Source organism: Acinetobacter seohaensis (assembly GCF_056431365.1).
Genome location: NZ_JBWKMK010000029.1, coordinates 285,946 through 342,801 on the forward strand (window position 1 = coordinate 285,946; position 56,856 = coordinate 342,801).

A 56,856-nucleotide genomic window follows, 5' to 3' on the forward strand; every position below is an offset into this window, starting at 1 on the left:
ATAAGCTTCTATTTTGTTTGGGTTTTATTAAGTCAAAATGTTAAAAATACCAAATTCTAGTGATAGCGCTAAAAGCTAGATTTAGCTTTAATTGAACTGCGCAAAACAAGAACTGTAACCAGTTCAATAAGATATGGATCTTAAAATCCATATGGGTGACTACAGCGAATAACGACATATTTATGTTACCCATTTAGACACATGATCATTTGTGCCAGAGCGCATGTGGGGGTGCGACAAATGATCATGTGTCTATATTTTTATAACTTACTTTCAGTAATCTACTTACCATATATTCTTGCTTAAAGATGAATGATTTCTGATTTAACGCAACTTGAAATTTTTCGCATAAAAAAAGCCTAGAGAAAGGTCACTCTAGGCTTGGAAAGTCACAAACTTTTATTACTCAATTTGATGACACATTATTAGAATATTCACTCTATCATTTCAACAAAAAATTAATTTTATTTGTACATTTTTTATGAAAATAATCACATATCGTTTAGTTTTTGCCTAAACGGTATAACTAAGCGCTCAATTCAACTTGGAATTTTATCTTTAGCACGATCTTGCAAACTTAAATGACCACGCAAAACATCGGCAAACATCCGCCAGTCTGAAATAAAACTATACACAGGCTGTTTAAAACTGGCAGGTTTATTTTTTTCAAAAACAAAGTGCCCGACCCATGCACAAGCATAGCCTGCTAGCAAACCATAGAATATATATTTGGCTTTTTTATGTTGAATGGCTTTGCTTACACAATACAATCCAATACAACTGCCCGCCACGTGCAAACGACGGCTCATGATGTTGCGGTGTTCAGTTAAATAAAAACGGTAAAATGTTGAATAATCCTGAATTGGCAATTCAAACTTGGACTCTGGGGTTGGCTCAAATTCGGGCTTTAATGCTGCGTTCATGTTCATCATCCTGATGTTTATAGATTTGAATTATTTTTGCTACGCTCAATGGACACTTTAAACTAAGCCAAAATAAAAACCAAACATTAAAAATCCAAGGTCAAGTCTTACTTCTTGGCACATTTTGGTTACAATCAAACGCACTTTTGCAAAACCTTCGTTCTGCAATTTTCACACATTCATAATACCAATTTGCTTGCCGCTGCTTTGGCGCAACATACTTTACGTTCAGGATATTTTTCATGGTCGAAGTTGAATTAAAATTTCAAATTCCAGTCGCACGTCGTACTGCACTACTCAAAACTTTAGACCCGAAAAAATCGACTCAAACTCCATTAAAAGCACGCTATTTTGATACATCTACGCACAGCTTGGCGCATCATGGCATGGCGTTAAGACTGCGTTTAGAAGGTGAGCAATGGGTACAAACTTTAAAAGCGGCAGGTCAAAGTCATTTTCATAGTTTTGAACATAACCATCCACTTGCGCCAACTGAAAATCCAGATACTCCACCACAACTTGATCTGCAAATTTATCAAAGTATTCCCGAAGCACAACAATTGCTAAATCAAGCTTTGGGACAAAATTGGGATCAGTTGCAACTACAATTTGAAACCGATATTCAACGTACCTCACGACTAATGACCGTTGAAGATACTGACATTGAAATCAGTTTAGATGTTGGTCACATTCGTTGTGCAGATGCTGAAGTTGAAGTACATGAAGTTGAGTTTGAACTGAAACAAGGTTCAATTCAGCAATTGCTGGCTTTTAGTTTTGAATGGGTGAAAAAATTTCATTTATGGCTGGATGTGCGCAATAAAGCAGAAATTGGACATTTGCTTTCTGTGCAGCAAAAAGTCAGCCCTGCGGCTCAGAGCAAAGAATTTCAATTCAGTAAAAAAGACCATGCCGACCAAAATTTACGCCTGTTAATTGCACAACAATTACAGCATTTATTGCCCAATATTGCCGCAATTTCTGCTCAAGTTGCCGAACAAAGTCATATTGATCAGGCGCAGTTCGCTTTGCAACATTTACAACTAACACTATCCTTATTTAAAGATTGGTCGAAGCATTTAGGCGATAAATGGGCAATGCAAATTGCAGCATTTAAACAACATTTTGATCACCTGCAGCATTTGGAACACATGCAAGCCACACTCGGCGCATTTTTACAGAACCCGACGACTGCAGAGAACCTAAAAAAAGATACCTTGTACGCCCAAGAAAAATTGGTCAATTTAGTCCGTTCAACGCAAAATGTGCATCACTATTTAGAATTATTGATGTTTAGTTTAGCCGCGAGCGATCACTCAGGTTTAGACTTAAAAACTGCCGCACAAAACACGTTGCAACAGCAATATAAGCAGTTGCATGAACAATTACAGCACAGTGATATTCACGATTTTGAAAGTTTAGATCAACTGGCTTTGCGTATTCAGGAACTAAAATTTAGCTTCCCCATTTTGACGCATATTTATGATGTCAAAAATTTGCAGAAATATAGTAAAGCTTTGAATGATGCACAGCTTGCAGCACAGGAATATCAAGTGTTGGCATCTTCTGCAGCATACATTCAACAAACTGAATTGGAAGCGAGCGACTGGTTTGTTTTAGGTTGGCTCACTGCAAAACAGGAAGTGTATGCACAGCGTTTATTGGAAGCGACAGAACAATTTATGGTGAGCCGTAAATTCTTAAAATAAGTATCCTTAACATCCTCAAAGCACACGCTAAAAATACTGCAATACAACGGCAGCCTTGTGAATATTCATTCGGCTGCTTTGTGTTAAAAACTGAATACAAATTATTTTATTTTTCAAGCTTTTGTTCACAGTTCTCCCCTTGTTCATTTATAGATTTACACTATAGTAAAGAGAACTTATCTTGTTTCATCGAGGGCATTCCCGATGTGTGAAATAGAATTAAAATTTCAAATTCCACACAACTATCGTGCGGCATTTGAAAAAGCATTTAAAAAGAACAAACTGGTTCAACAACAACGCTTATGGGCTAAATATTATGATAGTCCTGAACAGCACTTAGCCAAGCAACGCATTGCCCTGCGTCAGCGTTTAGAGGGCGATATTTGGAAACAAACTTTAAAAGCGCCTAGTCCACAACATTATGAACGCTTTGAGCTTGAACATGAATTAGGACATGATGCGCCTGAATTGTGTGATTTGGCATGTTATGAAAATCATAAACAAGCACGAAAGATTTTAAAAAAAGCCTTAGACGGTTCAGAGGTAGATTTAACCCTGCAGTTTGAAACCGATGTTTTACGCTACAGCCAATTAGCACATTATAAAAACAGCCAAATTGAAGTTGCTTTTGATTTAGGTGAAATCCGCCAAGGCAAAAATTCGGTTGAAATTTACGAAGTTGAGTTTGAACTGAAACAAGGTGAAATTGCAGACTTAATTGCCTATATTCAGCCGTGGATTAAAAAATATCATTTATGGCTCGACACACGCAGTAAATCGCAGCGTGGCAATATGCTGTATAACAATGAAACCATGATTCCTGTACAGCAGCAAAGTACCTTGCAATTGCAACACCCCGAAAATATGCATGAGTTGTTGGCGCAAATTACCCAGAATTGTTTGGCACACTTGCTGCCAAATGCAACTGCGATTGCCAGTCAAGATTATGCCAGTGGGCATGTGCATCAAGCGCGTGTTGCCATTCGACGTTTACGCAGTGCCTTAAAAATTTTTGCTGAATATGATGCGTTGGCAAATAACAATTGGGAAAGTCAATTGGCGACACTTTTTCAGCAGTTAGGTTCGACCCGCGATCAAGATGCTTTGCGCGAAAGTCTGATTCCGCAACTTGAAAATGCAGGCTCACCTATTACCGAACTACCACCTGCAGCATCTGAAAACATTGCGATTGATGCAATTTTCCGCTCACCGACCACAACCTTATTACTGTTACAACTTATGAGTTTTGCACATTCGGCTGCGATTGCAGATGCAGAATCAAAACCATTCAAAAAAGTATTACGTAAACGCTTGCAGAAAACGCATCAACAAATTTGTGATGATACAGGTCATTTCCAAACCTTGGATGTGGAATCTAAACACCGCACGCGTAAGCGTGTAAAACGTTTACGCTATACCGTGGAGTTTGTGAGTAGTTTATTTGCAGAAGATGACGTCAAAACGTATTTAAAAACCCTAAAACCATTACAGGAAACTTTAGGGCATTTTAATGATTTAATGGTGGCACAAGGTCTATATGAAAGCCATGCTCAAACTGAACCGAAAACATGGTTTGTATTGGGTTGGATTGCGTCGGAAGAACGTCATATTTCCATACAGATTGAACAGGATTTACAGCAGTTTGCTGAAAGTCAGCCTTTTTGGTCGTAGTTGAAGTTTGATCATCAATCAATGATCACATTTAAGCTCAACAGGGATTCATTTCATGTTGAGCTTATTTTTTATATCTTAGATTAGTATTTAATCTGCAAATTCCAAACTTTCTAAAAGATTAACGATATTTACCAAATACTTTCCATGTTTGGTTATCTGCCAAAGGGTCTTGATAACTGTCACTGCGCTGCTTACGTGGCTTATCTCGGGCATCGACCAGTTCAAAATGTGGTTCGACACTTAACACAATACCATTCACATAAAAACGGGTGCGCGTGTAGTCACTTTGCCCATGCTGAAACACATAAGTACGCAAATCAATAAACTCACGATGTGCCACCAGTGCTGCACTGTCATCGCTGTCTAACCAACGCTGCATAACCTGAATTTCCTGCGGTTCAAATTGCCCACATTTTTCAATCAGGCTGGCAATCCCTCGAAAAGTTTTCGATTCTTTGGCGCGAGTTTTATTCACTCGAATCCGATCGACATGAAAATAAAATAAAGGCAAGTTCAAATGACTGGGCAAATGCACCGCATCAATGACTTCATCTTGCATAAAAGGTTGAAATAAATCCTGCGCGCGTTCAATCAACCCTGTCCATTGCTTATAGTATTCTGCTACTTCTGCGCGTGTTCCATAATAAATCGGCAAGCCTTCAACATGGGCAAGTTGCACGGGTGGCCAAATATTTTGACGTAATAAAGCAATGTCGCTTTTTAAACTTTGTACCGCAATCGCATCTTGCATCAACCACTCCAATTTTGCTTAGGCTATTTTTAGCTTAAGGCAAAGGTTTTGTTTCTGCAAGGCTTTGCCTATAATGAAACATTCAGATTTTTAGCTTAGGAAAAATTCATGGTTCAAAAGATTGAAGCAACCGATGTAACCGAAGAAGAAGCATTAAATGCGGCTTTTTTTGAACGTGCCGATGAATTTATTAAACAGGCCAATGGCTTCTGTCATTTTGAAAAAGGCTCCACAGTAAAACCTGCCGAAATTCGTGGTCAGGTGAGTGCTGCCATGTTATTTGCTACTGCACGTTTTAATACTTGGGTGGCAGCCAATAATTTTAAAGATGGCAATGAAATGCGCGATGCCAAAGACCAAGTTATGTCATATATCTTGCAGCAATTTCAAATGATGCTTGAAGATAACTATGATGAATATTGCGAACAGTTTGAAAACTATTTGCGCTTCCGTCACAACGAAGAATTTCATACCCATAAACATGATCACGACCACTCGCACGATCATTAATTTTGCATATAAACAAAGCCCTACGGGGCTTTTTTATTGCGGCTAATTTTCAAACTTGTAGATTTCGATAAATAACACTTCCCTTTTGTAACATGATGGCTTTGAATAGTGAAATAATAGCGTCATAAAAACAGGATCATTATGCAGAATCTAGGATTTGCACTCATTGATGCACATATTCATCAGTGGGATCCGTATAACACGCCACACAGCGCACGACTTGCTGTTAAGCTTTTGGGCAAGCATCCCAATTTGCTAGATAAAACCATCCGCCTGATAAAACCGAAAACACTCATTGAAACTTTGGGACGCACCGAGCACGTCACATCGCCCTATTTACCTGAGCATTATGCCCGCGACTTAGGTTTTTATACGGCTGAAAAAGTTGTGCATATTGAAGCCAATTGGCACAACCATAAAGGCAAAGGTGTAGTTGGTGAAACCGAATTTATAGAAAGTCTGGATTTTAAAAATAATGGTTTGGCTTTGGGCGCGATTGTCGCCACTGCAGACCCGCGCGATTCTAATTTTAAGAAAATTCTAAAATTACATCACAAAGCCTCTCCAAACTTCCGTGGAATTCGTAAAATGGCAGCCGTGCATGAAGATCACGGGATTTTCTCTTGGGCAGACGAACCACATTTATATCGGAACAAAAAGTTTCTAAAAGGTTTTGAAGCTTTAGCGCAATATAATTTAAGTTTTGATGCATGGACGTATTCGACTCAATTGGGTGATGTCTTAGCACTGGCCAAACAATTTCCCGAAACTTCTATTGTACTTGACCATTTGGGCACACCCGCAGGGCTGTTCGGGCGAGTTGGCACACATACAGGCGTGACCAAAACAGCACGGGAAAATATTCTGTTTCGTTGGCAAGAAGATATTGCCGAGTTGGCACACTGCCCAAATGTTTACAGCAAAATTTCAGGGTTATTTATACCTGTTTTAGGGCATCAATTTCACTTGCAAAAACGTGAAGCCTCAAAACAGGAAATTATAGATTTGACTGCACCAATGATTCAGCATGCCTTACAAAGCTTTGGAATATATCGGTTGATGTTTGCTTCCAATTTTCCAATGGATCGAGTGAGCACGTCTTTGGTCAATTTAATTGATGCAACCAGTGATATTGTTGCGGCTTATCATCCAAATGCTTTGCAGCAAGTGTTTCATCATAATGCCAAACAGTTTTATCGCTTATAAAACTTTAGCCAATTGAGCATAGATAGCAAACTTGAATACAAAAAACGCATCAACATGGATGCGTTTTTCTATCTGCTCAAATTTAAATTGAATCTTTATTTAGACTGCGGCTTTAACGGAAGCACCTCAACATTGGCTTGACCATATTGATCGGCGGCTACTTCAAGCAAATGCTCTAAGCGTAAATATTTCTGAATCACAGCATCTACATCGGCTTTGCTGAGTTTTGCTAACGCTTGATCACGTCGTTCACGATAGTGTAAATCACGACCTTGTTCTAATTGCGGTACCAACATACGGTGGATACTGCGTTCATCTTCCAAGGCAGTCACACGTTTCTTCAAAATATCGGCTTTTGCAGCTTCAACTTCTTGCAAGCTGACACCATCACGGCGCAAGTCCTGCAGCACTTTATGTACCGCCTGTGACACTTGAGCCGACTTGCCTGCACTGTATTGCGCAGAAATACTGAGCGCACCCGATTGTTCAAATTCACTTAAACTCAAACCACTACTAAAACCATAAACCAATGCATTTTTTTCACGTAATTCTTGCGCCAAACGTGAAGACAACTGCGATTCGCCCAAAATATAACTCAACACCATCATGGCAGGTGTATCAGGATGATTCACACCCAAAGGTAAGGTCAATAAACTTTGATAACTGCCAAATTCGCGCTGTTCTGCCAATACATGCAACTTTTTCGCAGGATATGCCGTATAGGCTGAATCTAAGCGTTGATACGCTTCCGTATTGCGTGATTGTCCTAAACGCTGAACTAAAGTTTTTTTGATTTGTTTCGGATCAAACTCACCTGTAATGGCAATCTGTGCATGATTCATGGCAAAAAATTGACGATATAACTGCTGCACCTGCGCTTGGGTTGCAGCTTGCAGTTGTTGCTTCGCAAATTCAGGCTCGAAGTGATAGCGTAAATCGCCCTGCGGATAAATTTCAATTAAACGCGCCATAGTCAAAGCCGCCACAGTTTCAGGCTCGGTGTAAGGTCGTTCTAAACTGGATAAACTTTGAGAACGAATTAAATCAAACTGACTTTGCTCAAAACTTGGGTTTTGCATGACATCTAAAACAAAGTTAAAAAACGCATTAAACTTTTCTTTTTTTGCCACAATTTGAATATGAATTGCATTGGCATCGGCTTGGGCAAACGCTGAACCGCCTGCAGCAATCGACTGATCGGCAATGTCTTGCAAACTATGCTCTTGAGATGCACGCAGCAACAAATATGCAGTTAAATCTAAAATTTCGCCCTGCTTAAATAAAGATTGTGCCGTACCAAAATTCACTGAAATGGTGGCATAGGTTTTATCATCACGAGTTGCAGTTGGAAATAATGCATACTTGGCACCATTTTTTAAGCTGCCACGCTGAATCTTTTTTTCATTTTGAATCAAAGCTTGTTTAGATTTTTGCACATAGTCTGTCACTTCTTGCTGATAACTTTTCACATCTTTCAAAGGTGTAACAGGTGTATCTTGCTGATCTAAAGTTTTTGCTGTATTTAGATTATTTTTTGCTGTGAGTGCCTGTTTTTGATCTTCAGGTGTGGGCTGAATATCGCCAATGACCCGATGCTGTGCAGTGAAGAACTGTTTTAAACGCTGATTTAGTTCATCCGCATTTAACTGTTGAATATTGTTTAAATCACGCCAATATTGTCTCCAATCACCCTGATAAGCCACAACATAATCACTCAAGCGACCACCCAAAGCCACCGCATCATTCATCACGCTGTCTGCCTGATTTTGGATCAGGTTTTTCACACGTTGTAACTCGGCATCATTAAAATTCTTTGCCTGTTCGATGCTTTGATTCAAGCCAGCTTGTACTTGCTTGGCATCATGATTGGGTGCATACAAAGCCCCCATCAACACCAAATTAAAATCTTGATCTAGCCATATGCTGGACTGCACCATGGTACTTTTGCCTGTTTCTACCAGTGCTTGATACAAATGCCCACTCGGTTGCAATGTATGTAAATATGGTGACAGCACCAAAGCGGTTTTGATCTTTTCGTCATTGCCATTTAAATACAGATTAAACTTGGCCAGTTGACTGCCCTTTTGTACCACAAAATTTCGTTGCTGAATTTTGTTGCTGTCTAATCGTGGCACTTGTACTTGTTTGGGAATTTGTCGTGCTGCAATTGGACTAAAATGTTGATCAATTTGTTTTAACACCGCTGCCTGATCAAACTTGCCTGTCATCACTAAAATAGCATTATTAGGCGCGTACCATGTGCGGTAAAATTGATTTAACTCCTGCATTTTAATGGATTGCAGTTCGTTTAAATCGCCAATGGGTAAGCGTCCGAAATACTGATTACCATAGGCTGATTTCCACACCTGATCTAACAAGACTGAAAACGGTTGATCCATCCGCACTTCACGTTCACGCTTTACAATCGCAATTTCGGCAGGCACATATTTTTCCTGCATGACCAATTTATCCATGCGTTCCGCTTCAAGATAAATCATCTCATTGACTGCACGCGTTTCAGGACGAATGATGTTGGTGTATTTGGTCGAGTAATAGTCGGTGCTGGCATTGTGCATTAAACTATATTGATCTAAACGGCGCTGAAATTCCTCGGCAGGCACATTTTCTGTACCTTTAAATGCCAAATGTTCTAACAAGTGTGCCAAACCACCTTTGCCTTGTGGGTCATTCAATGAACCCGTTAAATACACCATATTCATAAAGACTTTATTTTCTTTCTGATTGGGTGCAAAAATGACTTTTAAGCCATTATCAAGTTGATATTCTTGTATTTCTTGCTGAGATTTTACTAAAACTGGCTGCGCGAAAACCACGCCATTGAATGCCAGTACACATAAAGATAAAGTGAGAGTTTTAAAACGTAGCAACTTCTTTTTCCCGATTGATTTCATTCTATTTTTTGATTTGCCATGAAATATGACAATTTTCAACTTGAGCGCAAACAGCATAACAAGCTGCAATTAAACCCACAGTAAATATTTGCAAATGATGTGATTTAAAACCGAGCAAAAAATCTAGCAGACTTCTCTCATCTCAGCTTTATCTCTAAAATAAAGTAAAGTGAAAACTCAATTCATTTTAAATGGATGAAAGAAGTCTAATGCGAGGTATGGTTTAAATCATAATTTCGCCCTGCAAATATAGCTGTGCATAACCTGAAATTTCGATACGATCATTAGGCAAAATCTTACAATACAGTACGCCCCCTCGGGCTGAAGCCTGATATGCCACAAGTTCGGTTTGCTGTAATTTTTCTGCCCAAAGCGGTGCAATCGCAGTATGAATTGAACCTGTAACAGGGTCTTCTGCAATCCCCATAGCAGGTGCAAAATAGCGCGATACGCAGTCATACTGTGTATTTGCAGATGCAGTAATCGCAACATCAACACTCGACTGCGCCGTAATGGCTGTGCGCAATTGTCCCAATTGTTTTAATAATTCAAGATTAGGCTGTTCATCTAGCACATCTTGTACCGATTCATATTCCACAATATAGGCTTGAGCATTGATATAGACGTTTTTAAACGGTTTAGTTAACGCTTGACGCAAAATGTCGGGATAATCTGTAACTTGCTGTGCAGCACGAATCGGGAAATTCATGCAAATTTTGCCATCTTGCTGTTGCTGAACTGTAAAAATCCCCAAATTTTTCACATGAAATTGAATTGTCTTTGCCTCGGTATAATCCTTAAATAAAACAAAGCTGCTGGCAAGTGTAGCATGTCCACAAAAATCGACTTCTGTTGTGGGTGTAAACCAGCGAATTTCAAAGTTTTCAGCATCTATCATTTTGACAAAAGCGGTTTCAGATAGATTGTTTTCCAATGCGATATTTTGCATTAAATCATCAGCTAACCATGTTTTACTGACAAGCACCGCGGCAGGATTACCTTTGAATAGTTCGTGGCTAAAAGCATCGACTTGGTAAATTTTCATTAATGAACTCATGATCCTAAAAATATATACACTTATTTCATCTTAAGTTCTTTTCACTATAAGTGCCTAGCCAATTTCTATACTTTCAATCTGCCTAGTAGTTTGATTTTGGATTAATTCGGCATAAAGCGAGCTGTAATATCTAGTAAGTATGTTATTGGCTGTGATGCCAAGTTTGTAAAAGCTGCCTTCTTTATTCCAATATTTGATTAAGTAGAAGATTGCTTGTCCAGCGTTTAATACGGCTTAATCGAGGAAAGACGGTCATTTGTATTCATTAGCTTTCATTTCGTAATAGCATCTTTATAGACCTATTAACAGGACTTGTATCAGGTCTTTAAATTGATTATATTGTCTGTACATATTGTGGAGTGATGCTAATGAATAACATTATTCACAGTCGATTTGTGGCTAGTGTTTCAAAGCTTAAAGAAAACCCAATGAAAGTCGTCAATGAAGGATTTGGTGAAGCTGTCGCTATTCTAAATAGAAATACCCCTGCTTTTTACTGTGTTCCTGCTGAGTTATATGAAGAAATGATGGACTTAATTGAAGATCGAGAGCTTATAAAACTGGCTGAACAAGTTGATACTACAGAAACAGTAAAGGTATCTATTAATGACCTACGAGCTAGAGTTCGCAGACGCAGCTCTGAAGAAGTTTGATAAACTAAATCCACAAATTGCTGAACAATTTATTAAAAAGTTGGAAGCAATCTTAGATTTTCCCAAGATACCTAAAAATAAGTTACGTGGATCTTCTGATCTTTATAAATTAAAGCTTAAATCTGTAGGATATAGATTGGTGTACCAAGTTATTGACGATAAGGTTCTTGTATTAGTCCTAGATGTTGATCGGCGAGATACTGTCTATAAAAATATGTAAGCTAGATTAGCCCTCAATTTCAGATTGTAGGGCTTTTTAGCGCTTAGCTTTCTAGTTTTTAATCGTTGTGATACTGCTGCTCATTTTGGCAAGCACACCAAAAAAATATTTATCAATAAGCAATACTTTCCCCCATTCTTATCGCATAATAGAGCCATCTCAAACGCACTGTATTTGCGATTTAATTGGAAATCGCCCGTTTTTCCTTTTAAATACTCTCAATTTTCCCAATTTATTGAATTTAAAGAAGCATTTCTTATGAAAATCGTCATCTTAAATAAACCATATGACGTTCTCTCTCAATTCCGTGAAGATGAAAAACATCTCACCATGTCGGCTTTTGTTGATGATCCAGACTTACGTTTAGCTGGTCGTTTAGATATGGATTCGGAAGGCTTGGTGTTCTTGACTGATCATGGCGGCTTGAATCAGTTTATTACCAATCCAGCCATTAAAAAATACAAAACCTATTTGGTTCAAGTCGATGGTGATGTCACTGAAGATGCCTTGGCACAATTGCGTAAAGGCGTGGAACTGAAAGATGGCATGACTTTGCCTGCGCAAGCGTATAAAGTCGATGAGCCTGAATGGTTGTGGGAGCGTGATCCTCCTGTACGTTTCCGTGCTTCTGTACCTACTTCGTGGATTGAAATTTCAATTTGTGAAGGTCGCAACCGCCAAGTGCGTCGTATGACGGCTGCGGTTGGTTTTCCAACTTTGCGTTTAATCCGCACCAAAATTGGTTCAATTGACTTGGTACAATTGGGTTTACAACCCGGTGAAACTAAAGAAATCGAACCGTTGTTGTATCCTGATTTTAAAGATGTGCCTGCTGCTGAACCGTATCGCTCGCGTTCTTATGTGAAAAAACCTGGTGGTACGGGTGGCAAGCCAATCCATCAAAAGAAAAATAAAGATGGCACTACCAAGAAAAAATCAGGTACGCCACGTATTTGGCAAATGGAAGAAAGTGAGAAACCTCGTCGTAAGACCAATGGTACTACACGCCCTAATACCAAAAGCCGTGGACGTCGGGCACGTTAATGAGTTGGTGAGTCAAAACTCAACTTGTTCAAGATACAAAAATGGATGCCGAAGCATCCATTTTTTTATAGCTGAACTTTAAATTAAACTTTAACTCAGCCTTTTAACCACTGTTCTACTTTTGCCTGATCTGTAACGCTTAATGCCACTTCTGGCAATTCAATCTGCGCAGCATTCAGTTCAAAAGTCATCAACTCATCACGGCGGAATGCATGAACAGTATAAGCTGCATCCTGTTTGGCATATTGCTCAAGTGATTTTACAGATGCCTTTAAGCCATCAATCGCAACAATCACATCAAGCGCAGAAAGTCCTGCTTTTGCCGCAGCACCTTCACGATGGGCAGCTTGTACCAACACCCCTTCAGGTTTATCTGCCAATTTTAAACCAAACGGCAAAGACTTATCCTGTTTTAGCTGATAATCAACGCCAAATTCAGGCAATAACTGATCGAGCGGCAATTCATCAGTCGTGTTAATTAAATGATGGATTTGCTCCGACCAATCATCTCCTGTCAATTCTTTACATAATTCAAAGATAGTGCGCTCATGCACTTGAATGCCCTGTTGCGCATTAGCGTACAATTTCTGCATTAAGGCATCTAAGCTTGAACCACGTAAACGCAAGCCCAAATCTAAACATAAAGCCACCAAACAGCCTTTGTTATAGTAGCTGGTTCCTGCATTGTTCGAGTTTTCATCTTGACGATAGAACTTGACCCAAGCATCAAAACTAGATTCTGCTACCGTTTGAATCGCACGACCCGGATTTTGCAAATAACGATCAATTTGTGCTTTGAGCAACTCCAAATAAGCCGCCTGAACAATTACACCACTACGCAGCAATAACAAATCATCGTAATAAGACGTAAAGCCTTCAAAAATCCATAACAACGATGTATAACCTTCCTGATTCAGATCATAATTCACAAAATTTTCAGGACGAATGAATTTCACCAACCAACTGTGAAAATACTCATGGCTGCACAGACCTAAAAAGCGCTGATAATCTTTAGAAGGTTGTTCAGGCTCGTTGGCTTTCGGCAAATCATCACGCGGTGTAATTAAACTAGTACTGTTTGGATGTTCTAAGCCACCATAGCTATTGCCTGTTGCCATGGTCATAAAGGTATAGTTTGCAAATGGCGCAGAACCAAACATAGTAATTTGTGTGGCACAGATTTTTTCAATATCTTGCTGCATACGCGCAGCGTTCATTGCATGTTTGCCCGAAACCACAAATTCGTGTGGAATATCTGCTGCGGTAAAACTAAAACGGGTTTGTTCTGCCAATTCAAACGGTGCATCAATCAGTTCGGCATAGTTTTTGGCTTTTAAGGTATAACGCCCTTTCACCAAACTTTTTGCTGCCAAACCTGTCGCAAGCTGAAAATGCTTCAGCTCGTCTGGTAAAAATAATTCAACTTCAATAGCTTTATCTTCTTGCCCATCTAAGCCCAAACAGGCACAAGCTGGATTGACATATAAACGCGTCTGATCGACATAAGCGCCACGCACCGACAAATCATAAGCGTAGACATCATATTCCACCGTAATCAATTCATGATCGGTATTAAATAAGCGCCATTTATTCTTTTCAAATTTCTGAATTTTGAGGATACGCCCTGCTTCATCATAAGCACGTACCGATTCAAGATGTTTGGAAAATTCACGAATTAAATAGCTGCCTGGAATCCACGTAGGTAGTGATAAAACCTGAGTAGGATTAGCCAAAAAACGCACGGTGACATGCATAAGATGCTGACGATAATCGTCAAATTCGATTTGATAATGCAACATAATGGGCAATACAAAATGTATAAATAAGAACTTGGCCACAAGCTTAACATTTTTTTAGCAATTGATGCGTCAAGACGAGATTTGTCTGCATTTATGGCTAGCCAACTGCGCAAAAAAGGCATAGCATGCCCTAGTCTATTGACATTGTTTTTGCTGCTTAAAACCATTGTGACACCAATGGATTGGTGTAAATAAGGAACTTCTTTGAAACGTGTTATCTATCTGATCGCGCTGCTCTGTTGGCTATGCAGCGCAATCACGCATGCCGCATTATTGAATATTCAAGCTGAAAGTGTAGAAGCCGAAGCATGGGCAATTTTAGACCCACAATCTGGACAAGTGATTGCAGAGCACAATAGTCACGTACAACGTGCACCTGCTTCACTCACTAAAATGATGGTGGCTTATATTGTGCTCAAAGATATTCAGGCAGGTAAATTAGACCGACATGAAATTTTGACCGCAACACCTGTGGTACAGCAAGTGATGTGGGATGAATCACAAATGTATCTAAAAGCAGGTGAACAGATTTCGATAGATCAGCTATTGGCAGGCTTAATTATTATGTCTGCTAACGATGCTGCACTGACTTTAGGTGAACGTGTTGCAGGTGGTGTGCCGCAGTTTATCGCCCGAATGAATCAGGAAGCGCAAGCTTTGGGCATGCAAGACACACACTTTCAGAATCCATCTGGTGTGACTATGCCTAATCATTACTCTTCTGCGGCAGATATGGCACGTTTAGCACAAGCGATAGTGATTGAAACACCCGATTATTTGGCTTATTCAAAACAAACTAGTTTTACCTACAATCAGCACTTTCACCGTGCGACCAATATATTATTAAAACAAGACCCAAGTGTAGATGGGTTAAAAACAGGCTACACCAAAGCTGCAGGCTACAACCTTGTCTTAACTGCAAACCGCCCAACACTGGATAGTGCTGCACCTGAGCGTCGTTTAGTGGTGGTGGTGATGGGAACCAAGAGTGCGCAAAAACGCGCTGAAGTGGCACATCAATTATTAAATTTAGCCTATAGCTATACCCGTAACGAAGTCGCGATTAAACCCAAACAAATGATTGCAGAATTGCCTGTGGTGAAATCGACCTTACGCATGTTCAAGATTGAAAGCAGTCAGCCAAAGTTTGTGACGACATCACTGTATGAACAGCCATATGCAATTAACTTGGCGCAGTTTGATCAAAGCACTCAACGTCTACAACTTGTGAATGAACAAGGCGGATTAGAAACACTTGAACCTGCACAGCGTACACAAACGCATGTCAATATTGAATTGTCTGAAAAATTGCTGACTGCGCCATTGGCACAGGTCATGAAACTGGCAACCGTACACGTTTATCAAAATAATCAATTGATTAACAGCTTTGCGATTGAAGAACAGGTCAACATTGTTGAAGCCAATATTTTTGAAAGAATCATGATGTGGTTTGGCAGTTTGTTTAATTTCTTTAGCCATCAACCTGTAGAAGATGAACAAACTTCACTCGGTTAGAAGCCGATGATCCTCAAGAATTAAAAGTCACCAAGATGGGCAATGTCCCATCTTTTTTATTGTCATCGACACATCATACAAAGGGCTTAAATTGAGCCTGCAATAAAATCTGCAAATTTATAGGTATGACGCATAAATTTGCATTGAAATTATAAAAATTGCCCCGATTAACTAAAAAATGTCATAAAAAACTCGGAAAAGTGAAGAATTTGCAGAAATGTCTATAACAAATTCCACGTTTCACTTTATGATGTACCCTTAAAAAATTGAATGGATCAATAACATGACTGCTATTGCAAATGACCTCGTGGTTTCTTTCCACTACACATTGACTAACGCAGAGGGTGAAACTCTCGACAAATCTCAAGGTGAACCACTTGCCTATTTGCATGGTGCAGGTAACATCATCCCTGGTTTAGAAAAAGCGTTAGAAGGTAAAACAGTAGGTGAAAAATTTACTGTAAACGTACCTGCAGCTGAAGGTTATGGCGAATACAACCCAGACTTAGTACAAGAAGTTCCTGCACAAATGTTCCAAGGTGTAGACAACATCCAAGCGGGCATGCAGTTCCAAGCGCAAACTGATGATGGCGTTCAAATCGTAACTGTAAAAGCAGTTGAAGGTGACAACGTAATTGTTGATGCAAACTTCCCACTTGCTGGTCAAGATTTAACGTTTGAAGTAGAAATCGTTGAAATCCGTGAAGCTTCTCAAGAAGAATTAGATCACGGTCACGTACACGGTGCGGGTGGTCATCACCACTAAGATCAGTATTGATCGAAGCAAAAGGCAAAGTATTTTTACTTTGCCTTTTTTGTTTGTCATTCTAAAATTCAGGATAAGCACATGACTGAAAGATCCTTTCAGGCAGACTATTGCGGAAAGATCATTACAGGAAAAATCAACACAGCACATTGTCGTTTTATTGGACAATTAAACCCTTCGCATTTAAGACAATTTTACCCAGTCATGCTTATAATGAAGTCACCTTTCTAGCGCTCACATCAAGCATTCTTCCCATGCAAAACTATAATTTAGTTTGGTTCCGACAAGATTTAAGAATTTCAGATCACACCGCACTTTGGCATGCTAGCCAAGCAGGAGCTTGTATTGGCGTGGTGATTCTTTCGCCTCAGCAATATCGTTTACATCACGATGCGCCCATTAAAATTGACTTTTACTTGCGTCAATTAAATGCACTAAAAGACGAACTCGCACAACTCAATATCCCACTGATTGTTCAAATTACACCATCTTGGGCTGACATTGCACAAACACTGCTCCAACTATGCCAAACATTGAAGGACTCTCATCCGATTCAAAATATTTATGCCAATATTGAATTAGGAGTGAATGAACTAAAACGTGATCTTGAAGTTCAACAAACCTTAAACCAACACGGTCAGGACTTGATTTTGTACCATGACCGTACGCTTTTTCCTGTGGGTACGGTGCGCAATCAGAGCATGAAACCTTATCAGGTATTCAGTGCATTTAAAAAGTATGCCTATCAACAGTTGAGTGTCAGTATTCCGCGTTGCTTTCCTCTGCCACAAGCTCAAACGTCGATTCAACTTCCTGAACAATATCTCTCTACTGTACCAAGTTTAGAACACTTAGGTTTCGACCCACTTCCAACGGCACAACAAAATTTATGGGCAGTCACGGAACAACATGCACAGCAATTGTTGGATGATTTTACGCGTGAACAAATGCAAGATTATCAGCAACAGCGTGATTTTCCAGCGTTGTCTGGTACCAGCCAATTATCTGCGTATTTAAACTGTGGCATTCTCTCCATTCGGCAATGTCTGGCTGCGGTTTTTGCGCATTCACAAGGACATTTTCATCTTGAAAATACAGGGCAACAAACTTGGTTAGATGAATTACTGTGGCGTGAGTTTTATCAACATATTTTGTTTGATTATCCCAAAGTTTCAAAGCACCGCCCTTTTAAAGATCAGACCGCACAGGTGGCGTGGCGAAATGATCCTGCAGGTTTAGCAGCATGGCAACAAGGAAAAACTGGCATCCCCATTGTGGATGCAGGCATGCAACAACTTTTGCAAACGGGCTGGATGCATAATCGAGTCAGAATGATTTGCGCAATGTTTCTGTGCAAAAACCTGTTAATTGACTGGCGCTTGGGCGAACAGTGGTTTATGCAACATTTAATTGATGGTGATTTGGCTGCCAATAACGGTGGCTGGCAATGGTGTGCCTCGACTGGTACAGATGCAGTGCCCTATTTTAGGATTTTCAACCCTGTGAGCCAATCACAAAAGTTTGACCCCAATGGTGATTATATTCGCACATGGCTACCTAAACTGGCTCATTTAGATGCCAAAAATATTCATGAACCATATGCGAAAAATCCAAATCTAAAACTGGATTATCCGCATCCAATTGTAGATTTAAAACTTAGCCGATTACGTGCCATAGAAGCCTTTAAACAGCTTTAAGAGTACAAACAGGAGATTGGTCAGTCTCGCCCCCATCTGCCATAGGTTAGCATGATGGGAGATTCAACGATTAAACCGACAGTTAGGCGGCTTGCTCGTCACGTTTAAAGACCAATTCGCCTTTTAAAGAACTGTCTGCATCGAAATAATAACCTTCACTATTGAATGCTTTTAAGTCTTCTGCGCGTTCTAATTTATTCTCGATGATAAAACGTGCCATCAAACCACGGGCTTTTTTGGCATAAAAACTGATGACTTTATATTTACCATTTTTCTGATCTAAAAATACAGGTTTAATAATTTCAGCCTGAATTTTTGCTTCCTGCACCGACTTATAATATTCATCGGAAGCTAGATTAACTAATAATGCCGACTGGTTATGTTTTAAATCTTGGTTAATTAAATTGGTGATGATATCGCCCCAGAAACGATACAAATTTTCACCGCGCGCATTATGCAACTTAGTGCCCATTTCCAAACGATACGGCATCATTAAATCTAAAGGACGCAATAAGCCATATAAGCCAGAAAGCATACGCAGGTGTTGTTGAGCAAACTCAATATCTGCAGCAGACAAACTATAAGCATCTAAGCCTGTGTACACATCACCTTTAAAAGCAAACATGGCCTGACGCGCATTGGCAAGATCAAATTCTGCTTGCCAGTCACGAAAACGCTCGACATTTAAAGTGGCAATTTTTTCACTCACACTCATTAAACTGGCAAGTTCAGTAGCAGAAAGTTTACGCGCTACATCAATTAACTCTTGTGAATGTTCAAGTAATCTAGGTTGAGTATATTCATCGCTTGGTAATGCAGTTTCATAATCTAAAGTCTTGGCTGGAGAAATTAAAGCGAGCATAAACCACCTAAATAAAAAATACTGCGCTCACTATAGCAGCAGCTTTCAACAAACTCCAATGCGTGTTTTTGTTTAACCCTATCGGAAAAACACGTTGCGTTGTATTGCTAGAAGATGATCTCTTAGATCAATCCAACGTGGAGGCTGAGGTGCTTTTATTTCAGTGTCTGCTTTAAAAAAACATTGATTCACTCTGATCAGTTGAGCTTATTTTTTTTATAGTACTTGCAACATTTCTCTAGGCAATAAAAAACCCACTTAACTCTCCCAAATTAAGCGGGTTAAATAAAAATTATTTTGTTGTATTGTTCTTGCTGCTTAATATACGGTTGCGATGTGTCATTTAGATGACATTTCAATTAAAAAATGAATAGGATCTGTTGACATTTGCTGTATAAAAAATAGCGAGATAGTAAAATTCAATCGCCAAACCAAATTCACTACTCGCTATACCTCGTACAATGTTGAATGATCAACACTGGTCTAAGTTAAAAGCTATTCTCGCAATTTTAATATTTATCTCAAATCAAATTTGAGAAATTTTTTTGAGGCAATCCTATATCGTATTAGAACAGGATGCCCTTGGAGAGATTTACCCGAGGTTTTTGGTAATCCAAACTCAATTTTTAAAAAGTACAATCGCTGGTCTAATAAAGATAAGATAATGAAAATATTTAAAATATTCTCAGAGAACGCTGATCGTGAATGGATATTTATTGATGCTACTCATGTTAGAGCACACCAACATTCAGCAGGAATCCCTAATCAGGATATTTCAAAAAGTGTTGGGGGTAATAGTTCTAAAATTCACTTAGCTGTTGACTCTCACGGTAACCCGATCGAATTTATTATTTCAGATGAAACCACCCATGATGTCAAAGTTGCCCCTATTTTAGTCGAACAATTAGATTTAACTGACACTGAAATAGTCTGTATGGATAAAGGCTATGATTCTGAAATATTAAGAGAGCAGATTAAAAATTAAAGTGCTAAAGCGAATATACCGAAGAAATCAAACACGAAATCAAGTAATGATCATATGGACTGGTATTTATATAAAATCAGACACTTAGTTGAGAATGCTTTTTGCCGTTTGTAGCAATTCCGAGGAATTGCTACACGGTTTGATAAACTAAAGCGAAACTTTCGAAGCGCAGTTGCCTTAGCTTGTATTTATCTGTGGCTGCCTTTATGAAATGTCAACAGACCCTATTTTTAATTTAAAAATCAAGTATAAATTTTAAACATCCAACGTCTTTGCAGCTTGGTTTAACCTTTCCATTCAAACTCACTAAAAGATTGGTCTTCTTTCAGAGTATTTTCTACCGCTTGCGCCAATTGATTTAATAAACTTTGCTCGGTAATTCGTTCTAGCCAGTCTTGTTCCTCATTTGGGTATGAAGTAATTTCACAAACAAGATGCCCATCTTCACCACGGCTTTGACAGTTTACTGCCAAAGGCAGCGCATGTTGATCTACACTTACAGCGACTTGTGCACCACTCTGCGGCAACGTTTGAAAGCCATAATGAGATAAGTTTTGTGAAAGTAAATTCGCCACATAATTCTGTGCCAGAGTGCAATCTTGTAACTCTTGTTTATTTTCACAATTCGCCATAAATTTTAATTTGCGCATGCTCGAACCCAAAGGCTTTTTTCTTGTATGGGTTTAGCATAAGCAATAAAACGCAAACAGCCAAGCAAAAGCTTGGCTGTTTCAGCATAAAGTCTAGGCTTTGCGACTCTTCATCGCAGCCCCTATCGTTTTGGCTTATTCTGTCACTTGAATATTCAGACCTGCCACACCTGCAAGCTCAGTAAAGGTAGGGAAACTTGTTGCTACTGTTTCTGTACCTACGATTTTAATTTCACCAGAAGTACGCAAGCCTGCCATAGAGAAACTCATGGCGATACGATGGTCATGATGTGATTCAATCTCGCCGCCTGTAAATATCGCTGACCAGTCGCCTGCTTTGCCTTTACCCTGAATGATGATGCCATCGTCAGTTGGTGTGCAGTCAATGCCCATGGTTTTTAAACCATCTGCCATCACTTGAATACGGTCTGATTCTTTTACGCGCAATTCTGCAGCACCTGTCAGTACAGTTTGACCTTCAGCACAAGCTGCAGCAATGAACAATGCAGGAAATTCATCAATCGCCAATGGCACTTGATCTTCAGGAACATGAATCCCTTTTAAAGTACGTGAACCACGAATACGTATATCTGCAATTGGTTCACCGCCTGCAATACGTTCATTTTCCACGCTCAGGTCTGCGCCCATTTGTTTCAGAATTTCAATCACCCCTGTACGAGTTGGGTTAATGCCCACCGCTTCTAAGGTTACATCTGAATTTTCTGTAATGGCTGCACCCACCATAAAGAACGCCGCAGATGAAATATCAGAAGGTACTTGAATATCTGTACCCACCAATTTACCGCCGCCTTGCAATGAAATACGGTTACCTTCAGTTTTCACTTCATAACCAAATGCACGTAACATACGTTCGGTATGGTCACGCGTTGGTTCAGGCTCAGTCACTGAAGTTTCACCTTCTGCCCAAAGCCCTGCCAATAAAATACCTGATTTCACCTGTGCAGATGCCATTGGTAAATCATAGTGAATACCTTTTAGCGCTTGCGCACCTGTAATAGATACTGGCGGTGTGCCACGTTCACCTGTCGTTTGGATTTGCGCACCCATTTCACGCAATGGTTTTGCAATACGCTCCATTGGACGCTTGGTCAATGACGCATCACCAGTCATGACAGAATCAAACTGCTGTGCAGACAACATGCCTGCCAACAAACGCATAGATGTGCCTGAGTTGCCCATATAAATTGCGCCTGCAGGTGCTTTTAAACCTTGCATGCCTACGCCATGAATGGTGACTTCACCATTTTTAGGGCCTTCAATGCTCACACCCATATCACGGAATGCTTGCAAAGTCGCCAATGCATCTTCACCTTCAAGGAAACCTGTCACATGCGTAGTGCCTTCGGCAATTGCACCAAACATAATGGAACGATGTGACACAGATTTGTCACCCGGTACGGTAAATTTACCTTGGAAAGTCTTAGCACCCGGCAAAATCGTAAATTGTTGTGTCACGTTATTGTTCTCCATAAAAGGTTTCTTGGTGAGCATATGATTAAAATGCTGTCGTGCCGCTTGTGCATGTCCAAGCAAGCCCATTAAAGCATGCGAGTCTTCTTGTTCAATCAGTTGGCGAATAATCGCGAGTTGACTTTCAAAGCCATCCACTGCTTTTAACAGTGCAGTTTTATTGGCAAAAAAAATGTCATGCCACATTTGTGGATCGCTGGCAGCAATACGTGAGAAGTCACGAAAGCCACCTGCAGCATAGCGGAAAATGTCTAAATTATCTTCCCGATTTGCCAATTGTTCGACCAAATTAAAGGCCATTAAATGTGGAAGATGACTGGTATACGCCAATACCTCATCATGTTTTTCCACATCCATGCAAATTACTTCGGCTTTGGCGCTTTCCCACATTTGAATCAGTTTATTGACTGCCCACGGCGCACTGCTTGGCAATGGTGTCAAAATGACTTTGTGATTGGCAAATAAATCAACCTTGCCTGCATGCACGCCTGTATGCTCTGCCCCAGCAATTGGATGCCCGGGAACAAAACCTGCAGGTAAATGTTCTCCAAAAACCGCTTTGGCTGCAGCCACGACACTGCCTTTGGTGCTGCCTACATCGGTCAGAATTACATTATCTGCCAAATGTGGCTGAATTAATCGCAAGACTTTTTCTGTGGCTTGCACAGGTAGCGCCAACACCACTAAATCTGCGCCTTGTACCGCATCTACAGGATTGTTAAAGCCTTGTTCAATTAATCCTAATTCCAAAGCATCTTGCAGCGTTTTTTCAGAACGGGTCGATGCCACAATATGCCGACTTAAGTTTTCTGCCAGCATTACACGTGCCAAACTCGAGCCTATTAGCCCGAGTCCGATAAATGCAACTTTTTCAAACAATGGTTGCGCCATGTTTTATGCCTTCGCTTCCTTGCCCAATACTTTGGCTAATGCACGCAGGAACTTGGCATTTTCTGCTTCTGTGCCAATTGAAACACGTAAATGGGTCATAATACCCACAGGACGTACAATTACACCTTCTTTCAATAAGGCATTAAAAGTTTGACCCGGATCGGCTTCTACATCTACCAAAATAAAGTTAGCACGTGAAGGCACATAATTCAGACCCAATGCTTTAAAGCCTGCTTCCAATTGCGCCATGCCTGCTTTGTTGGCAATACGTGATTTTTCGATAAAATCTTCGTCTTTTAATGCCGCAACCGCAGCCACCATTGCCAAGTGATTGACGTTAAATGGTTGACGAATACGGTTTAAATAATCGGTCACTTCTGCAGAAGCTAAAGCAAAACCAACGCGCAGCGCCGCCAAACCATAGCACTTAGATAAAGTACGGCTCACGATTAAGTTTGGATATTGCTCAAGGAATTTAAGGCTATTGAAGTTCTCTGGAAAATATTCCACATAGGCTTCATCTAATACCACAATCACCCGTGCAGGAACTTTTTGCATAAAGGCTTCAAATTCAGCCTCTTCAAACCATGTGCCTGTTGGGTTATTTGGGTTGGCAATAAAGATTAACTTGGTGTTGTCTTGAATTGCTGCCGCCATAGCATCCAAGTCATGTGAAAAACCTTTGGCAGGCACTTCAATCGCTTGAGCATTAATCGCTTGTGTCACCAAAGCATATACTGCAAAGGCGTGTTGGCTATACAACACTGAATCTTGATCTGAAACGAATGCGCGAGCAAACATTTCTAGCAAATCGTTTGAACCATTGCCCAAAGTAATACGGTCATGCGCAAAGCCAAATTGTTTTTGAATTTGGTCTTTTAAAATAAAACCACCACCATCTGGATAGCGACCAATTTCAGCAATTTCTGCTGCAACGGCTTCTTTGACTTTGTCTGAACAGCCCAATGGGTTTTCATTTGAAGCAAGTTTGACGATATCTGTAATCCCCAACTCACGCTCAAGTTCACTGATTGGTTTACCTGGTTGATAAGGCTTTAACTTCGAGATGCCTTCATTGGCTGGGACAAACGACATTTTACACTTCCAGTTGACTAGGTGGTGAATGTGGCGCGCATGACAAACATGCACACCACTGAATTAAATACGATTACAACACGGCAGCAGGATAAGAACCCAAGACACGAACTTCTTTCACCAATGGACGGATTTCTTCAATCGCTGCACGGACATTGTCTTGCTCGACATGCCCTTCTAGGTCAATGAAGAATACATAGGCCCATTTTTCAGGCAAGGCAGGACGTGTTTCAATACTGGTCAAGCTAATATTATGCTTCGCAAATGGCGCAAGAATCTCAAGCAACGCCCCTGCGCGGTCATGTGCAGACACCAACAATGAAGTTTTGTCATTGCCACTAGGTGGAACTTTCTCACGACCAATCACCAAGAAACGTGTGGTATTTTCTGGATTATCTTCGATATTGCTATGTAAAATTTCAAGTTCGTAAATATTGGCCGCAATTTCAGAAGCAATTGCAGCAGAATGCCATTCATTACGAATACGGCGTGCTGCTTCTGCATTGGAGCTGAGTGCTACACGCTCTACACCCGGATAATGTACATCTAACCATTTACGGCATTGTGCCAAAGTTTGCTGATGCGCATAAATTTGTTTAATGCTGTCTTTACGAGTGTTTTCTGACACAAGGAATTGGTGATGAATACGCAATTCCACTTCACCAATCACATTTAATGGCGATGATTTAAAACAGTCTAAAGTATGGTTCACCACACCTTCAGATGAATTTTCGACAGGCACTAAACCATAGTGCGCACTACCTGCTTCCACTTCACGGAAGACTTCATCAATAGTAGGCAAAGGACGCACAATCGCGTCTTGACCAAAATGTTTAAGTACTGCGGAATGCGTATAAGTACCAATTGGCCCTAAAAACGCAATACTTTGTGGCGCTTCAAGTGCCAAACATGCCGACATAATTTCACGGAATAAACGTGCCATGGTCACATCAGACAACGGCCCTTCGTTGCGTTCCATAACATTACGTAAAACTTGCGCTTCACGTTCAGGACGGTAAAACAACGGGCTCTCTTCTGCTGCAAATTTTGCTTTCGCCACCGCTTCAGCAAGTCGTGCTCGACGGTTAATCAGCTGCTGAATCTGTTGATCTACAGAGTCAATATCTTCACGGATTTTAGCGAGATCAAGAGAAGTCGTTGTGTTCTGATCGTCTTGGATCATTGTTATGTCGCCCTTCATAAACATTTTGCAAATAGTATAACAATAGTTAGCTTTCAAATGTTGCGCAATACAACTTTCAGTGTTTCAGATTTAAAAACATACAGTTGATCAAAGCATCACCAATCTATACATTTAAGCCGCAACTTTGCACAACGTACTGCTAAAACTGGGTAACTACGCTTTTCCCTTTTACATCTTTAATTCTAAGCGGAGTAATTTTATTTTTAAGTGTAATTATCAATCAGCTCATTGCTTTTAAGTCTGATCAAAATCATGATTTTCTCGTTTAACTCATAAAAAAGAGCCAGCACTAGGCTGACTCTGGTGATGATCATTGAGCTTTATTCATTCGGGTTTTAAGGCATTGATTTAACGCCCCAATAAACCACGCGCGACAATTTCTTTCATAATTTCATTGGTTCCACCGTAAATCCGCTGGATTCGTGCATCGACAAAGAAACGAGAAATTGGATATTCCGTCATATAGCCATAGCCACCAAACAGTTGCAGCAATTGATCGGCAATTTTCATTTGCATATCTGTCGCAAAGCTTTTTAAAGCGGCTGCAGTTTCGACGTCCAGTTTGCCCTGCATATACAATTCGACGTTTTGATTATAAAAAGCAGCAGTTGCCAATTCATCAATCTTAGCCTGTGCCAATACAAAACGGGTATTCTGGAACTGACCAATGGCTTGTCCAAACGCCTGACGCTCTTGCACATATTGTGTGGTCACATCAATTGAACCACGAATAGCACCCAATGCTGTGGCTGCAATCGCGGTACGTTCACGTGGCAATTCTTGCATTAAATAGGCAAAACCATGCCCTGCCTGTCCCAACAGTTGGTTTTTCGGCACTTTGACATTGTCGAAGAATAGCTCTGACGTATCTTGTGAATGCAAACCAATTTTTTCCAAATTGGTGCCTTTTTTAAAGCCTTCCAAGTGAGTATCGACCAACATGAGCGACACGCCTTTGGCACGTGCTTGCGGATCAGTTTTTACTGCCAAAACCACCAAGTCTGCATGCTGACCATTGGAAATAAAGGTTTTAGAGCCATTCAGTACATAATGATCTTCTTGCAAAATGGCATTGGTACGCATGGCTTGTAAGTCTGAACCCGCACCTGGCTCGGTCATGCCAATTGCACCAACTACTTCACCCGACACCATTTTAGGTAGCCAGTATTGTTTTTGTTCTTCTGTACCAATATGCAAAATGTACGGCGCAGCAATTTCAGAGTGACAGGAAATACCTGTAGAGAGTGCGCTATAACCTGCACGTGCCGACTCTTCGACCAACATTAGGGAATAATGCGTTGGAACACCATAGCCGCCATATTCTTCAGGCACATCAATACACAAAAAGCCATTTTCACCTAACAGATTCCACACACTGCGCGGCATGATGCCCTCACGTTCCCACGCTGCATAATGCGGTGCAATATGCTCCTGCATAAAACGTCGAAAGTTATCTCTAAATAATTCTAAATCAGCATCATAAGCCAGCATATCCAATCCTTTATTTTTCAATTGTTGTTTTCAACAGTATCCATGCTATGCATTTTTATACAGGCTGTCATGTGTTATCCCTACAGATTGTCTTACTTTACAGTCAAACTTTAGTCGTCATTTCAGATGTGCAAACGCATCTTGTGGCAGCTTTTATCAACTGAAGCTGTGAATAGTGCTGCAAACTGTTGCCGAAGTTTATACACTAGTTAAATTAAAATTGATGTGATGTGAACTCGCTTATGCCAAATACAAACCCCAATAAAAGAAATATTTATAAAGATGCAGAACATCCATTTGCACAATTTATCCGTATTATTGGCAAAGGCAAAACAGGTGCACGTTCACTGACCTATGATGAAGCCTATCAAGCTTTTTCTATGATTTTGCGCAATGAAGTGTTGGATGTGCAATTGGGTGCTTTTTTAATGCTGCTACGTGTGAAGGAAGAATCTGTAGAGGAATTAGCAGGTTTTGTGCAAGCCACACGTGATCAACTGCAATTTAAACCGCTTCAGGTAGATTTAGACTGGTCATCTTATGCAGGTAAACGCAGACATTACCCGTGGTTTTTATTGGCAGCGCTGACTTTGGCAAAACATGGTTATAAAGTGGTGATGCATGGTGCTTCAGGGCATACCATCAACCGTTTATATACCGAACAAGCGCTGCAATATTTAGATTATCCAATTTGCCAAAATGACCTAGAGGTTGAGCAGCAATTAGCACAGTGTAATTTTGCTTATTTACCATTGGATGTTATTTCACCAATTTTGAGTGAGCTGATTAATTTACGCAATGTGATGGGTTTACGCTCACCCATTCATACCCTTGCTCGTTTAATCAATCCTTTTAATGCCAAAGCGACTATGCAGGCGATTTTTCACCCTGCCTATCGCAGTTCGCATCAACAAGCCGCATTTCAGTTAGGTTATCAAAACAGTGCGGTGATTAAAGGTGAAGGTGGAGAATTTGAGCGCAATCCCGATGCCAAAACTTTAATTTGTGGCATCAAAAATGGCGCTTTATATGAACATGAACTACCTAAACTGACCGATAACCGTAGCCCTGTCGAAGAAGAACTGGATTTAGCCGTGTTTAAAGCCGTCTGGTTAGGTCAGCAAACGCATGAATATGGTGAAGTTGCCATTATCGAAACTATGGGCATTGCTTTATATACCATGGGCGTATGTGATGATTATGCAGCAGCGATGCAAAATGCCCAACAGCTTTGGCAAAATCGTCACAACTAAAAACTTATTGAAGATACAAAAAAGACACCTATCTCAGGTGTCTTTTTTATCTTTCATTATTTCTGAAAGCAGTTTTGCATCATTTAAACAAAACGAATCGGTTTAAATTCTTCATGCTTGTGATGATCGTCATCACACTGCTCGCCTTCTTCTTTAGTGCCACGGTCAATATAGCCACTACGCTCAGTTTCAGGCAGGTTTTTCATTTCCCACGCATACACTGCTTGCATACAAATTTGACGTTGCTCTTGGGTCAGCGCAACACCATTAGGCCACTTGCCAATTTCAATTGCCGTTTTTAAACGTCCAACAATTTCAGGATCGAGTACGGCAAGCATTTGTTCAATATTCATCATTCATCCTGCTGTTGCATTGATTCAAAATCTTGATTCCACCCTAACTTGGTTCGACAAGCCATATAGAAGTCATAACCTGGTGGATGTAATAAATTTAATTTATAAGGATGTTTGCGGATATGCAAACTATCTCCAACATTTAATGAAACACTATGTTGACCATCGGCACTGACCATCGGCAACACACGGTTTTCACGAATATTGATTTTAATTTCGCTGTGCCCACCCACCACAATTGGGCGTGAAGATAAGGTATGAGGATGCATAGGCACCAATGCAATTGCATCCATGCTCGGATGCACAATTGGGCCACCACCCGACAAAGCATAAGCCGTTGAACCTGTTGGGGTCGAAACGATTAAACCATCACTGTGCTGACGATAGACATATTGCCCATCAATATTCAGTTCAAAGTCAATCATGTGAACCGACTTACCCGAATGTAGCACCACATCATTTAAGGCAATGGCTTCATAAATGATTTCGCCTTTAGAGCGCACTTCCATTTCCAGTAAAAAACGGCGGTCTGACTGAAAATGCCCTTGCAAAACCTGATCAAGTTTAAAGATTACTTCTGTCGGTTTAATATCGGTTAAAAAGCCTAAACGCCCGCGGTTCACACCAATTACAGGGGTATTGTATTTAACCAAAGCGCGTGCTGCATGCAGCAATGAACCATCACCACCCACCACAATCACCAAATCGACCACTTCGCCTAATAAAGCACGGCTAACTGTTTGGGTATTGTTATAAGGTACAAGTTGAGCAGTGTCAGAATCAAAAACGGGATGCAAACCCAATCCTAAAATATGGTCGTGAATCAGACATAATGTTTCTACAACAGAATATTTGTCTGGACGACCAATCAGTCCAATGTTCCGAAAGTTCTTATGTGAAATTTGCACCTGCGATATCGCTCCGCTACGATTCGACGCCTATCATAGCACTAACCTAGTTGATTTAAAAAAACTTTAGTGATTCAAAATTCTAATTTTTTAGTACACTATTTCTCATCATTTATCGTTATATTATCAAACTTTTTCATACACAAATTTTTCGCAAAATAAGATAACTATAAAACGAGAAAAATCAAATATATTTAAAATTTCTAACAAGCTAAAACAATAAAAAATCTGTATGCTACACACTTCTAACCACATCTTTTTTTACTCTTAAATTCTAAAGAATATATCGGTCATTTTTATGAATCTTAATAAATATTTAGCCATTTACGGAGCAGGAATATTTTTTGCTGGACTTATGTTTTTGGCTAAACATGATTACTTAAATTTCTATCAAGAAAAAGCGCAAGAATTTAACACTAATAAACCCGTAAGTTTTGTTCAGCCTATTGAAAACAAGGGTAGTCTTTCTCAAAACACCCTACCAAATCAGTCAGACAAAAATCTTTTGGAACAACTTAAAGTAGATATAGAAGATACAAAACTGTCCTTCCCTTTGCAAAATGAAGATAAATCAACCTTTATAGATGTAATTCTCATAGATAAAGATGTTGCCTATACCATTATTACCCCGCTAACAAAATCTGATTTTACCGCAGAATATATTCGCTTGATTACTGAAACCAATTGTAATGATGAATATTTGCAACCCTATTTAAATGCAGGTTTTAGTTTTACTTATAAATTTTTTGACCTACACATGAATCGTATCTTGGACTTAAGCACCAACCTTAATCACTGCGAAGGTTTACAACAAGCTAATACTATTTAATTAAATTGAGCATAATTTTTCCCTTCAGTCACAGATTAATTATTGCAAATTCAGTAAAAGCTTCGCATGATTAGCAAAATTTATCAGGATCTTATCGCGATTTATGAAGTCTGAGCGTGGCATAGGCATAATTGCATTACTATTTTGCATCATCGTTATTGGTGGATTTATTGCATTTAGTATCTACTTGATTCGTCTGGATAATATTGTCAGAGACAAATTTGAAGGACAGCGTTGGGATATTCCAGCCAAGGTTTTTGCACGCCCGTTAGAAGTGTATAGCAATGCACCTGTCAGCCAGACCGACTTTACTCAAGAACTGAAACTACTTGGCTATAAAAATACAGATAATTATGCTAAATCAGGCAGTTATGTCAGCGATGGTAATACTTTATTTGTGCATACCCGTGGTTTTGACTTTGGAGACAGTGTCGAACCTGAACAGGTTTTAAAAGTCAGTTTTGCCAACAATCAAATTAGTGAAGTGAGCGCCACCAAACCATCTAATACAGGTATTGCACGTTTAGAACCGATGTTGATTGGCGGAATTTATCCACAGCACAATGAAGATCGTGTGCTGATTAAACTGAATAAAGTACCTAAACCGCTGATTGAAGCCCTTATTGCCACTGAAGATCGTAATTTCTATCAACATCACGGCGTTTCAATTCGTGGTACTGCACGTGCTATTGTCAGTAACGTCACTGGTGGCAAACGTCAGGGTGGTTCTACCCTTACGCAGCAATTGGTGAAAAACTTTTATTTAAGCCCAGAACGCACCTTAAAACGTAAGGCCAATGAAGCACTCATGGCCATGCTGATTGAACTACATTACAGCAAAGATGAAATCTTAGAAGCCTATTTAAATGAGGTGAATTTAGGTCAAAACGGTAACTATTCTATTAATGGTTATGGTCTAGCTTCACAGTTTTATTTTGGTATGCCGTTGCGTGAGCTAAACATTTCACAACAAGCCTTTTTGGTCGGTTTGGTACAAGGTCCATCATTATATAATCCTTGGCGCAACCCTGAAGCTGCCAAAAAACGTCGTGACATTGTACTAAACAATATGTTGGTGATGGGTTATTTAAACCAAGAACAATATGAAAAAGAAACTGCGCGTCCCTTAAATGTCATTACAAAACCGACTGTTGGCCCTGCCCGTTTCCCTGACTTTTTAGATATTGTTCGCCGTCAATTGCGTACCGAATATCAAGAAGGTGATTTGACCAATCAGGGTTTGCGTATCTTCACGACGCTTGATCCGATTGCACAAACCAACGTACAAAATGCTTTTAAAGCATCGGTTGAGCGTTTAAGCAAAGCCAATCCAAAGCGTTTAAAAGATTTACAAGGCGCGGTGCTGATTTCTCATCCTGAAAATGGCGAGTTAGTGGCAGCGGTAGGTTCTACGCAAGATTTTACGGGTTTTAACCGTGCCTTGGACGCCAAACGTCAAGTTGGCTCACTGCTCAAACCGATTATTTATTTAAGTGCAATTGAGTCTGGTCGTTATAATTGGGCAAGTCCTGTAGAAGACAGCCAAATCAGCATCCCAATTGATGGTAAATCTTGGACACCACGTAATTATAGCGGCAGCGATCATGGGATTGTGTCTATGTCACAAGCCCTATCTCAGTCTTATAACCTATCTGCAGTTCGTTTGGGACAGGAGTTTGGATTATCTACCTTCCGTAATCACCTCATTAAATTTGGTGTACCAAGTGATGCTGTTCCGCAATATCCATCTATTTTCTTGGGTGCGGTAGATTTATCACCAATGCAAGTGATGGACATTTACGGTAACTTTGCCACAGGTGGTTTTAAATATCCGACCAAAGCGATTCGCACCGTAGTCGATGCCAATGGACGTTTACTGGATCGTTATGGTTTAACCGTACAACAAACTATTGATCCTTCTGCCGCCTATATTTTGAATTATGGCTTACAGCAAGTGATGAGTTCTGGTACAGGTCGTTCAGCTTACAATAGCTTATCGACAGATTTAAAATTGGCAGGTAAATCAGGTACAACCAATGATACTCGTGATTCATGGTTTGCGGGCTATTCAGGCAATTATTTAGCCGTTGTATGGCTTGGTTTGGATGATAACAAAGTCACAGGCTTAACAGGCTCGTCTGGTGCTTTGCCTGTCTGGAGTAATGTGATGCAGCAATTGCGTCAAAAACCTGTCAACTTACGTCAGACTGAACAAATTCAATGGCATTGGATTGACCGCAGTTCTGGGCATTTATCTGCACAAGGCTGTGAAGGTGCGATGTATATTCCAGTGAATCGTAATAATGTACCACGTCAGGCAACCGCATGTGGTTTTTCACACTATCAAGTTGAACCCGTTTACCAACCCGATACTGAAACTCAACAAGCAGCTCCTGAAACCAGTGACAGTATCGAAAATTATATCCGTGAAACTGAACCTGTATCAGATGACAATACCGATGGTCGTGTCATCTCAAGCGGCAGTTATATCAATTAAACTTGAGGATATCGATTGGTTACGCTTATGAAATTATCACGTTTAAGACAAGTTTTTTTCACCACATTCGCTATGGGTGCGATGGCAACGATTGTAGCTTGCCAGAGTTTACCTGAACCGCCTGCTCCTCAGCCTGTGCCTGAAAAACCTAAAACTGTGACGACACCAGAAGGTGTGGTGATTCGTCCTTATGAACGTGAAGAAATTAAGCGTCAATCGTTGCAAGTGGTGGTGCCACAACAAACCGTGCAACAAAAATTAGAGGATGGTCGTAGTTTGCCTGCTTTTCAAAAGTTGATGCAGCAAACCCAGACCGCTTATAAACAAGGTCAATTCAATCAGGCCGAAACAGCAGCTTTGCAAGCGCAGCGACTTGCCCCGCAAGCGGCTGAAACCTATTTATATTTGGCTTTAATTGCCAACCAAAAAAAGCAACCTGCCAATGCAGAAGCCTTGGCACGTCGTGGTTTAAGCTATGCACAAAGCGATGCCATGAAACGTCAATTGTGGTTAGTCATTCAAAAAGCAGCACAGCAACAAAATAATGCCAAAAGCCTTGCGCAAGCCCAACAAGCTTTGAAGGATTTGTAAGGACGATGATTTAATAAACTAAAAATCGCTGAGTGTGATTACATCAGCGATTTTTTATTTGTCAAACCAGAAATTCAAATAAAACGTACGCCTGCAATGCCATAGGCATGATGCTGCTCTGCCGTAGCAAAATCATCCTGAGTTAAGCCACCCAAAGCAAAAACAGGAATATCGACAAACTCAGCAATCTGTTGGAATTTTTCCCATCCTAAAGGTGTGGCATCATGATGCGTAGTAGTTGCTAAAACAGGGCTGAGCAAAATTGCTTCACAGCCAATTTGCTGTGCATGTTGTGCCGAAACAATGTCATGACATGCTGCAATATAACGCTGCCCGACTTTTAAATCGCCCTTTTGTAATTGCATCAGTTGCGATTGTTTTAAATGAATTGCTGCAATGGCGTGTTGCTGAATCGTATTTAATTGCTTCCACAATTCCAAATTGACAATCACTTGCCCCAGTTGCTCAATGCAATATTCTGACAATTCGACCTTGCATGCAGCATTGGGTTCAACCCGCCAATACAGCAGTTTTTGCTTAGGCAAATTTGCTAAATGTTTTAAATCTTCACTGACTTTAATTGCCTGTTGCCACACTAGTCGTTGCACAATTGCACGATTGGCTTGTGGAAAATTCAGCTCTAAAAGTTGCGGACGGCTAAACCATGTCCAAGGCACTTGAATATCTTTTAATAAAGCTGCGGGTACAGCAGCCTGAAAAATATGCAGATTGACAATCACATCATCATATTCATGGCAAATAATATCAAAAGCATGCCAATGCTGTATGCCAACACCAACTTCTTCAAACACTTCACGGCGGCAAGCATCTACAGGAGTTTCGCCTGCTTCCACTTTCCCACCTGGAAATTCGTGTTTATTGCCCTGATGTTGTTTGGCTTCGCGCCAACCCACCAACACTTTGTTTTGATGAAATAACAGCGCAATTGCCACATGAATATTTGGCTTGGACATGAACCCGATTCCTTTTTTGCAATGTACGTTTTACTGCAAATTGTAGACTTTTATAAAATTAAAAATAATCCGTTGACAGGTTTACATGATAATGATTATCATTTAAAACAATTCTTACACACCACGGAGTAACTCAAAATGAACGCCCCATTTAACTTATTTTCACGTCATTCAGACACTCAGCATGCCCTACCTATGTTACATTCAAATAACTTGTTCGCGCTAGGACGCGAAATTCGTATTTTGCATGCAGGCGAAGAATATCGTTTACGCTTAACCCGTAACAATCGTCTTATTCTCACAAAATAATTAAAATAATCAACACAATAATAAACGTGGAAACAGCAGTATGAATCAGCGCATACTGCTTTTAAGTTCTGACTTGTTTAATTTTAACTTGCTTCCTAAAACCAATCATATTTACAACTGGGCTTTAGGCAACAAAATACGCACTTTTAAACCACCTTGTTCAGCACGTGAAAATTCAATTTTTCCTGCATGCAACTCTATAATTTTCTTACAAATCGACAGTCCTAAACCAGAACCTTGAGTTTTACTGCCTAAAGCACGGTAAAAGCGTTCGCCCAAACGTGCCAAAACGTCATCAGTCACTGCATGACCATTGTCGGCGATGCAAATTTCCTGCATCAATTCATGCGGTTTCGCTTCAATCCAAATACGTCCTTGAGGTGCTGCATAACGCACTGCGTTGTCAATCAAGTTGCGCAGGCAGCTAAATAGCAATTCAGGATTGCCTTGCACTTGTATCGGTTGAATATCTGACTGAATCTGAATGGCTTTTTCCTGAATAAACGGCGTCAGACTTTGTAAAACTTCCTGCACCAAGTCTGCTATAGATACCGCACTTTTATTTAACGATGCCGCATCTGTCGGGTCTAAACGTGCCAATAACAGCAAATTTTCCAATACTTGTGTACCACGACTGACATCACGCTGAATTTGCTCTAAATCTTGTGCCAACTCAGGTTGTTGTTGGTATTTACGTTTTAGCACCTGCAAACGCAATTGAATGGCAGATAAAGGAGAGCGTAATTCATGCGAAGCATCTGCTGTAAATCGCTGTTCTGCAATTAAAGACTGCTCTACTCGCCCCAACAATTTATTCAATTGCTGCAGCATGGGTTGCAGTTCTTTCAATTCAGGTTGTGTGGGGATAATTGGCGTCAAATCATGTTGATTTTTTTCTGCAATTTGTTGGGAGAGTTGCTGAATCCGCTTAAATTGACGACCAATCATAAAATGCACAATGGACCATTGCAGCAACCACAACAGCAATAAAATAGCGGCATAACCTAAACTGGTTGCAGCAATTTCCTTGAAGCGATATTTAAGCGGCTGCGCGACAATCACATGCAAGCCATCTTCCTCTGCCACATAGCTGCGCCAAATTTGTCCATCTTGCCAGTGAAATGAAAAACCATGCTCAGATACCACGGCAAGCTGAGACAAGTGAAGCTGAGAAATGTCATGTTCATCTTCAGAGGTGGTCAAAATCAGATCATCTAATCCCAATTGATAGGCAATATGAAATTGCTCACTCAACTCATCGACCTGATTGCCTGCATGGTCACGCAAGTCTGCTCGCAGCAACATATCGGCTATTTCATCCATAATCTCGTCATGCACACGCATGGTCTGATAACTGGCAACCGCCAATAATAAAATCAGGGCGAACCCACCCGCCAAAACCGAGCTTAAAACGGAGCTTTTAACCAGTTTGGATTGTAAAGAAATGACCTGTTTAGACATGCGGAGATCAAACTGAATTAGTTATTTTGCTGCATACGATAGCCTAAACCTCGTATGGTTTTAATGCGGCTACTGCCAATTTTTTTGCGTAATTGATAAATAAATACTTCAATCGCATTACTTTCAATTTCATCGCCCCATGCATATAAAGACTCTTCGAGCTGTTCACGAGTCACCACATGCTGTGGGTTTTGCATCAGTTTATGTAAAATCTGGAATTCCTTAGCTGTTAAATTGACCTGTTGATCATCCACTTTCACTTGTTTACTTTGTGTGTCTAAAACCAAATTGGCAAATTCAAGCTGCTGTGTCGGATGACTTTGCGCATTGCGTAATTGACTGCGTACCCTCGCCGATAGTTCTTCAAGACTGAACGGTTTGATCAAATAATCATTGGCGCCTAAATCAAGTCCCTGTACCCGATCTTGAATACTATCGCGTGCAGTAATAAAAATAACAGGTGTATCCTGTTGCTGCTGTCGTAAAGCGTGCAGAATTTCATCACCACTATTTTTAGGCAAACCTCGGTCTAACAACACACAATCATAATGATGCTGCTGAATGGCTAAAATGGCATGATCGCCACGCTCAACCCAATCAACATTATAGCCATCCATTTCCAGCCAAGTTTTTATGCTTTCTGCTTGCGATACATCGTCTTCAGCCAAGAGTATGCGCATATCATTCTCTATTATTTATGCTTCAAAATTTTATGATTTGAAAATACTTTACATGATAAAACCACATACACCTTAAAGCGTATGTGGCTTTTGAGTGAAATCAATTCTGTGTAAGAAATAATGCTGTTTTACACAGCGTAGATTTAGAAACGAACTTGATCCACATCTATTTCAATACGTTTTGTAGGCTTGTGATCAATATCCACTTCACCAATTAAGGTAACAGGCGTTTTGGCAGAAACTGCTTTGCCATTCCATAAGTCATCATCAATATCGACCGTAATAGTGCCTGTGTTATCACGGAACTGATATTTTTCATCACCAATAGATTTCACCACATAACCTTTTAACTGCACTTTGCTGTCATCTTTCAGGCTTAAAGCTTGTTTTACAGTTACATTTTGATGTAGTGCTTGGGTGTTAATGCTGTCGTTTGCCATGGTGATTGAAGCCATTGCCATTAAACCTGCCATCAACATTGCTTTCATTGTAAATTTCATTGCTTCACCTTTTTGTGTTGCTCATTTCGTTATGGTGATTAAAACAAAGCAAGATGAGCTGAATCTTAAGATTTCCATTTTTTAAAATTCATCGTAAAAAGTTTGAATCTGCTAATTTAATGGCACGACTCGCAACACTTCCTCTAAAGTGGTCATGCCTTCTAAAACTTTGCGTGCGCCTGCAATACGCAACGGTTCAATGCCCTCTTTTTTAGCTTGCTGACGTAATTCATTTAAATTGGCATTGGCACTGATGAGCTGTTTGGTGTCTAAACTTAACGGCATAAACTCATAAATTCCGACCCGACCTTTATAGCCCGTTTGACGACATTCATCGCATCCGACAGGTTTAAACACTTGTGCAGGCATTTCCATAATGTAGTCAAAGGTCAAATGTTCCCAGTCTTTTTCATTTATTGAGCCTTCCTGCTTACAATGCGGACATAGCTTACGCACCAAACGCTGTGCCAAAACGCCTAAAATTGTGGCAGCAGTCAAAAATGGCTGCACGCCCAAATCATGCAAACGAGTCAAACTTGACGGCGCATCATTAGTATGCAGTGTCGATAAAACTAAATGCCCCGTCAGTGCCGCTTGAATCGCCATATTTGCGGTATCCTGATCTCGAATTTCTCCGACCATAATAATGTCAGGGTCTTGACGCATTAAGGCACGCACACCATCAGCAAAACCTAAATCAATGGCGGTATTGACCTGCATTTGGTTAAAACTCGGTTCTAACATTTCAATCGGGTCTTCAATGGTGCAGACATTGACTTCATCGGTGGCCAATTGCTTCAGTGAAGAATACAGCGTGGTGGTTTTACCCGAACCTGTAGGGCCTGTAACCAAAATAATGCCGTGACTATGTGCAGTCAGTGCATGCCATTCATTCAACAAACGACTATCAAAACCCAATTGCTGAAAACTGCGCACCAATACTTCTGGGTCAAAAATACGCATCACCAGTTTCTCACCAAACGCCGTTGGCAAGGTCGATAAACGCAGTTCGGTTTCTTGCCCTTTTGGAGTGCGGGTTTTTAAACGTCCATCTTGCGGTTTACGTTTTTCGGCTACATTCATACGCCCTAAAATTTTAATCCGTGAGATGACTGCGGTAAGCGTATTCGCAGGCATGTTATAGATGGTGTGCAACACGCCATCAATACGAAAACGCACTTTGCCAGTGTCTTTACGTGGTTCGAGGTGAATATCGCTTGCGCCTTGTTCAAAGGCAAATTGCAGCACCCAATCCACCAACTTCACAATATGTTGATCATTGGCATCTGGGTTTTGGGTATCGCCCAATTGCAATAAAGCCTCGACCCCTTTATTTTCACGGTCGTGTGCAGAAGATTTTTGTGATGAATGTACTGCACGACTCACTTGGTAATATTCAATCAAATAGCGCTGTAATTGATCTGGGCTGAGTAAAACCCGCTGAATTTTTTTGGGCAATAAACTATGTTCTAAGTTGGCAACCCATTCTTTTTTATAAGGTTGATCTGTCGCAATTAATACCGCATCTGCAGTCACTTCCACCGCTAAAATACGGTTACGCAGCGCAAATTCCTGCGACATCACAGCAGTTAAAGCAGCAACATCGGCTTTTAACGGATCAATAATATAGAATGGCAAGCCTGATTTATCAGCCAGCCATTGGCATAAACGGTTTAAAGTTAAAGTGGTTTGGGGATGACTTTGATCGACCAAATTAAAGTTGGCAATCCATTGTAACGGATGCCATTTTAATTGATCACGTTGACGATGCGTGGTTTGTACCAAAGCCTGATCACGTTCGGTAATTTTACCATCTTTGACTAATTGTTCTAAGCACCAAGTACTGTCTATTTCAAAATTAAAATTCATTGTTATATGCCCCAAAATCTGGGTTTACTATAGCAGAGTTTGCTTTCAGGGCTGAATGACTTCTTTAATACAGTAATCTTGTATGGTTCGATTAAGCCATAATTTTAGAGTGAAAATAGATTCATAAATGGCGATAAACACAATTCAAATATATGATGTTTAAAATAACACCTTGTATTTGGAATGTTGCTGTGGATTTTCTGACTCCTCCATCTTTGGTTACAACCAATTTTCCCGAACTGCTCACCATGTTTGCAGCAGCACTCGGCTGTGGCTTACTGATTGGATTAGAGCGCGAACGCAGTAAAAAAAATGGACAACATCATCATTTTGCAGGCGTACGCACCTTTGGAATTTGCGCATTATTAGGTGCAATTTGCTTCTTATTGGGCATGAGCATTGCCATTGTAGGCGCACTGATTGTTGGCGGAATAGGCTTATATTCCCTCAAAAATCAAGCGGAAGATGACCCAGGTGCAACCACAGAACTGGCCTTCGTGATGACCTATTTTATTGGTGCATTGTGTTTATGGAATATTCCATTGGCAGCAGGTTTATCGGTTATTTTGACAGGTTTACTCATGACCAAGCACACCATGCATGGCATTGTCAGTCAGTGGATTACCGAAGCTGAACTACGTGATGGCTTGTTTTTACTGGCTTTGGTGTTAATTGCCTTGCCACTGACGCCTAATACTGCACTATGGGGCAATGTGCTTAATCCTTATGTGATTTTAAAATTATTGATTTTAATTCTAAGTGTGCAGGCTTTGGCGCATATCGCCAAGCGTTTACTCTCAAGCAGCAACGCCCTCATATTATCTGCAATTGCTTCAGGTTTTGTATCAAGCACCGCAACCATTGCCAGTTTAGGCATGGAAGTACGCGCAGGTCGTGGCGACGCACGTGCCAATGCAGGTGCAGCGCTGATGTCTTGCGTGGCGACTTTAGCGCAAATGTTGATTATTGTGGCGGGTGTCAATCTGATTTGGTTTAAGTTATTAATTATTCCAAGTTTGGTCGGAATCGCGATTTTGGTTGTAGCGGGTGTCTGGTTGCTCAAAAAACATAAAAGTACGGCAACGGCAAAGCCAGAAACCGATACCCGTATGTTTAGCCTTAAAGAAGCCGCAATTATTGTGGCGACATTGACCGCAATTCAAGCGATGGTATACGGCTTGGAACAAACCCTTGGGGATGCAGGTTTAATCATTGGTACCCTGCTCGCCTCGTTATTTGAGGTTCATGCCGCAATTGCAACCGTGGTGATGCAAGGTCCACCGAGCCAGCAGGTACTTTTGTATGCCTTAATTTTAGGTGTGGTGGCACATGCGATTGCCAAATGCGTCAATGCCGCGCTCATTGGTGGTTTGCGCTTTGCACTGTATTTCGCCCCTGCCCAAATTCTGCACATGCTGGCGTTGGTGGCTATTTTATATATGCTGGTTTAATCGACAGCGATTAAAACAATTTTTAGGATGTGTACTGCGTGCTGATCGACACGGAAACTGACATCAAAATCTGCAAAATTCATGGTGTAAATTCGTTCAGCATCATCCTGATATGCAGGTCGTGGATCTAAAGACAAGACCTGTTCCAATTCCTGCACAATTTGTGGTTGCAATACGCCTGAGCCGAGTAACTGATTTTTTTGCGCTTCTGCTGTGTCCATCCATAGCACTGTTTTTCTTATGGGTTCATCTTGCGCATAACCACTTTGTGCATCAGGCACAGCATCTGAATATTGGATATAAGGTTTAATATCCAAAATAGGCGTGCCATGCAACAAATCTGCTCCTGTCACATAAACTCGCAGTGACTTACCCACTTTTTTGACCTGTTTAAATTGCACTACAGATAAACCAATGGGTGCAGGTCGATACATGCTGCGCGTCGCAAACACACCTATTTTTTGATTACCACCCAAACGTGGCGGACGCACTTGTGCACGAAAACAGGGGTTTTGCTGTTTCTGTACGGTTGGATGAGCATCGGTTTGGTTTTTATTGTCGTGAAATTGCCAGATTAACCATAAGTGACTAAACGCTTCGATCCCTTGAAATGCCAACACATCGTTATAAGGCGCTTGCATTTCAATATACGATTCGACCTGTACCAGATTTGGTTGACGAGGAATACCAAATTTTTCTCGGTAGGGAGAGTGCATAAATCCGATTATTGGCATTTTTAGATCAGTCTTCATCACTTTTTCTGATAAGCTCAATTAAATATATTCAGTTTATAGAGAATGATTTTAGATTAGAATAGCAAGCTGTTCTAATTTGATAATTTATTGAGACCTTTAATGGCTGCTTTCAACGTCGAAAAGATTACTCACGTACACCACTGGAATGACACTTTATTCAGTTTTAAAACGACTCGCGATACCGCACTACGTTTTAAAAACGGTCAATTTGTGATGATTGGTCTGGAAGTCAATGGCAAGCCTTTAATGCGCGCTTACTCGATTGCCAGTGCTAACTATGAAGAAGAGCTAGAATTCTTCTCAATTAAAGTACCTGATGGCCCTTTAACGTCTATTTTACAAAAAGTAAAAGTGGGCGATGAATTGCTGGTTTCTAAAAAACCTACAGGCACTTTGGTACTGGATGATTTAAATCCTGGTAAAAACCTATACTTACTTTCTTCAGGTACAGGTCTAGCTCCATTTTTGGCAACCATCCGCGACCCTGAAACTTATGAACGCTTTGAAAAAGTGATTGTGGTTCACGGTACACGTTTCATTTCTGAATTGGCTTATCAAGATTTAATTCTAAATGAATTACCAAATCACGAGTTTTTCCAAGAACTTGGTATTCGTGAAAAACTGGTATATTACCCAACCGTTACACGTGAAGAATATCCAAACCAAGGACGTGTGACCACGGCAATTGAATCGGGTGAAATCTTTGAAAAAATTGGTTTACCACGTTTTAACCCTGAAACTGACCGTGCCATGTTATGTGGTAGCCCTGCATTCTTAAAAGATGTTGCAGCATTACTTGACCAACATGGTTTAAAAGAATCACCACGTATGGGTGAATTGGGCGATTACGTGATTGAACGTGCTTTCGTTGAAAAATAAAAGCTGTTGAATCTAAAAAAACCGAGCTAAATAGCTCGGTTTTTTGTCATTAGCATCAATTAACGTACACTGCGACCTTCTTGGTTAGCACGTCCTTCACAGTGTGCACCACCACCAATTACAAACCCACGCTCTGCCTGACATGAACCAATCATACGACCACTCGAATCATAAGTTGTCACTTTTGAAGCACAACCTGTCATCAAAATAGCCGCTGTTAATGCGATTAAACTAGAAATTTTCATTGTATTACCCCTCTAAAAAATTAGTCTTGTTGCAGTGAAATCTGCGAATTATTTGGTATGGTTGGCAATAAACCCGTGCGCTCATCTACTTTAGAATAGTTAATGCCTTGTATGTTGGCACCACCATAACACACAGCTTTAGCCCCCAAAATAAAGCCCTGTGTAGCGACACATGAACCAATCACTTGCCCTGCAGTATCATAAGTCACTACTTTAGAACTACAGCCAGCCAAAGCAATCAGGCTTGCTATAGAAAATAATTTAATTAGTTTCATTTAACCCTCAATTTAAAAAAAATTAAATATTATTCATCGTGTAAATTATTTTTAAATACATCAATTTATTTTTAATTTTAGTTATATATTATTTTTTGTAAATAGCAATTTGGAATAACTTATCGTTATTTTTACTTCAAATTTTAAAATTATTGCGACTACAAAAAATTAAAAGCACTCCATCTAAATCACTCAAATCAGATGGAGTGCTTTTTACGTTTATTCTTTATTCTGGTACATTCATTCTTCGTTCAGCCAAAGCTTGCTGAATCACATGATACCCCGCTGTTAAGCCCAAACTCGCCATAATCACGGCTACCACAAGATCTGGAATCAAACTACCCGTACCAAATACACCCACTGCCGCCAAAATAACTGCGAAATTACCAATCGCATCATTACGGCTACATAACCACACCGATTTCATATTCGAATCACCATCTCGAAATGCATATAAAATCAATGCAGTAACCACATTGGCTAATAAGGCGATGATCCCAATAATACCCATGGTTATGGCTTCAGGTGGAATACCCTGTATATAGGCATAGATAACCTTGCCCATCACCACCACACCAAACAAGGCCATCGTGATGCCTTTGACCAAAGCCACAGTAGCACGCCAATACAAACTTGCACTTAACACCGCAAGTGAAATCCCGTAATTGACAGCATCTCCAAAGAAATCCAGTGAATCTGCCCATAGGGATGATGAATGGGCATAGGCACCACCTATCAACTCGATAAAAAACATGCTGAGATTGATCACCAATGCAATCCATAACGCGGTTCTAAATTTACTATTCGGTTTGATTGGCGCAGGTTCATGACTACACGTACATGCCATAGACACACCTTCTTTCAAAATGAAACTGTTTCGATTATGCTCATTTAAAACTATAGACTTAGTCCAAGGTCAAGTATGGCACAATATTTAATTCATGAATTAGCTAAAAAAGTTGGAGTCAGCACAGATACAATTCGTTTTTATGAAAAGAAACACTTACTCACCCCAAGCTTTCGTGCCGAAAATAATTATCGCTATTACAACGATGAGGCACTCAAGCGTTTGATTTTTATTAAGCGTTGCCGTGCTTTAGATATGAACTTAAAAGAAATTGAAGCCTTAATTGAATTAGAAAAACAGCCGAAACAAAACTGCTGCGCTGTGAATGAATTGATTGATGAACATTTAAGGCATGTAGAAGATAAAATTGCCGAGTTGCAGCATTTTCAGCTACAACTTCAGCAACTTAGACAAGCCTGCACCACGCAAACAACCATTGATGATTGTCAGATTTTAAAGCGACTTGAAGCCGAATAATCGCTCTCTAAGCCTTTTGTAATGCAGTATTTACGTATCCAAAATTGGATTATAAACACTTCTGATTAACACGCTTCGATAGCTGCTCGGCAGTTTCCACACGTTCAGAATAACGATCTACCAAATATGCTGCTTGCCCGCGAGTCAGCAAAGTAAATTTATATAACTCTTCCATCACATCGACAATACGGTCGTAATAGCTAGACGCTTTCATGCGGCCATCTTCCTCAAACTCTAAAAAGGCTTTAGGAATAGAAGACTGATTGGGAATGGTGATCATCCGCATCCAACGTCCTAAAATACGCAATTGATTGACGCTGTTAAATGACTGCGACCCGCCACACACTTGCATTAAAGCAAGCGTTTTACCTTGTGTGGCACGAATTGCGCCCGCGGCAAGCGGAATCCAGTCAATTTGTGCTTTGAAAATCGAACTCATCGACTGTAATGTATATATAGTTACTATGGAATTTATGATTAATCACTTGATTTATATTAAAAAAATAAAGAAAAAACCACTTTCATAATCAGTTGTAAAAATTCCATATAAATAACAAAAAAAACTACTTTTACCCCCCAAAAATTCCATACAAAAAAAAGGCTATTTGAATTATGAGGTTGAGTAATTAAATTATTTAAACTCATATCCATCTTCAAAAAATTCAATCAAAGTTGGAATATGTACTCCATATTCTGTTTTCATTTTTTGTATTTAGTTGAAAAATTAAAATCTAAATCCTTACTTGATAACATAGCAACAAGACTATTTGATTCAATAGTAAATGGTTTGGGTGAAGTTGACTTGGTTGAAATGCTTGTTACTGCTCTCTTTATAGGCTTCGACATGATTCATCATGTCACTTAGGAAACTACCTGTACCGCAATAAGGATTAAAACAAGTAGTATGGAAAATCTTAATATTTTGTTTTTTATAGATATTAATAAATAACCATAAAATTCCTAAAAACTATAGACATAATATTGCAAAAATCATCACAAGAGTCTATTCAAAAAACTTCACAGCCATGTTATCTAATCTTTCTTTCACGACCTCCCAATCAGGCATAACTTGACTTAGAAGTTGATAGAAACGCTCGCTATGATTATGTTCAACCAAATGACAAAGTTCATGCAAAATCACATAATCAATGCAAATTGCGGGCGCTTTAACTAGATGCGGGTTCAGTGTAAGAAGACCTGATGGTGAACAGTTCCCCCACTGTGTTCGCATGGTCATCAAACGAATATCAGGCTGAGTTTCAACCCATAAGGCCTGTTCTAGAATACGTTGCAAACGTACTTCAAATATGACTTTTGCTCGCGATCTATACCATTCATCTAAATGAAATTTAATACTTTCAATATCCGTATCTAAGGTGTTTACCTCCAGTCTTCCCCTCAGAAGTTTTACACCTTTTGGCTTGGTATCATCATGAATCACTTTTAATTGATACTGTTTACCCAAATAAAAGTGGCTTTCACCACTTTTATATTGGCGAGGTGTGATAAATCTGCTTTGCTCACGGAACTCTCGTAATTGTTTATAGATCCAACGACTACGCTGCTTTACAGCTTCAATGATTGTTTTATCATCTGCATTTAACGGTGCCGATACAACTACCCGACAATCAGCATAGACTTTAATCAGTATCTTTTCAGTACGGCTAGGACTTTCAAGCACCTCAAAATCAACAACTTCATCACCATAAATGATGCTTAACTTTCTCTCTGGCAGCGTATTCATCCTAGAGCCCATTCAAACCGACCCGAGTAATTTGTACGATCATTTCCACAATTTTTTTGGCTTGATCCATACCACTACCAATGGATTTACATTCACGGAACATCTGCGGTAATAGTTTTTTACGGATATCTGCTTCAATATTTTGTGGATTAATTGAGTTTTCAGCTACAGAACTCATCACAGAACGATCAACCTCAAAAGCGAGTTGAATCCACTTATCTTGATTCTGTTGATCTGTTATCGAGAATGCTTCAGGTAATAGTTTCTTAAATACACCATAATAAGCTTGAGCATGCTTATTATCACTGAACACATCAGGGATTTCATCTAAACGACGTGCCTCAACTTGCTCTTCAAACTCTTTAAACAGCATGTGTTGCTTCAATGGATGATCAAATTCTTTCTCTGCTTCTTCAATGACTTGACGTAACAGTTTAGAGAAAGCCTCCTGAGCATAAGGATCATCACGCAATTGCTGTTCAATCATCTTCGTTACACGAGTTTTGATGATATCCGTTTCATTACGTGTTTTCTCTTCACTCCAATCTTCAGGTTGCGCCACTTTGCCCATCTTGCCGACTTCATAGACTCCATCAGGGTCCTTAACTTCAATACCCACAACATGCTTATCAAGAAGTTTTTTGACTTGCTCAGCATATTGATCATAGTCAATCGTCTCTCCAGCATCTCGTTTCACAATCTGACGCAAGCTTGTAAATAGTTTGACTGTTTCTTTGTAGTGCTGACGATCTGCATCAGAAAAGCTTTTATCTTCAAAGAAGGTTGCTGACTGCAACGCAACTTTTAAACAACTGGCGAATTCTGTAAGTGCTTCATAAAAATCATCACGTACTTTCAAGTGAATATCAACCAACTCACCCTCACGTTCTTCAATGCGTGGGACTAAAATTTGGCGCAACTGCTCTGGATCATTTTTATTTTTTACACCATCAAAAATTGCCCAAAGTGCTTTATACAAACGAGGTAAACGTTTGTATTCGGAACTCATTTGAGTATATAAGCCCGTAATATCATTAATATCATAGCCACCTTGGGTACGGGCAGCGAGATCTTGATAATCAAGAATTGTGGCATCTAATTCTTTTAAAATGCCTCGATAATCGATCAATAAACCAAACTTTTTCTTTGGATGAAGTCGGTTTACACGAGCAATTGCTTGGATAAGATTGTGCTGTTTTAAGTTTTTATCGATGTACAAAACTGTATTTTGAGGTTCATCAAAACCTGTTAATAACTTATCTACCACAATCAGCAATTTAAGTGATTCATCTTTTTCAAAACGCTCAATCACTTGTTTTGTGTAGGCTTGTTCATCCTGAGTACCGACATTCTCTTTCCACCATTGAGTCACTTCAGGTGTCGTTGATTCATCAACGTCTGTATTCCCCTCACGACTGTCTGGTGGACTCATTACCACGGCTGATTCAAACAAGCCTGCTTCATCTAAGTACTTTTTATACTTAATCGCTGAAGCCTTACTATCGCAAGCAAGCTGTCCTTTTAAACCATCATCAATATTTTTAACAAAGTGATTGGCAATATCTAACGCAATCAGGCGAATACGATCATCCGCAGTATAAATCTCACCTTTTCTCGCAAATTTACGTTTTAAATCTGCTTTTTGCTGATCGTTTAAACCTTCTGTAATGCGTTCAAACCAAGTATCAATGGCACGCTCATTTACATCTAAATCAGGGATACGCTCTTCATACAACAATGGTGTCACTGTCTTATCTTCTACGGCTCTTTGCATAGTATATGCATGAACAATAGGTCCGAACTTATTCACTGTCTTTTCATCTTTAAGCAATGGCGTACCTGTAAATGCCACGAATGCTGCATTTGGCAGTGCGAGCTTCATTCGCACATGATTTTCACCACCTTGGCTTCGATGTCCCTCATCAATCAAAACAATAATGTCTGAACTTGTGTTAACACATTCAGGAAGTTTGGTTGCAGAGTTAAATTTCTGAATCAAAGAGAACATGATTCGCTCAGTACCTTTGCCAATTTGTTCAGCTAAGCGTTTACCTGAAGTGGCCATGGCATTTTGCTTGTCTCTTTTTCCTGCCAGTTCACCACCTGATACAAAGGTTTTACTCAGTTGATCTTCTAAATCAACACGGTCAGTGACAACCAAGATACGGCATTGTTTTAAAGCCTCATGCAAGATCAAAGCTTTACTAAGAAAGACCATGGTAAAAGATTTACCTGAGCCCGTTGTATGCCAAATCACACCACCTTCACGACCACCTTTGCTGTTCTTCGTACTAATACGCTCAATGAGGCGTTTGATACCAAAGATTTGCTGATAACGAGCAACAATTTTTCCTGCTTTCTTATCGAAAAGCGTATATAGACGAACCATTTCGAGTAGTCGTTCAGGCTTTAATAGACTAATCAGCAGTTGATCTTGACCTGTAACAGCTAAGTCTCCACCTGCAATTAGGCTTTCATACCAAGTTAAGTCATCGACTGGACGATAAGAAAATAGGCTCTGTTTTTGTGAAATAGTTAATTTCTTATTTTTAAGCGCATACATCTCTGCATCAGAAATATCTTCTTCTCGCCACGCTGCCCAAAACTTAGCAGGGGTATTACATGTGCCGTAACGCCCTTCATGTCCGTTTAGTGAGAGTAGCAGTTGGCTATATGCAAACAGATGTGGAATTTCATCAGGTCGCTGATTACGAAGCGTCTGAGAAATGCCTTCATTGATCGTTGGACCTTTCTTTGCCTGACTATCGGGGCGTTTTGCTTCAATCACAACTAAAGGGATACCATTTACAAAGCAAATGATATCGGGTCTACGTGTATCTACACCGCCTGAGCGTGTAACAGGAAATTCTTCAGTATATGAAAATTCGTTGTTATGAATGTTATGCCAATCAATCAATGGAATCGTAGGGCTAACCTTTTTTCCATTCACAAATTCGGTGACAGGAATGCCATAGAATAAGTGGTTATACATTTTTTCGTTGGCAGTCAGTAGGCCTTCATTCAAAGCAGGACTACAGATTTCTGCAATTAAGTTATCAACTGATTTTGGCGATAGTGGATATTCTTTGCCCGCAAATGGAAAAGTACGTTTAGAGAGCTCTTTACGTAAAATTTGGCGTAATACTACTTGGTCTTGTTTTCCATCACGGGCAGCGAGTGCCTGTGATGGGGATAAGAATGACCAGCCCAAGTTAGTCAACAAGGCTAAAGCAGGAATTTTTGCACTATATTCTTCTTGAAACTTGGGCAAATAAGAGTTCATATAAATTCAACTTATCCTAATTGTTTAAAGACTTCGTCAAACCACAGATTTTCATTTGTAGCCCTTGTCATTCGATCTACCAAAATCACTTTTACACTATCCATATTACTATCTAGCCGAAGCTTTTTCTTAATTTCTCTAGCTGTCTCTTTAGGATCCACCGTAATGATAAAAAGCTTTTTATTATGCTTTTCAACAAGCTCTCTAAATAATCCATTAATATGGCTATCATCTTTATTAAAACCGAAACCTATTGAGATAATCGCATCCGTATCTTTATAAGCATCAAATAACTCTACATAACGTCTCGACATTTCTACCGAGGTTAAAGGCTTCAACCCACTTTGGGTTAGCATAAATGGAACTAGAATTTGCTCACTCTCATGTGCGTCCTTATCATCAACCTGAATAACTTCGTTTTTATAGGGATTATAAAAATCCTTCGTACTGCCATTTAAATGAAATACTTCAATAGGTGGTATATCTAAATCATCTGATATTTCCTTAAATAGGTTATTGTAATTAGATGTACCAACCACTCCCACCTCTACACCAGAATCCACTAAACTTTTTACATCATGATAGTAACCATCATCAGGTAGATCCGTTGGCTTTTGCTCAATAATATAATCATGAGCAATTTCCATAAAAATGGCCATTCGTGTAAATTTAGCCCACTCTGTTGAAGGCGAAAATAAATATCTAAAATGATCATCTATTAATTTTTGATAATCCAAAACGCTACAAAATATATTCTCTAAAATTTGCTGAGTTATCGCAGAAAATAAATCAATTACTGTAGCACTTGCAGTTGTGTCGAATGTTCTTTCTTCATTCAACAATAGCTCGAGAGCTGTCGAACCAACTCGTTCAAACTCCAAACGAAACATACCAAAAATATCATCAAAAATTGGCAAGTCATCAGGTGCAGATTCAAACAACTCCTCATTCAAATTTTGAACAAAGTCTTGACCATATGCACCAACTAATAATTGTAAGAAAGCGATTACATATCTTCTCAAATCATCGCAGTTTGGTTTTGAACGAATAATTTCTAAGGCAGCTGAGTAATATTCCGTTCCAAAGAGTTTTACATCATTCGTTAACTTTTCATTAATTTTGATATCTTGGTCATATAGAGTTTCTCCAACATCCTTTCCCATTTCATCAGAAAACTTATCTTTAAGTAAGCCTTCTTCAATTTCTAGCTGACTGCAAGCCCAAGTAAACTCATTATCAAAGTCATTCAATTTTCTGATAATTTCGTTTCTTTTATATTGGATTGATGACTCGATGATGCTAGTAAATTCATTTTTACCGAAAGCAAAAATACTCTTCTTTTCATAGCCTTTTGGCAACCATGTATTTGCGTAAGGACTACGAGAATTAATTTTTAGTAATTTTGCTCTGAATGCTTTTTTATAAGGTGTTGGATCTTTTCGAAATAAATCGATTGCAAACTTTCCACCACTTGGAAGGCCATAACTAATTTCTGCACCAGCACCAAAGAATAATCCTACTTTCATTGTGAACCCCATCTTAAATATTATTAATTTTTTCCAGTTTTTGTAATTAAGCCAGCAACCCCATCTAATCCTGGCATAGTAGGTCCTGACTCCGAAGCAAGCAATCCTGTTTCTGCGCGGCTAAATAAGGCTTGTAAAATAATCTTTCTCGACTCTTCATCAGCATGAGTTTCATTACTTAATGCTAAATAGACATATGTCAATTGTTGTCGCTCTTCGGCATCACGTTGAAGATGAAATGAACTAAATGCTAAGCGAGACAACATTCTGATCAAGAACACAAATGCAGAAATAATGACAGCCAAAAGTACTGTGCCTTGAAGGCTATGTAATGAAACTGTCATTTCTTGTCCATTGAGCCAGTGTGTAAACAGATATGTGAAATATCCAACTCCTCCGCCCAATACTACAGCAAGAATTATTGACCAAATTATTCCCTGACATCTTAAGCTCTTTGCCCGATCTTCCCAGTATTTTGCTGGTTTCTCCAATCTCAGTTTTTCAACATAAAGTTCTTCTAACTCTTTATGACGATTTATCGCATGATCTGTCATTTGATTAAAAAAGGTAGAATGATCTGCAATGGTTGAATCAGAACGATTTCTGCACTCAGCAAACCAATCATTGAACTCGCTCTGAGAGTTTTTATTCCAAGTCAAATAGTCCTTTCGAAATTCTTCAAAATTAGAAACTTGTTTATTACGTTCCTCTTCAAGATCATGTCTGAGAGTAGAAAATGCTTTTTTCTCAGCATATCGTCGTTTAACTATTTGACTTTGATCTTGTAATAAAAATTCATAAGCCATTATATTGCCAATAAAAGTTGGCAAAGAAGTTCTACTATTCTGAAATGTAATTACTTTGGTCGTTATCGCATTCCAAAATGCTATTCCAGATTCTTCAGAATACCTATATGCATTTAATAATGATTCAGTGCACGAATTACCTCTGTATAGCCAATGCTGATTCATCCAACTGAGAAATTGGTCTTTAGTATGATTAAAATTTTGTTTATGTTGTTGAATATTATTGGGTTGGGGACTTTGCGAAACTAACTCTTCAAAACTTTCTAATGCAACTAAAAAATTCTCAATTTGTTGTGAGTAAGAGTTAAAAGGGGATGATAAATTTTTCCCTAAATTGCTTTTCTGTTCCAGCCAATATTTTTTTTCAGCGTCAAAAAAAGTTTTAATCTCTTCTAACGTCGCTAAATCAAATGATTGCCCTAACCGATCCCTAATATTTAAATTAATCTCCATATCAAGCCACCACCTTGACACGTTTTTTGCCTGTCAAAAGTTGTTGCATGAGTGCTTTTTTCTCTTGCTTCAAACAATCAAGTTTTTTCTGCAAAGTATCAATTTCTTGATCTGCAATAGTAAGAACTTTAGCAATCTTCTTTTGTTCATCTAAACAAGGGACTACTAGTTTCATTTTTTGAAACATAGGCAATCGAAGAGATTTAACTGTTGATCCTACTGCTTGAGAAAGAAAATATGCTCTAAAGTAGTCAATTATATAAAAAAGAAATTTACCATCACACTCAGGAAATTCCATAATGGCGTATGTTCTTTGATGTAAATCAAATTTACCTACAAAATATTTAGGAACGAAGTCTTGTCCTTCACCAGGCACAATTACAGCCTCACAGTCAAAAAGGTACATATCACTAGTACGGATATCTTCAGATCTATCAAAAAAGGCATACTTCCCTGAAAGGGTTGAGTCTTGTCTATTTGAACTACCAGTGGTGATTTTTGCAATATTTCCTAGTAAGACCTCTGACCATTTCTCATGAAATCTTTCGCCATTCTCATCAAGCAGACGCTTCTTACCTGTCAGCACCTGTTGCATTAAGGCGTTTTTCTGCTGCTGGCTATTTTCAAGCAATTTTTCAGTCGCCAAAATCGCTTGATCCCAAGTTGAAAGGATTTGGGCGATTTTTTTCTGTTCGTTTAATGAAGAAGGCACCAAGGTATTAACTTTTCTAAGCTCAGAAAGTGAAATTTCCTGTAGTGCTGAACCACCAACTCGTCTAATTAAATCAGCACGGAACCTAGGCGACCGAAGCTCCCATAATAAATATTCTGGATGGATAATCCCTTTTTTAGCTGAAATCCTCGCTAAACCTCTTGTAATATTTGCACCGACGAGGTTAGCGTCTATCAGTCTAACTAATCCAACCCCTCCACGTAAGGCCATCACAATTTCATTATCTTCTAAGATCGTTTTTTTGTATGCCTGATTGATTTCATGTGATGTTTTTATCATCTCATTTGGGTTCATTTTTTCAGTTGATAGGTCAACAACACGAAGACAAGGAATACCATCTTCGATATTTTCACCTGTTTGAACAATCCCATACGAAATCGGTTTTGCACATAATTCACTTAGCTGATAGCTTTTCCATTCATTAGGCACCATAACCCAACTCCTCTAAGTACTTCGCCATTTGAACTTCAAGCTCAGCAAGTTGAGTCTTTAGCTGCTCACGCTCAGCACGTACAGCAACCAAATCAATCTCAGCTTCTTCTTCAAACGTATCCACATAACGAGGAATATTTAGGTTGTAATCATTGTCTTTCACTTCCTGCAAAGTCGCCAAATAAGCATACTTATCTACACTTGCACGAGAACGATAGGTTTCAATAATCTTGGCAATATTTTCTTCAGTTAAGTTGTTTTGATTTTTACCTGACTTAAACTCACGGCTTGCATCAATAAACAAAACAGAATCATCAGACTTTTGCTTTTTGAAAATTAAAATCGCAGCAGGAATACCCGTACCGTAAAACAGCTTTTCAGGTAAACCAATCACCGCATCTAATAAGTTTTCGTTAATCAACTTCTCACGAATCTTCCCTTCAGATGAGCCACGGAATAACACGCCATGCGGAACCACAACGCCCATACGACCCGTAACAGGCTTTAGCGTCTCAATCATGTGTGAGATAAACGCATAATCACCTTTGGTCTTTGGTGGTAAACCACGACGGAAACGATCAAACTTATCATTCTCAGCTTGCTCATAACCCCACTTATCTAATGAGAATGGAGGGTTTGCAGTCACAATATCAAACAGCATCAAATCGCCATTCTTATCCAATAGTTTTGGATTACGAATCGTATCGCCCCATTCAATTCTGTGGTTATCTTCACCATGCAAGAACATATTCATCTTAGCTAGTGACCAAGTTGAACCAATTGCTTCCTGACCATAGAGTGCATATTCTTTGCTGTTGTGATTGCTGACCACCTTACGACCACACTTCATCAACAGTGAACCAGAACCACATGCAGGGTCACAAATACTGTCGCCTTTTTGTGGATCAAGTAACTCCGCAATTAAGTCCGATACTTCAGGTGGTGTATAGAATTCACCGGCCTTTTGACCACCACTTGCAGCAAAGTTTTTAATCAAAAACTCATACCCGTTGCCAATCACATCAAGTGAACCTACACGGCTTGGTTTAAGATCCAACTCAGGTACAGCAAACACTTCTAAAAGATCTTTTAGAATCGTATTTTTTTGCTTTTCTTCGCCCAATTTATCAGTATTAAATGAGATATCTTGGAAAACGCTTTTGCCTACATCTTTCAGCTTTGTACCATTAGCCTCTTCAAGTGCATGTAAAGCCATATCAATGCGTTCACCATTGCCGGGCTCAAAGCGACGCTCATGCAAGGTATAGAAATTAGATTCACGAGGCAGTACAAAACGCTCGTTTTTCATCATTTCTTCAATCAGCTCAGGTTCATCACCATATTCGTTTTTATAATTGTCGTAGTGGTCTTGCCATACATCAGAGATGTACTTTAAGAACAGCATTGTCAAAATATAGTCTTTATAGGTATCTGCACTCACCGTGCCACGGAATACATCACATGCCGACCAAAGGGCTTTATTGACGGTATCTTGATTAATTTGAGTAACCATTATTTGTTTCCTTGGAGCAGTTGTTTAAACATGCCCATCATCATTTGTTCACGATTTTTAAGTAATTGTTGGGTCAAGATCTGCTCTTGCTCCCAAAGACGGTTTAATTCGATTATGCGTTGCTGAATGTCCAAGCTAGGGACTTCAACCTCAAACTGGTTGACTGTTGATACGCTAAGCATCGGCATCTTAGAACCCTGACTTTCTTTACGTAACTCGTATTGCACATGAGGTTGATTCAAGTACCAGCATAAGTATTCAGGCAGTACATTTTGATTTGGCATTAGAATCAAAAACTGGCTACTCACAATGAGTGGAAGTGCTTTTGATTGATCTAGATGGCCTACAAAATAATGTGCCTTGAGATACTCTCCACGACAGGGCAACAATACAGACTCAGGCGATACGATGGCATTATCTTTACCTTGCCAATCAATTTGTGGTAAGGCATCAGCAAAAAGCGTATACCCACATGTATCCGTTGCAATGTTACGAATATCTTTGATCTGCAATACATAGGCATTACCTGACTCGACTTCTTCAACCTTTTCACGGAATGTAAAACCCGTTCGAATTTCTGCAAGATCGCTAAGTTTTATGAATCTCTTTAACTTTGACATAAATATTTACTCTGAAAGAGAGTGAGCCATCCTTGGCTCAGTCCATTTATGATGCTTTACTCAAATTTTCTTGAAGCCAATTACTGACTTCTTTAGTTCCTTTTGAATCAAGGTTGTACCAAGCAGCTTCATTTTGTAAGCGAGTCACTAATAGCCCATCATCACTATCCATAACTTTGAATAGTTCCTCTGCAATTTGTGATGCTGTTTTTTCAGAGACAATTAACCAGCATGACTCTAGTGGATGACACCAATTGCCTAGAGACATAATTTTTTTATAAAGCTCTTCATAGTTACGTTGCTTACGCAGGTCATAATTGATCTGATATACTTTCACTTGTTCTTAACTCCTAATGTTTAGTCGCGTTATTGGTTTTGAATTTGATGACAGGCGGCCACCTGTCATCACAAATTAAATACAGTAGGTAGACTATGCAACCCGTGTTACATCAGGATAATGGGGCGTTTTTTACTCAATGTCAATTGTTTTTTTGCAGTAGAACACCTACTAAAATGAAAAACCCCTAAATAAATACTACCATTTTCATTGCAAAATATTGTTTTTAAAAATAATTTTTATTAAAACCAAGCTAAATATATTTCTATTCAAAAAAATTAATGATTTGAATATCTAAAGCTTTTGATATTTCATAAAGCTTGAGCACAGTAATGTTAACCTCACCTCTCTCTATCCGCCCCATATAACTACGATCTAAACCACACATAAGGGCTAACTTTTCTTGAGAAAGGCCTTTTTCTTTTCTAGCCTTACGAATTTTTTGACCTAGTAAACTTGCTAATTCTGTCATTTGATTTAAATGCTCAAAAAACAGAACTATCATCATTTACGGATTAAACATCCACGGACTATAATCCTCTTTTTAAAAAGTGAAAATTGTTCAGTTATGGCAAGAAATACTCATTTACCACTGTATGATGATTTTTTAGATTTATTCATAAATCACGAAGTCAATAATTGGCAAGCTAAAGATTTTTGGGAGAAAATGCTGACATCTAGACCAAACATGCCAAAAACTGCTAAAAGACGTATGTACTCAGGCCTAAAAATCCTTCTAAATTTTAAATACTTGGAAGCAGATCCCACTACATCTTCAAAAAATTCCTTTCGTTACAAGGAAACACCAAGATTAAATGATTTAAGAAATAAATATAAAAAACAAAAACTTCAAGATATTTTTATGTCAAAAAAAAGTGATTTATTGACAGAGTTAGAAGAAAAAGAGAACAATATCGAATTCTTAAATAATTTATTATCTAATGATGCTACGCTAGAAAAATATTTCATTACCCATAAACATGAGATTGAGAAAGATATAAAAAAAATAAATTCCAATATTAAGTGGCTTTGTTGCACAAAGATTTGAAATGCAAAGCGCCCCTAATTGAGCCAAATTTAAGGCGTAACTTGGGTAAGTGGTCGACCTAATTCCGTAAATCTGTTAAGAACTGCTACACGTGCATGGATCT

50 protein-coding genes and 3 pseudogenes are annotated in these 56,856 nt (G+C 39.5%); 20 read left to right on the forward strand and 33 right to left on the reverse strand.

Annotated elements, in window-relative coordinates; all coding sequences use genetic code 11:
• Nucleotides 1–539 precede the first annotated feature (539 nt).
• Nucleotides 540–923 carry an Mpo1-like protein gene (locus tag AC07E5_RS05810; protein WP_498624922.1) on the reverse strand — a complete coding sequence of 128 codons (384 nt, stop codon included), beginning with the start codon at nt 921–923 and terminating at the stop codon, nt 540–542.
• A 242-nt stretch (nt 924–1,165) separates the two neighbouring features.
• On the opposite strand from AC07E5_RS05810, the gene AC07E5_RS05815 reads away from it, so the two are divergent.
• Together AC07E5_RS05815 and AC07E5_RS05820 are read left to right on the forward strand one after the other, a co-directional pair.
• A complete protein-coding gene (locus tag AC07E5_RS05815; protein ID WP_498624924.1) occupies nt 1,166–2,632 on the forward strand; it encodes a CYTH domain-containing protein in 1,467 nt (488 codons plus the stop codon).
• 204 nt (nt 2,633–2,836) lie between these two features.
• Nucleotides 2,837–4,303, forward strand: a complete 1,467-nt coding sequence (locus tag AC07E5_RS05820; protein WP_498624926.1) for a CYTH and CHAD domain-containing protein — start codon at nt 2,837–2,839, stop codon at nt 4,301–4,303.
• Between the two features lie 121 nt (nt 4,304–4,424).
• On the opposite strand, the gene AC07E5_RS05825 is transcribed toward AC07E5_RS05820, so the two are convergent.
• Nucleotides 4,425–5,057, reverse strand: a complete 633-nt coding sequence (locus AC07E5_RS05825; RefSeq protein WP_179996253.1) for a hypothetical protein — start codon at nt 5,055–5,057, stop codon at nt 4,425–4,427.
• A gap of 108 nt (nt 5,058–5,165) precedes the next feature.
• Here AC07E5_RS05825 and AC07E5_RS05830 point away from each other — a divergent pair, with 108 nt between their 5' ends.
• Nucleotides 5,166–5,567, forward strand: coding sequence for a DUF3144 domain-containing protein (locus tag AC07E5_RS05830; protein WP_004973007.1), 402 nt, complete (start codon nt 5,166–5,168; stop codon nt 5,565–5,567).
• Nucleotides 5,568–5,708: 141 nt separating this feature from the next.
• The gene (locus AC07E5_RS05835; RefSeq protein ID WP_498624929.1) at nt 5,709–6,773 is read left to right on the forward strand and encodes an amidohydrolase family protein; all 1,065 of its coding nucleotides are present in this window, start codon (nt 5,709–5,711) and stop codon (nt 6,771–6,773) included.
• A gap of 95 nt (nt 6,774–6,868) precedes the next feature.
• Here the strand turns inward: AC07E5_RS05835 and AC07E5_RS05840 are convergent, their stop codons facing one another.
• Together AC07E5_RS05840 and AC07E5_RS05845 are read right to left on the reverse strand one after the other, a co-directional pair.
• On the reverse strand, nt 6,869–9,661 hold the full coding sequence (locus tag AC07E5_RS05840) for a M16 family metallopeptidase (RefSeq protein ID WP_498624931.1): 2,793 nt from the start codon (nt 9,659–9,661) through the stop codon (nt 6,869–6,871).
• Nucleotides 9,662–9,908: 247 nt separating this feature from the next.
• Nucleotides 9,909–10,730: a PhzF family phenazine biosynthesis protein gene (locus tag AC07E5_RS05845; RefSeq protein ID WP_180168674.1), complete on the reverse strand. Its 822-nt coding sequence runs from the start codon at nt 10,728–10,730 to the stop codon at nt 9,909–9,911.
• A gap of 380 nt (nt 10,731–11,110) precedes the next feature.
• On the opposite strand from AC07E5_RS05845, the gene AC07E5_RS05850 reads away from it, so the two are divergent.
• The 3 genes from AC07E5_RS05850 to AC07E5_RS05860 all read left to right on the forward strand — a co-directional run bounded on the left by AC07E5_RS05850 (nt 11,111) and on the right by AC07E5_RS05860 (nt 12,659).
• A complete protein-coding gene (locus AC07E5_RS05850) occupies nt 11,111–11,395 on the forward strand; it encodes a type II toxin-antitoxin system Phd/YefM family antitoxin (RefSeq protein ID WP_154320647.1) in 285 nt (94 codons plus the stop codon).
• Nucleotides 11,349–11,615, forward strand: coding sequence for a type II toxin-antitoxin system RelE family toxin (locus AC07E5_RS05855; protein ID WP_178318942.1), 267 nt, complete (start codon nt 11,349–11,351; stop codon nt 11,613–11,615). The genes AC07E5_RS05850 and AC07E5_RS05855 overlap by 47 nt, the downstream gene beginning before the upstream one ends.
• 258 nt (nt 11,616–11,873) lie before the next feature.
• A complete protein-coding gene (locus AC07E5_RS05860; protein ID WP_498624934.1) occupies nt 11,874–12,659 on the forward strand; it encodes an rRNA large subunit pseudouridine synthase E in 786 nt (261 codons plus the stop codon).
• A gap of 95 nt (nt 12,660–12,754) precedes the next feature.
• Here AC07E5_RS05860 and AC07E5_RS05865 read toward each other — a convergent pair whose 3' ends face one another.
• Nucleotides 12,755–14,458 (reverse strand): M61 family metallopeptidase, encoded by a 1,704-nt coding sequence (locus AC07E5_RS05865; protein ID WP_498624971.1) that lies wholly within the window; start codon nt 14,456–14,458, stop codon nt 12,755–12,757.
• A gap of 204 nt (nt 14,459–14,662) precedes the next feature.
• Here AC07E5_RS05865 and AC07E5_RS05870 point away from each other — a divergent pair, with 204 nt between their 5' ends.
• The 3 genes from AC07E5_RS05870 to AC07E5_RS05880 all read left to right on the forward strand — a co-directional run bounded on the left by AC07E5_RS05870 (nt 14,663) and on the right by AC07E5_RS05880 (nt 18,436).
• Nucleotides 14,663–15,973 carry a D-alanyl-D-alanine carboxypeptidase family protein gene (locus tag AC07E5_RS05870; RefSeq protein ID WP_498624936.1) on the forward strand — a complete coding sequence of 437 codons (1,311 nt, stop codon included), beginning with the start codon at nt 14,663–14,665 and terminating at the stop codon, nt 15,971–15,973.
• 283 nt (nt 15,974–16,256) lie between these two features.
• Entirely contained in the window at nt 16,257–16,739 is a 483-nt protein-coding gene (gene slyD / locus AC07E5_RS05875; RefSeq protein ID WP_004972992.1) for a peptidylprolyl isomerase, read from the forward strand.
• A gap of 254 nt (nt 16,740–16,993) precedes the next feature.
• Entirely contained in the window at nt 16,994–18,436 is a 1,443-nt protein-coding gene (locus tag AC07E5_RS05880; protein ID WP_178865832.1) for a cryptochrome/photolyase family protein, read from the forward strand.
• A gap of 82 nt (nt 18,437–18,518) precedes the next feature.
• Here the strand turns inward: AC07E5_RS05880 and yaaA are convergent, their stop codons facing one another.
• Nucleotides 18,519–19,298, reverse strand: a complete 780-nt coding sequence (yaaA, locus tag AC07E5_RS05885) for a peroxide stress protein YaaA (RefSeq protein ID WP_004972986.1) — start codon at nt 19,296–19,298, stop codon at nt 18,519–18,521.
• Between the two features lie 449 nt (nt 19,299–19,747).
• Between yaaA and AC07E5_RS05890 the strand changes: the two are divergent.
• Nucleotides 19,748–20,493, forward strand: a pseudogene (locus AC07E5_RS05890) (IS5 family transposase).
• Between the two features lie 74 nt (nt 20,494–20,567).
• Here AC07E5_RS05890 and AC07E5_RS05895 read toward each other — a convergent pair.
• The 5 genes from AC07E5_RS05895 to AC07E5_RS05915 all read right to left on the reverse strand — a co-directional run bounded on the left by AC07E5_RS05895 (nt 20,568) and on the right by AC07E5_RS05915 (nt 27,105).
• Nucleotides 20,568–20,933: a hypothetical protein gene (locus AC07E5_RS05895; protein ID WP_004972981.1), complete on the reverse strand. Its 366-nt coding sequence runs from the start codon at nt 20,931–20,933 to the stop codon at nt 20,568–20,570.
• Between the two features lie 135 nt (nt 20,934–21,068).
• Nucleotides 21,069–23,315: a bifunctional prephenate dehydrogenase/3-phosphoshikimate 1-carboxyvinyltransferase gene (locus AC07E5_RS05900; protein WP_416652070.1), complete on the reverse strand. Its 2,247-nt coding sequence runs from the start codon at nt 23,313–23,315 to the stop codon at nt 21,069–21,071.
• Between the two features lie 3 nt (nt 23,316–23,318).
• Nucleotides 23,319–24,410 carry a histidinol-phosphate transaminase gene (hisC, locus tag AC07E5_RS05905; protein WP_498624938.1) on the reverse strand — a complete coding sequence of 364 codons (1,092 nt, stop codon included), beginning with the start codon at nt 24,408–24,410 and terminating at the stop codon, nt 23,319–23,321.
• 73 nt (nt 24,411–24,483) lie between these two features.
• Nucleotides 24,484–25,593, reverse strand: a complete 1,110-nt coding sequence (pheA, locus tag AC07E5_RS05910; protein WP_498624940.1) for a prephenate dehydratase — start codon at nt 25,591–25,593, stop codon at nt 24,484–24,486.
• A gap of 369 nt (nt 25,594–25,962) precedes the next feature.
• Nucleotides 25,963–27,105 (reverse strand): acyl-CoA dehydrogenase family protein, encoded by a 1,143-nt coding sequence (locus AC07E5_RS05915; RefSeq protein WP_131261776.1) that lies wholly within the window; start codon nt 27,103–27,105, stop codon nt 25,963–25,965.
• 242 nt (nt 27,106–27,347) lie between these two features.
• Between AC07E5_RS05915 and AC07E5_RS05920 the strand changes: the two genes are divergently transcribed.
• Nucleotides 27,348–28,358 (forward strand): glycosyl transferase family protein, encoded by a 1,011-nt coding sequence (locus tag AC07E5_RS05920; protein ID WP_498624941.1) that lies wholly within the window; start codon nt 27,348–27,350, stop codon nt 28,356–28,358.
• An 83-nt stretch (nt 28,359–28,441) separates the two neighbouring features.
• Here the strand turns inward: AC07E5_RS05920 and AC07E5_RS05925 are convergent, their stop codons facing one another.
• Entirely contained in the window at nt 28,442–28,711 is a 270-nt protein-coding gene (locus AC07E5_RS05925; protein ID WP_004972971.1) for a YeaC family protein, read from the reverse strand.
• Nucleotides 28,711–29,628, reverse strand: coding sequence for an NAD(+) kinase (locus tag AC07E5_RS05930; RefSeq protein ID WP_207973958.1), 918 nt, complete (start codon nt 29,626–29,628; stop codon nt 28,711–28,713). Before AC07E5_RS05930 ends, AC07E5_RS05925 begins: the two co-directional genes overlap by 1 nt.
• A 289-nt stretch (nt 29,629–29,917) precedes the next feature.
• On the opposite strand from AC07E5_RS05930, the gene AC07E5_RS05935 reads away from it, so the two are divergent.
• From AC07E5_RS05935 to AC07E5_RS05945, 3 genes are all read left to right on the forward strand, one after another.
• Nucleotides 29,918–30,448 carry a hypothetical protein gene (locus AC07E5_RS05935; RefSeq protein WP_498624943.1) on the forward strand — a complete coding sequence of 177 codons (531 nt, stop codon included), beginning with the start codon at nt 29,918–29,920 and terminating at the stop codon, nt 30,446–30,448.
• Between the two features lie 103 nt (nt 30,449–30,551).
• On the forward strand, nt 30,552–32,945 hold the full coding sequence (gene mrcB / locus AC07E5_RS05940; RefSeq protein ID WP_498624944.1) for a penicillin-binding protein 1B: 2,394 nt from the start codon (nt 30,552–30,554) through the stop codon (nt 32,943–32,945).
• 72 nt (nt 32,946–33,017) lie between these two features.
• Entirely contained in the window at nt 33,018–33,536 is a 519-nt protein-coding gene (locus tag AC07E5_RS05945; RefSeq protein ID WP_096901888.1) for a hypothetical protein, read from the forward strand.
• Between the two features lie 74 nt (nt 33,537–33,610).
• Here the strand turns inward: AC07E5_RS05945 and AC07E5_RS05950 are convergent, their stop codons facing one another.
• Nucleotides 33,611–34,510, reverse strand: a complete 900-nt coding sequence (locus tag AC07E5_RS05950) for a thiamine phosphate synthase (protein ID WP_498624946.1) — start codon at nt 34,508–34,510, stop codon at nt 33,611–33,613.
• 138 nt (nt 34,511–34,648) lie between these two features.
• Between AC07E5_RS05950 and hemP the strand changes: the two genes are divergently transcribed.
• Nucleotides 34,649–34,819 carry a hemin uptake protein HemP gene (gene hemP / locus AC07E5_RS05955; RefSeq protein WP_004972965.1) on the forward strand — a complete coding sequence of 57 codons (171 nt, stop codon included), beginning with the start codon at nt 34,649–34,651 and terminating at the stop codon, nt 34,817–34,819.
• A 111-nt stretch (nt 34,820–34,930) separates the two neighbouring features.
• On the opposite strand, the gene AC07E5_RS05960 is transcribed toward hemP, so the two are convergent.
• From AC07E5_RS05960 to tfpB, 4 genes are all read right to left on the reverse strand, one after another.
• Nucleotides 34,931–36,280: a sensor histidine kinase gene (locus AC07E5_RS05960; protein WP_498624948.1), complete on the reverse strand. Its 1,350-nt coding sequence runs from the start codon at nt 36,278–36,280 to the stop codon at nt 34,931–34,933.
• 17 nt (nt 36,281–36,297) lie between these two features.
• Complete coding sequence (locus tag AC07E5_RS05965; RefSeq protein WP_498624950.1) at nt 36,298–36,960, reverse strand: response regulator transcription factor; 663 nt, start codon at nt 36,958–36,960, stop codon at nt 36,298–36,300.
• Between the two features lie 143 nt (nt 36,961–37,103).
• Nucleotides 37,104–37,460 carry a NirD/YgiW/YdeI family stress tolerance protein gene (locus tag AC07E5_RS05970; RefSeq protein WP_179988821.1) on the reverse strand — a complete coding sequence of 119 codons (357 nt, stop codon included), beginning with the start codon at nt 37,458–37,460 and terminating at the stop codon, nt 37,104–37,106.
• Between the two features lie 111 nt (nt 37,461–37,571).
• Complete coding sequence (gene tfpB / locus AC07E5_RS05975; protein WP_004972956.1) at nt 37,572–39,329, reverse strand: type IV pilus assembly ATPase TfpB; 1,758 nt, start codon at nt 39,327–39,329, stop codon at nt 37,572–37,574.
• A 248-nt stretch (nt 39,330–39,577) separates the two neighbouring features.
• On the opposite strand from tfpB, the gene AC07E5_RS05980 reads away from it, so the two are divergent.
• A complete protein-coding gene (locus AC07E5_RS05980; protein ID WP_096901885.1) occupies nt 39,578–40,780 on the forward strand; it encodes an MgtC/SapB family protein in 1,203 nt (400 codons plus the stop codon).
• On the opposite strand, the gene tsaA is transcribed toward AC07E5_RS05980, so the two are convergent.
• Entirely contained in the window at nt 40,777–41,532 is a 756-nt protein-coding gene (tsaA, locus tag AC07E5_RS05985; RefSeq protein WP_179990671.1) for a tRNA (N6-threonylcarbamoyladenosine(37)-N6)-methyltransferase TrmO, read from the reverse strand. The two genes, AC07E5_RS05980 and tsaA, sit on opposite strands and share 4 nt — an antisense overlap.
• A 102-nt stretch (nt 41,533–41,634) precedes the next feature.
• Here tsaA and AC07E5_RS05990 point away from each other — a divergent pair, with 102 nt between their 5' ends.
• Nucleotides 41,635–42,414, forward strand: a complete 780-nt coding sequence (locus AC07E5_RS05990; RefSeq protein WP_004972950.1) for a ferredoxin--NADP reductase — start codon at nt 41,635–41,637, stop codon at nt 42,412–42,414.
• 59 nt (nt 42,415–42,473) lie between these two features.
• Here AC07E5_RS05990 and AC07E5_RS05995 read toward each other — a convergent pair whose 3' ends face one another.
• From AC07E5_RS05995 to AC07E5_RS06005, 3 genes are all read right to left on the reverse strand, one after another.
• A complete protein-coding gene (locus AC07E5_RS05995; protein ID WP_004972947.1) occupies nt 42,474–42,659 on the reverse strand; it encodes a hypothetical protein in 186 nt (61 codons plus the stop codon).
• A 20-nt stretch (nt 42,660–42,679) separates the two neighbouring features.
• A complete protein-coding gene (locus AC07E5_RS06000; protein ID WP_004972946.1) occupies nt 42,680–42,934 on the reverse strand; it encodes a hypothetical protein in 255 nt (84 codons plus the stop codon).
• A 226-nt stretch (nt 42,935–43,160) separates the two neighbouring features.
• On the reverse strand, nt 43,161–43,781 hold the full coding sequence (locus AC07E5_RS06005) for a cation efflux transmembrane domain-containing protein (RefSeq protein ID WP_096901843.1): 621 nt from the start codon (nt 43,779–43,781) through the stop codon (nt 43,161–43,163).
• 75 nt (nt 43,782–43,856) lie between these two features.
• Between AC07E5_RS06005 and cadR the strand changes: the two genes are divergently transcribed.
• A complete protein-coding gene (gene cadR, locus AC07E5_RS06010; RefSeq protein WP_004972941.1) occupies nt 43,857–44,258 on the forward strand; it encodes a Cd(II)/Pb(II)-responsive transcriptional regulator in 402 nt (133 codons plus the stop codon).
• A 49-nt stretch (nt 44,259–44,307) separates the two neighbouring features.
• Here cadR and AC07E5_RS06015 read toward each other — a convergent pair.
• From AC07E5_RS06015 to AC07E5_RS06065, 11 genes and pseudogenes are all read right to left on the reverse strand, one after another.
• Nucleotides 44,308–44,700: pseudogene (locus AC07E5_RS06015) on the reverse strand (NAD(P)H-dependent oxidoreductase); the annotation flags it as partial.
• Between the two features lie 189 nt (nt 44,701–44,889).
• A pseudogene (locus AC07E5_RS06020) lies at nt 44,890–45,092 on the reverse strand (ISL3 family transposase); the annotation flags it as partial.
• Nucleotides 45,093–45,261: 169 nt separating this feature from the next.
• Nucleotides 45,262–46,002, reverse strand: a complete 741-nt coding sequence (locus AC07E5_RS06025; RefSeq protein ID WP_498624953.1) for a M48 family metallopeptidase — start codon at nt 46,000–46,002, stop codon at nt 45,262–45,264.
• 1 nt (nt 46,003) lies between these two features.
• Nucleotides 46,004–49,285 carry a type I restriction endonuclease subunit R gene (locus tag AC07E5_RS06030; RefSeq protein ID WP_498624955.1) on the reverse strand — a complete coding sequence of 1,094 codons (3,282 nt, stop codon included), beginning with the start codon at nt 49,283–49,285 and terminating at the stop codon, nt 46,004–46,006.
• 11 nt (nt 49,286–49,296) lie between these two features.
• Nucleotides 49,297–50,811, reverse strand: coding sequence for a hypothetical protein (locus tag AC07E5_RS06035; RefSeq protein ID WP_394878185.1), 1,515 nt, complete (start codon nt 50,809–50,811; stop codon nt 49,297–49,299).
• A gap of 23 nt (nt 50,812–50,834) precedes the next feature.
• A complete protein-coding gene (locus AC07E5_RS06040) occupies nt 50,835–52,070 on the reverse strand; it encodes a DUF6161 domain-containing protein (protein ID WP_394878184.1) in 1,236 nt (411 codons plus the stop codon).
• Between the two features lies 1 nt (nt 52,071).
• Complete coding sequence (locus AC07E5_RS06045; RefSeq protein ID WP_498624958.1) at nt 52,072–53,235, reverse strand: restriction endonuclease subunit S; 1,164 nt, start codon at nt 53,233–53,235, stop codon at nt 52,072–52,074.
• Nucleotides 53,225–54,748 (reverse strand): type I restriction-modification system subunit M, encoded by a 1,524-nt coding sequence (locus AC07E5_RS06050; protein ID WP_498624960.1) that lies wholly within the window; start codon nt 54,746–54,748, stop codon nt 53,225–53,227. Before AC07E5_RS06050 ends, AC07E5_RS06045 begins: the two co-directional genes overlap by 11 nt.
• Nucleotides 54,748–55,368: a restriction endonuclease subunit S gene (locus AC07E5_RS06055; RefSeq protein ID WP_346793316.1), complete on the reverse strand. Its 621-nt coding sequence runs from the start codon at nt 55,366–55,368 to the stop codon at nt 54,748–54,750. Before AC07E5_RS06055 ends, AC07E5_RS06050 begins: the two co-directional genes overlap by 1 nt.
• 46 nt (nt 55,369–55,414) lie before the next feature.
• Complete coding sequence (locus AC07E5_RS06060; RefSeq protein WP_346793317.1) at nt 55,415–55,705, reverse strand: hypothetical protein; 291 nt, start codon at nt 55,703–55,705, stop codon at nt 55,415–55,417.
• Between the two features lie 265 nt (nt 55,706–55,970).
• Complete coding sequence (locus tag AC07E5_RS06065) at nt 55,971–56,177, reverse strand: helix-turn-helix domain-containing protein (protein WP_168542752.1); 207 nt, start codon at nt 56,175–56,177, stop codon at nt 55,971–55,973.
• A 96-nt stretch (nt 56,178–56,273) separates the two neighbouring features.
• On the opposite strand from AC07E5_RS06065, the gene AC07E5_RS06070 reads away from it, so the two are divergent.
• The gene (locus AC07E5_RS06070) at nt 56,274–56,753 is read left to right on the forward strand and encodes a hypothetical protein (protein WP_498624962.1); all 480 of its coding nucleotides are present in this window, start codon (nt 56,274–56,276) and stop codon (nt 56,751–56,753) included.
• Nucleotides 56,754–56,856: the final 103 nt, after the last annotated feature.

Excerpts from the sequence above, each read along its gene's own strand:
- AC07E5_RS05810 (WP_498624922.1), bottom strand. The coding sequence starts at position 923 with ATGAACGCAGCATTAAAGCCCGAATTTGAGCCAACCCCAGAGTCCAAG.
- AC07E5_RS05815 (WP_498624924.1), top strand. The coding sequence starts at position 1,166 with ATGGTCGAAGTTGAATTAAAATTTCAAATTCCAGTCGCACGTCGTACT.
- AC07E5_RS05820 (WP_498624926.1), top strand. The coding sequence starts at position 2,837 with ATGTGTGAAATAGAATTAAAATTTCAAATTCCACACAACTATCGTGCG.
- AC07E5_RS05825 (WP_179996253.1), bottom strand. The coding sequence starts at position 5,057 with ATGCAAGATGCGATTGCGGTACAAAGTTTAAAAAGCGACATTGCTTTA.
- AC07E5_RS05830 (WP_004973007.1), top strand. The coding sequence starts at position 5,166 with ATGGTTCAAAAGATTGAAGCAACCGATGTAACCGAAGAAGAAGCATTA.
- AC07E5_RS05835 (WP_498624929.1), top strand. The coding sequence starts at position 5,709 with ATGCAGAATCTAGGATTTGCACTCATTGATGCACATATTCATCAGTGG.
- AC07E5_RS05845 (WP_180168674.1), bottom strand. The coding sequence starts at position 10,730 with ATGAAAATTTACCAAGTCGATGCTTTTAGCCACGAACTATTCAAAGGT.
- AC07E5_RS05850 (WP_154320647.1), top strand. The coding sequence starts at position 11,111 with ATGAATAACATTATTCACAGTCGATTTGTGGCTAGTGTTTCAAAGCTT.
- AC07E5_RS05855 (WP_178318942.1), top strand. The coding sequence starts at position 11,349 with ATGACCTACGAGCTAGAGTTCGCAGACGCAGCTCTGAAGAAGTTTGAT.
- AC07E5_RS05860 (WP_498624934.1), top strand. The coding sequence starts at position 11,874 with ATGAAAATCGTCATCTTAAATAAACCATATGACGTTCTCTCTCAATTC.
- AC07E5_RS05865 (WP_498624971.1), bottom strand. The coding sequence starts at position 14,458 with ATGTTGCATTATCAAATCGAATTTGACGATTATCGTCAGCATCTTATG.
- slyD (WP_004972992.1), top strand. The coding sequence starts at position 16,257 with ATGACTGCTATTGCAAATGACCTCGTGGTTTCTTTCCACTACACATTG.
- AC07E5_RS05880 (WP_178865832.1), top strand. The coding sequence starts at position 16,994 with ATGCAAAACTATAATTTAGTTTGGTTCCGACAAGATTTAAGAATTTCA.
- yaaA (WP_004972986.1), bottom strand. The coding sequence starts at position 19,298 with ATGCTCGCTTTAATTTCTCCAGCCAAGACTTTAGATTATGAAACTGCA.
- AC07E5_RS05895 (WP_004972981.1), bottom strand. The coding sequence starts at position 20,933 with ATGCGCAAATTAAAATTTATGGCGAATTGTGAAAATAAACAAGAGTTA.
- AC07E5_RS05900 (WP_416652070.1), bottom strand. The coding sequence starts at position 23,315 with ATGGCGCAACCATTGTTTGAAAAAGTTGCATTTATCGGACTCGGGCTA.
- hisC (WP_498624938.1), bottom strand. The coding sequence starts at position 24,410 with ATGTCGTTTGTCCCAGCCAATGAAGGCATCTCGAAGTTAAAGCCTTAT.
- pheA (WP_498624940.1), bottom strand. The coding sequence starts at position 25,593 with ATGATCCAAGACGATCAGAACACAACGACTTCTCTTGATCTCGCTAAA.
- AC07E5_RS05915 (WP_131261776.1), bottom strand. The coding sequence starts at position 27,105 with ATGCTGGCTTATGATGCTGATTTAGAATTATTTAGAGATAACTTTCGA.
- AC07E5_RS05920 (WP_498624941.1), top strand. The coding sequence starts at position 27,348 with ATGCCAAATACAAACCCCAATAAAAGAAATATTTATAAAGATGCAGAA.
- AC07E5_RS05925 (WP_004972971.1), bottom strand. The coding sequence starts at position 28,711 with ATGAATATTGAACAAATGCTTGCCGTACTCGATCCTGAAATTGTTGGA.
- AC07E5_RS05935 (WP_498624943.1), top strand. The coding sequence starts at position 29,918 with ATGAATCTTAATAAATATTTAGCCATTTACGGAGCAGGAATATTTTTT.
- mrcB (WP_498624944.1), top strand. The coding sequence starts at position 30,552 with ATGAAGTCTGAGCGTGGCATAGGCATAATTGCATTACTATTTTGCATC.
- AC07E5_RS05945 (WP_096901888.1), top strand. The coding sequence starts at position 33,018 with ATGGGTGCGATGGCAACGATTGTAGCTTGCCAGAGTTTACCTGAACCG.
- AC07E5_RS05950 (WP_498624946.1), bottom strand. The coding sequence starts at position 34,510 with ATGTCCAAGCCAAATATTCATGTGGCAATTGCGCTGTTATTTCATCAA.
- hemP (WP_004972965.1), top strand. The coding sequence starts at position 34,649 with ATGAACGCCCCATTTAACTTATTTTCACGTCATTCAGACACTCAGCAT.
- AC07E5_RS05960 (WP_498624948.1), bottom strand. The coding sequence starts at position 36,280 with ATGTCTAAACAGGTCATTTCTTTACAATCCAAACTGGTTAAAAGCTCC.
- AC07E5_RS05965 (WP_498624950.1), bottom strand. The coding sequence starts at position 36,960 with ATGCGCATACTCTTGGCTGAAGACGATGTATCGCAAGCAGAAAGCATA.
- AC07E5_RS05970 (WP_179988821.1), bottom strand. The coding sequence starts at position 37,460 with ATGAAATTTACAATGAAAGCAATGTTGATGGCAGGTTTAATGGCAATG.
- tfpB (WP_004972956.1), bottom strand. The coding sequence starts at position 39,329 with ATGAATTTTAATTTTGAAATAGACAGTACTTGGTGCTTAGAACAATTA.
- AC07E5_RS05980 (WP_096901885.1), top strand. The coding sequence starts at position 39,578 with ATGTTTGCAGCAGCACTCGGCTGTGGCTTACTGATTGGATTAGAGCGC.
- tsaA (WP_179990671.1), bottom strand. The coding sequence starts at position 41,532 with ATGAAGACTGATCTAAAAATGCCAATAATCGGATTTATGCACTCTCCC.
- AC07E5_RS05990 (WP_004972950.1), top strand. The coding sequence starts at position 41,635 with ATGGCTGCTTTCAACGTCGAAAAGATTACTCACGTACACCACTGGAAT.
- AC07E5_RS05995 (WP_004972947.1), bottom strand. The coding sequence starts at position 42,659 with ATGAAAATTTCTAGTTTAATCGCATTAACAGCGGCTATTTTGATGACA.
- AC07E5_RS06000 (WP_004972946.1), bottom strand. The coding sequence starts at position 42,934 with ATGAAACTAATTAAATTATTTTCTATAGCAAGCCTGATTGCTTTGGCT.
- AC07E5_RS06005 (WP_096901843.1), bottom strand. The coding sequence starts at position 43,781 with ATGGCATGTACGTGTAGTCATGAACCTGCGCCAATCAAACCGAATAGT.
- cadR (WP_004972941.1), top strand. The coding sequence starts at position 43,857 with ATGGCACAATATTTAATTCATGAATTAGCTAAAAAAGTTGGAGTCAGC.
- AC07E5_RS06025 (WP_498624953.1), bottom strand. The coding sequence starts at position 46,002 with ATGAATACGCTGCCAGAGAGAAAGTTAAGCATCATTTATGGTGATGAA.
- AC07E5_RS06030 (WP_498624955.1), bottom strand. The coding sequence starts at position 49,285 with ATGAACTCTTATTTGCCCAAGTTTCAAGAAGAATATAGTGCAAAAATT.
- AC07E5_RS06035 (WP_394878185.1), bottom strand. The coding sequence starts at position 50,811 with ATGAAAGTAGGATTATTCTTTGGTGCTGGTGCAGAAATTAGTTATGGC.
- AC07E5_RS06040 (WP_394878184.1), bottom strand. The coding sequence starts at position 52,070 with ATGGAGATTAATTTAAATATTAGGGATCGGTTAGGGCAATCATTTGAT.
- AC07E5_RS06045 (WP_498624958.1), bottom strand. The coding sequence starts at position 53,235 with ATGGTGCCTAATGAATGGAAAAGCTATCAGCTAAGTGAATTATGTGCA.
- AC07E5_RS06050 (WP_498624960.1), bottom strand. The coding sequence starts at position 54,748 with ATGGTTACTCAAATTAATCAAGATACCGTCAATAAAGCCCTTTGGTCG.
- AC07E5_RS06055 (WP_346793316.1), bottom strand. The coding sequence starts at position 55,368 with ATGTCAAAGTTAAAGAGATTCATAAAACTTAGCGATCTTGCAGAAATT.
- AC07E5_RS06065 (WP_168542752.1), bottom strand. The coding sequence starts at position 56,177 with ATGACAGAATTAGCAAGTTTACTAGGTCAAAAAATTCGTAAGGCTAGA.
- AC07E5_RS06070 (WP_498624962.1), top strand. The coding sequence starts at position 56,274 with ATGGCAAGAAATACTCATTTACCACTGTATGATGATTTTTTAGATTTA.